Source organism: Ferrovibrio sp. GW821-FHT12E11 (genome assembly GCF_058806975.1).
This window is the reverse complement of sequence record NZ_JBXAQG010000001.1, coordinates 221084-275995: the sequence shown is the minus strand read 5'-3', so window position 1 is coordinate 275995 and position 54912 is coordinate 221084. Positions and strand designations below refer to the sequence as shown.

The 54912-nt window shown below is 65.3% G+C and carries 58 protein-coding genes (2 of these 58 only partly in view); 29 read left to right on the top strand and 29 right to left on the bottom strand.

Features of this window, described 5'->3' with window-relative positions; translation table 11 throughout:
- Positions 1-375: the end of an MFS transporter gene (locus tag AC1ROT_RS01435; RefSeq protein WP_492996973.1), read on the top strand. It extends 1002 nt beyond the left edge of the window; 375 of the gene's 1377 nt are visible here — the last part of the coding sequence; its start codon lies off the left edge, out of view; the stop codon is at positions 373-375.
- Here the strand turns inward: AC1ROT_RS01435 and AC1ROT_RS01430 are convergent.
- The 4 genes from AC1ROT_RS01430 to AC1ROT_RS01415 form a co-directional block, all read right to left on the bottom strand.
- Positions 350-919 carry a PAS domain-containing protein gene (locus AC1ROT_RS01430; RefSeq protein ID WP_492970511.1) on the bottom strand — a complete coding sequence of 190 codons (570 nt, stop codon included), beginning with the start codon at positions 917-919 and terminating at the stop codon, positions 350-352. The genes AC1ROT_RS01435 and AC1ROT_RS01430 overlap by 26 nt on opposite strands.
- 87 nt (positions 920-1006) lie before the next feature.
- Positions 1007-1393, bottom strand: a complete 387-nt coding sequence (locus AC1ROT_RS01425) for a hypothetical protein (protein WP_492996972.1) — start codon at positions 1391-1393, stop codon at positions 1007-1009.
- A gap of 10 nt (positions 1394-1403) precedes the next feature.
- Entirely contained in the window at positions 1404-1763 is a 360-nt protein-coding gene (locus AC1ROT_RS01420; RefSeq protein WP_492970513.1) for a hypothetical protein, read from the bottom strand.
- Between the two features lie 188 nt (positions 1764-1951).
- Positions 1952-2230 (bottom strand): Rdx family protein, encoded by a 279-nt coding sequence (locus AC1ROT_RS01415; protein ID WP_492970514.1) that lies wholly within the window; start codon positions 2228-2230, stop codon positions 1952-1954.
- Positions 2231-2325: 95 nt separating this feature from the next.
- On the opposite strand from AC1ROT_RS01415, the gene AC1ROT_RS01410 reads away from it, so the two are divergent.
- From AC1ROT_RS01410 to AC1ROT_RS01400, 3 genes are all read left to right on the top strand, one after another.
- Positions 2326-2976: a TetR/AcrR family transcriptional regulator gene (locus AC1ROT_RS01410; protein WP_492996971.1), complete on the top strand. Its 651-nt coding sequence runs from the start codon at positions 2326-2328 to the stop codon at positions 2974-2976.
- Positions 2973-4346: an MATE family efflux transporter gene (locus AC1ROT_RS01405; RefSeq protein ID WP_492970516.1), complete on the top strand. Its 1374-nt coding sequence runs from the start codon at positions 2973-2975 to the stop codon at positions 4344-4346. Before AC1ROT_RS01410 ends, AC1ROT_RS01405 begins: the two co-directional genes overlap by 4 nt.
- Positions 4347-4447: 101 nt before the next feature.
- Positions 4448-5800, top strand: coding sequence for a zinc-binding metallopeptidase family protein (locus tag AC1ROT_RS01400; RefSeq protein ID WP_492996970.1), 1353 nt, complete (start codon positions 4448-4450; stop codon positions 5798-5800).
- A 114-nt stretch (positions 5801-5914) separates the two neighbouring features.
- Here the strand turns inward: AC1ROT_RS01400 and AC1ROT_RS01395 are convergent, their stop codons facing one another.
- From AC1ROT_RS01395 to AC1ROT_RS01350, 10 genes are all read right to left on the bottom strand, one after another.
- The gene (locus tag AC1ROT_RS01395) at positions 5915-6424 is read right to left on the bottom strand and encodes a PAS domain-containing protein (RefSeq protein ID WP_492996969.1); all 510 of its coding nucleotides are present in this window, start codon (positions 6422-6424) and stop codon (positions 5915-5917) included.
- Between the two features lie 2 nt (positions 6425-6426).
- The gene (locus AC1ROT_RS01390; protein ID WP_492996968.1) at positions 6427-6939 is read right to left on the bottom strand and encodes a PAS domain-containing protein; all 513 of its coding nucleotides are present in this window, start codon (positions 6937-6939) and stop codon (positions 6427-6429) included.
- Positions 6936-7478, bottom strand: coding sequence for a PAS domain-containing protein (locus AC1ROT_RS01385; RefSeq protein ID WP_492996967.1), 543 nt, complete (start codon positions 7476-7478; stop codon positions 6936-6938). The genes AC1ROT_RS01390 and AC1ROT_RS01385 overlap by 4 nt, the downstream gene beginning before the upstream one ends.
- An 830-nt stretch (positions 7479-8308) precedes the next feature.
- The gene (gene argE / locus AC1ROT_RS01380; RefSeq protein ID WP_492970521.1) at positions 8309-9496 is read right to left on the bottom strand and encodes an acetylornithine deacetylase; all 1188 of its coding nucleotides are present in this window, start codon (positions 9494-9496) and stop codon (positions 8309-8311) included.
- A gap of 121 nt (positions 9497-9617) precedes the next feature.
- Positions 9618-10634, bottom strand: coding sequence for a D-erythronate dehydrogenase (gene denD, locus AC1ROT_RS01375; protein WP_492996966.1), 1017 nt, complete (start codon positions 10632-10634; stop codon positions 9618-9620).
- A 66-nt stretch (positions 10635-10700) separates the two neighbouring features.
- Positions 10701-11219, bottom strand: a complete 519-nt coding sequence (locus tag AC1ROT_RS01370; protein WP_492996965.1) for a periplasmic heavy metal sensor — start codon at positions 11217-11219, stop codon at positions 10701-10703.
- Between the two features lie 6 nt (positions 11220-11225).
- A complete protein-coding gene (locus tag AC1ROT_RS01365) occupies positions 11226-11672 on the bottom strand; it encodes a hypothetical protein (protein ID WP_492996964.1) in 447 nt (148 codons plus the stop codon).
- A gap of 11 nt (positions 11673-11683) precedes the next feature.
- Positions 11684-12280, bottom strand: a complete 597-nt coding sequence (locus AC1ROT_RS01360; RefSeq protein WP_492996963.1) for an RNA polymerase sigma factor — start codon at positions 12278-12280, stop codon at positions 11684-11686.
- Between the two features lie 75 nt (positions 12281-12355).
- Positions 12356-12952: a gamma carbonic anhydrase family protein gene (locus AC1ROT_RS01355; RefSeq protein ID WP_492970526.1), complete on the bottom strand. Its 597-nt coding sequence runs from the start codon at positions 12950-12952 to the stop codon at positions 12356-12358.
- 139 nt (positions 12953-13091) lie between these two features.
- Positions 13092-13469 carry a c-type cytochrome gene (locus AC1ROT_RS01350; RefSeq protein ID WP_492996962.1) on the bottom strand — a complete coding sequence of 126 codons (378 nt, stop codon included), beginning with the start codon at positions 13467-13469 and terminating at the stop codon, positions 13092-13094.
- A gap of 183 nt (positions 13470-13652) precedes the next feature.
- Here AC1ROT_RS01350 and AC1ROT_RS01345 point away from each other — a divergent pair, with 183 nt between their 5' ends.
- Complete coding sequence (locus tag AC1ROT_RS01345; RefSeq protein WP_492970528.1) at positions 13653-14390, top strand: DUF6969 family protein; 738 nt, start codon at positions 13653-13655, stop codon at positions 14388-14390.
- A 4-nt stretch (positions 14391-14394) separates the two neighbouring features.
- On the opposite strand, the gene AC1ROT_RS01340 is transcribed toward AC1ROT_RS01345, so the two are convergent.
- Together AC1ROT_RS01340 and otnI are read right to left on the bottom strand one after the other, a co-directional pair.
- Positions 14395-15531: a TRAP transporter substrate-binding protein gene (locus AC1ROT_RS01340; RefSeq protein WP_492996961.1), complete on the bottom strand. Its 1137-nt coding sequence runs from the start codon at positions 15529-15531 to the stop codon at positions 14395-14397.
- A 236-nt stretch (positions 15532-15767) separates the two neighbouring features.
- Positions 15768-16574, bottom strand: coding sequence for a 2-oxo-tetronate isomerase (gene otnI, locus AC1ROT_RS01335; RefSeq protein WP_492996960.1), 807 nt, complete (start codon positions 16572-16574; stop codon positions 15768-15770).
- Positions 16575-16695: 121 nt separating this feature from the next.
- Between otnI and AC1ROT_RS01330 the strand changes: the two genes are divergently transcribed.
- Genes AC1ROT_RS01330 through AC1ROT_RS01315 form a run of 4 tightly spaced genes read left to right on the top strand, consistent with a single transcriptional unit; the run spans position 16696 to position 20242 of the window.
- Entirely contained in the window at positions 16696-17823 is a 1128-nt protein-coding gene (locus AC1ROT_RS01330) for an ABC transporter permease (protein ID WP_492996959.1), read from the top strand.
- Positions 17823-18626, top strand: coding sequence for an ABC transporter ATP-binding protein (locus tag AC1ROT_RS01325; RefSeq protein WP_492996958.1), 804 nt, complete (start codon positions 17823-17825; stop codon positions 18624-18626). Before AC1ROT_RS01330 ends, AC1ROT_RS01325 begins: the two co-directional genes overlap by 1 nt.
- 6 nt (positions 18627-18632) lie before the next feature.
- Positions 18633-19619, top strand: a complete 987-nt coding sequence (locus AC1ROT_RS01320) for an MlaD family protein (RefSeq protein WP_492970534.1) — start codon at positions 18633-18635, stop codon at positions 19617-19619.
- Positions 19616-20242, top strand: coding sequence for an ABC-type transport auxiliary lipoprotein family protein (locus AC1ROT_RS01315; protein ID WP_492996957.1), 627 nt, complete (start codon positions 19616-19618; stop codon positions 20240-20242). Before AC1ROT_RS01320 ends, AC1ROT_RS01315 begins: the two co-directional genes overlap by 4 nt.
- A 6-nt stretch (positions 20243-20248) precedes the next feature.
- Here AC1ROT_RS01315 and gpt read toward each other — a convergent pair whose 3' ends face one another.
- From gpt to AC1ROT_RS01290, 5 genes are all read right to left on the bottom strand, one after another.
- Entirely contained in the window at positions 20249-20767 is a 519-nt protein-coding gene (gene gpt, locus AC1ROT_RS01310) for a xanthine phosphoribosyltransferase (protein ID WP_492970536.1), read from the bottom strand.
- Between the two features lies 1 nt (position 20768).
- Entirely contained in the window at positions 20769-21233 is a 465-nt protein-coding gene (locus tag AC1ROT_RS01305; RefSeq protein WP_492970537.1) for an acyl-CoA thioesterase, read from the bottom strand.
- Positions 21234-21331: 98 nt separating this feature from the next.
- Complete coding sequence (gene boxB / locus AC1ROT_RS01300) at positions 21332-22744, bottom strand: benzoyl-CoA 2,3-epoxidase subunit BoxB (protein WP_492996956.1); 1413 nt, start codon at positions 22742-22744, stop codon at positions 21332-21334.
- Positions 22745-22756: 12 nt separating this feature from the next.
- Positions 22757-24436, bottom strand: coding sequence for a 2,3-epoxybenzoyl-CoA dihydrolase (boxC, locus tag AC1ROT_RS01295; protein WP_492996955.1), 1680 nt, complete (start codon positions 24434-24436; stop codon positions 22757-22759).
- A 71-nt stretch (positions 24437-24507) separates the two neighbouring features.
- Positions 24508-25410 (bottom strand): helix-turn-helix transcriptional regulator, encoded by a 903-nt coding sequence (locus AC1ROT_RS01290; RefSeq protein ID WP_492970540.1) that lies wholly within the window; start codon positions 25408-25410, stop codon positions 24508-24510.
- 87 nt (positions 25411-25497) lie between these two features.
- Between AC1ROT_RS01290 and AC1ROT_RS01285 the strand changes: the two genes are divergently transcribed.
- From AC1ROT_RS01285 to AC1ROT_RS01270, 4 genes are all read left to right on the top strand, one after another.
- A complete protein-coding gene (locus AC1ROT_RS01285) occupies positions 25498-25965 on the top strand; it encodes a flavodoxin domain-containing protein (RefSeq protein WP_492970541.1) in 468 nt (155 codons plus the stop codon).
- A 54-nt stretch (positions 25966-26019) separates the two neighbouring features.
- Complete coding sequence (locus AC1ROT_RS01280) at positions 26020-27570, top strand: benzoate-CoA ligase family protein (RefSeq protein ID WP_492996954.1); 1551 nt, start codon at positions 26020-26022, stop codon at positions 27568-27570.
- A 6-nt stretch (positions 27571-27576) separates the two neighbouring features.
- Positions 27577-28380 carry an alpha/beta fold hydrolase gene (locus AC1ROT_RS01275; RefSeq protein WP_492996953.1) on the top strand — a complete coding sequence of 268 codons (804 nt, stop codon included), beginning with the start codon at positions 27577-27579 and terminating at the stop codon, positions 28378-28380.
- 130 nt (positions 28381-28510) lie between these two features.
- Complete coding sequence (locus AC1ROT_RS01270; RefSeq protein WP_492970544.1) at positions 28511-28945, top strand: response regulator; 435 nt, start codon at positions 28511-28513, stop codon at positions 28943-28945.
- 9 nt (positions 28946-28954) lie between these two features.
- On the opposite strand, the gene AC1ROT_RS01265 is transcribed toward AC1ROT_RS01270, so the two are convergent.
- Positions 28955-29326 (bottom strand): response regulator, encoded by a 372-nt coding sequence (locus AC1ROT_RS01265; RefSeq protein WP_492996952.1) that lies wholly within the window; start codon positions 29324-29326, stop codon positions 28955-28957.
- Between the two features lie 2 nt (positions 29327-29328).
- Positions 29329-30906 carry a sensor histidine kinase gene (locus AC1ROT_RS01260; protein ID WP_492996951.1) on the bottom strand — a complete coding sequence of 526 codons (1578 nt, stop codon included), beginning with the start codon at positions 30904-30906 and terminating at the stop codon, positions 29329-29331.
- 208 nt (positions 30907-31114) lie between these two features.
- Between AC1ROT_RS01260 and AC1ROT_RS01255 the strand changes: the two genes are divergently transcribed.
- Both AC1ROT_RS01255 and AC1ROT_RS01250 read left to right on the top strand, forming a co-directional pair.
- Entirely contained in the window at positions 31115-32173 is a 1059-nt protein-coding gene (locus AC1ROT_RS01255; RefSeq protein WP_492970547.1) for a Fe(3+) ABC transporter substrate-binding protein, read from the top strand.
- A gap of 137 nt (positions 32174-32310) precedes the next feature.
- Positions 32311-32619: a hypothetical protein gene (locus AC1ROT_RS01250; protein ID WP_492996950.1), complete on the top strand. Its 309-nt coding sequence runs from the start codon at positions 32311-32313 to the stop codon at positions 32617-32619.
- A gap of 9 nt (positions 32620-32628) precedes the next feature.
- On the opposite strand, the gene AC1ROT_RS01245 is transcribed toward AC1ROT_RS01250, so the two are convergent.
- Genes AC1ROT_RS01245 through AC1ROT_RS01235 form a run of 3 tightly spaced genes read right to left on the bottom strand, consistent with a single transcriptional unit; the run spans position 32629 to position 37231 of the window.
- Complete coding sequence (locus AC1ROT_RS01245) at positions 32629-33933, bottom strand: hypothetical protein (protein WP_492996949.1); 1305 nt, start codon at positions 33931-33933, stop codon at positions 32629-32631.
- 30 nt (positions 33934-33963) lie between these two features.
- Complete coding sequence (locus AC1ROT_RS01240; protein WP_492996948.1) at positions 33964-35511, bottom strand: tetratricopeptide repeat protein; 1548 nt, start codon at positions 35509-35511, stop codon at positions 33964-33966.
- 25 nt (positions 35512-35536) lie between these two features.
- Complete coding sequence (locus tag AC1ROT_RS01235) at positions 35537-37231, bottom strand: ABC transporter permease (RefSeq protein ID WP_492996947.1); 1695 nt, start codon at positions 37229-37231, stop codon at positions 35537-35539.
- A 190-nt stretch (positions 37232-37421) separates the two neighbouring features.
- On the opposite strand from AC1ROT_RS01235, the gene AC1ROT_RS01230 reads away from it, so the two are divergent.
- The 4 genes from AC1ROT_RS01230 to pdxR all read left to right on the top strand — a co-directional run bounded on the left by AC1ROT_RS01230 (position 37422) and on the right by pdxR (position 41728).
- Positions 37422-37685 (top strand): hypothetical protein, encoded by a 264-nt coding sequence (locus tag AC1ROT_RS01230; protein ID WP_492970552.1) that lies wholly within the window; start codon positions 37422-37424, stop codon positions 37683-37685.
- A gap of 5 nt (positions 37686-37690) precedes the next feature.
- Complete coding sequence (locus AC1ROT_RS01225) at positions 37691-39499, top strand: SEL1-like repeat protein (RefSeq protein ID WP_492996946.1); 1809 nt, start codon at positions 37691-37693, stop codon at positions 39497-39499.
- A complete protein-coding gene (locus AC1ROT_RS01220) occupies positions 39496-40176 on the top strand; it encodes an NnrU family protein (RefSeq protein WP_492996945.1) in 681 nt (226 codons plus the stop codon). Before AC1ROT_RS01225 ends, AC1ROT_RS01220 begins: the two co-directional genes overlap by 4 nt.
- Positions 40177-40273: 97 nt before the next feature.
- Positions 40274-41728 (top strand): MocR-like pyridoxine biosynthesis transcription factor PdxR, encoded by a 1455-nt coding sequence (pdxR, locus tag AC1ROT_RS01215; RefSeq protein WP_492970555.1) that lies wholly within the window; start codon positions 40274-40276, stop codon positions 41726-41728.
- Here pdxR and AC1ROT_RS01210 read toward each other — a convergent pair.
- Positions 41701-42378 (bottom strand): pyridoxamine 5'-phosphate oxidase family protein, encoded by a 678-nt coding sequence (locus AC1ROT_RS01210; protein WP_492996944.1) that lies wholly within the window; start codon positions 42376-42378, stop codon positions 41701-41703. The genes pdxR and AC1ROT_RS01210 overlap by 28 nt on opposite strands.
- 171 nt (positions 42379-42549) lie before the next feature.
- Between AC1ROT_RS01210 and AC1ROT_RS01205 the strand changes: the two genes are divergently transcribed.
- The 8 genes from AC1ROT_RS01205 to AC1ROT_RS01170 all read left to right on the top strand — a co-directional run bounded on the left by AC1ROT_RS01205 (position 42550) and on the right by AC1ROT_RS01170 (position 51055).
- Positions 42550-43197, top strand: a complete 648-nt coding sequence (locus tag AC1ROT_RS01205; protein WP_492996943.1) for a LysE family translocator — start codon at positions 42550-42552, stop codon at positions 43195-43197.
- A 1-nt stretch (position 43198) separates the two neighbouring features.
- Positions 43199-44155, top strand: a complete 957-nt coding sequence (locus AC1ROT_RS01200) for a M14 family metallopeptidase (RefSeq protein WP_492996942.1) — start codon at positions 43199-43201, stop codon at positions 44153-44155.
- A 259-nt stretch (positions 44156-44414) separates the two neighbouring features.
- Entirely contained in the window at positions 44415-46034 is a 1620-nt protein-coding gene (locus AC1ROT_RS01195; protein WP_492970559.1) for an ABC transporter substrate-binding protein, read from the top strand.
- 63 nt (positions 46035-46097) lie between these two features.
- Entirely contained in the window at positions 46098-47081 is a 984-nt protein-coding gene (locus AC1ROT_RS01190) for an ABC transporter permease (RefSeq protein ID WP_492970560.1), read from the top strand.
- Positions 47081-48007 (top strand): ABC transporter permease, encoded by a 927-nt coding sequence (locus tag AC1ROT_RS01185; RefSeq protein ID WP_492996941.1) that lies wholly within the window; start codon positions 47081-47083, stop codon positions 48005-48007. The genes AC1ROT_RS01190 and AC1ROT_RS01185 overlap by 1 nt, the downstream gene beginning before the upstream one ends.
- Before the next feature lie 5 nt (positions 48008-48012).
- Positions 48013-48996 carry an ABC transporter ATP-binding protein gene (locus AC1ROT_RS01180; RefSeq protein ID WP_492970562.1) on the top strand — a complete coding sequence of 328 codons (984 nt, stop codon included), beginning with the start codon at positions 48013-48015 and terminating at the stop codon, positions 48994-48996.
- Complete coding sequence (locus AC1ROT_RS01175; protein ID WP_492970563.1) at positions 48989-50020, top strand: ABC transporter ATP-binding protein; 1032 nt, start codon at positions 48989-48991, stop codon at positions 50018-50020. The genes AC1ROT_RS01180 and AC1ROT_RS01175 overlap by 8 nt, the downstream gene beginning before the upstream one ends.
- A gap of 198 nt (positions 50021-50218) precedes the next feature.
- The gene (locus AC1ROT_RS01170) at positions 50219-51055 is read left to right on the top strand and encodes a universal stress protein (RefSeq protein ID WP_492970564.1); all 837 of its coding nucleotides are present in this window, start codon (positions 50219-50221) and stop codon (positions 51053-51055) included.
- Positions 51056-51067: 12 nt separating this feature from the next.
- Here AC1ROT_RS01170 and AC1ROT_RS01165 read toward each other — a convergent pair whose 3' ends face one another.
- On the bottom strand, positions 51068-52234 hold the full coding sequence (locus AC1ROT_RS01165; RefSeq protein WP_492996940.1) for a GGDEF domain-containing protein: 1167 nt from the start codon (positions 52232-52234) through the stop codon (positions 51068-51070).
- Positions 52235-52363: 129 nt separating this feature from the next.
- Between AC1ROT_RS01165 and AC1ROT_RS01160 the strand changes: the two genes are divergently transcribed.
- Complete coding sequence (locus AC1ROT_RS01160) at positions 52364-52906, top strand: hydrolase (protein WP_492996939.1); 543 nt, start codon at positions 52364-52366, stop codon at positions 52904-52906.
- Positions 52907-52919: 13 nt separating this feature from the next.
- Positions 52920-53618, top strand: coding sequence for an alpha/beta fold hydrolase (locus AC1ROT_RS01155; protein ID WP_492996938.1), 699 nt, complete (start codon positions 52920-52922; stop codon positions 53616-53618).
- Here AC1ROT_RS01155 and parE read toward each other — a convergent pair.
- Positions 53615-54912, bottom strand: partial view of a DNA topoisomerase IV subunit B gene (parE, locus tag AC1ROT_RS01150; RefSeq protein WP_492970568.1) — the 3' portion only. It continues 670 nt past the right edge of the window; only the last 1298 of its 1968 coding nucleotides appear in the window; the start codon falls outside the window, past its right edge; its stop codon occupies positions 53615-53617. The two genes, AC1ROT_RS01155 and parE, sit on opposite strands and share 4 nt — an antisense overlap.

The window sequence follows — 54912 nt, the reverse complement described above, 5'->3', positions numbered from 1 at the left end:
TGGCGGGTGAATTTCACCGGCGGCATGCTGCTGCTGGGTGCCGGTCTGGCGCTGCTGGCCTGGGCGGTGTTCACCGGCGCCGCGCTCTGGGTCGTGCTGGGTGCGATGCTGCTGATGGCCAGCGGCGCGGGCTTGAGCAATTCGCAGGTCTCGGGCGCGCTGGTGGCGCTGGCGCCGCCGGAACGCGCCGGCATGGCCTCGGCGATGGCGACCACGCTGCGCCAGGCCGGCTTCGCCATCGGCATCGCCCTGCTCGGCGCGGTATCCACCGGCGGCACGGCTTTCGCGCCGGCCTTCGCGCTGGCGGCGGTTGCGGCGGGGCTCGGTGCGCTGGCGGCGCTGCTCACCCTCAGTCCGGGCCGGCAATCACCGTGATTTCCGGCGTCACGCTGCGCCAGTCGCCACTCCACCAGCCGCGATCCTCGCGGCGCTGCCAGAACTGGCAGACGAAGATCAGCATGACCTGATCGCTGCCGCGCAGCGGCGTCACCAGACGGTAGGTGATGCCGTTCACGAAGTTGCCTTCGTCGTGATAGAGGCTGGAGGAATAGACCGGCCGCGCTTCGGCGATGGCGGTGCGGTTCAGCAGCCGCACATAGTCGTGATAGCTGGCGGGCAGCAGTTCATCGATATGACGGCCGGTCGGTTCGCGGCCGGCATGCTGGACCACATCGGTGCCGGCCAGACGAAAGCGGTAGCGCTCGTCGGGCGGCGCGCCGCTGCGTTCGAGCAGCATGATATTGGGCAGCAGGGCGGGGAAATGCAGCGGATCGATGGCGCTGCGTGGCGGCGCCTCGCCGTTCTCGCGGCGGGCAAACCAGTATTGCGCAAGCTGCCGCAGCCGTTCATCGGGTATGCTCCCGATGCTGCCCCGCCTGATTTCAACACTGACGCGCGGCGTGGTTGCGAACGTCTGCATGGCCTATTCAGTGCAGATCGTTCGCGGCCCGGCAAGAGTCAAATGGGCTGGATTCAGCAGAGGGTCGGGGTTAGCGGAAGGCTGGGGTCAGACCACGATATTGGCGATCAGGCCGGTCTTCTTCTGGTCCAGCTCCTTGGACAGACCTTCCTTCATCTTCTTTTCCAGCAGTTCGCGGAACTCGTCCTCGATTTTCTTGCGCGATTCCTCGTCCATGGCGGCCAGCGACTTCTCGTCCAGGCCCTTGCTTTCGAGGAACTGCTTGCGGATGCGTTCGGGCACCGAAAGCTTGGCGTAATCGAGGAATTCCTGCGTCGCATCCGGCTTCACGCCGGTCTCGCCGGTCAGCGCGGCGGTGGTGGCAGAGGTGGCGTCGTCGTTGGCTTTCGCCGCGGCATCGGTCGGCTTCACGCCGCCGGCCTGGTTGATGCCGTAATAGGGATTGGTGAAATAATTCGAGGCAATCGTGCTCATGGAGCGGTCCTTACACCAGCAGGTTGGCGAGCCCACCGGCGGTTTTGCCGGTCTGCTGTCGCACCATCTCTTCCACCTTCTGGCGGATGCCTTCCTCGATGGCTTCGCGCTGTTGCGCGTCCATCTCGTTCAGTTTCTCCTGGGTGACGTCCTTCTCCTTCAGCTCCTGCAGGCGGAGCTTCTCGGCATCGGACATTTTCGCGTAATCGAGGAAGTCCTGTTCGGGACCCTTCTTGATCTTGTCGACTTCCTGGACGGTGCCCTGGTCGTCGGGCGCGAAGAAGTCGGCCGCCGAGGTGCTGCTGATCTGTCGCGGTGCGAACAGGGTGGCGAGAGCATCGAGGCCGCCGCCGATTCCGGAAATGGACATGGCTATTCTCCGTGGTGTTCTGGACACGGAGGAAGCAAGGCATATGCCAGCGGTAGAAGTGTTGCGGTTGCAAGGATGTGTCGCGGATTACCGCGAAATCACAATGCTACGCGCTATGGTGAATGCGCGTTAACCGGAAAGTTTTGCCGGTCAGCACGAACCACGCGGCGCGATTTGCCGGGACATTTCTACCGATCCACATGCCCGAGGTCGCGGTCCGGATCGAGGCGGTCGCGCACCAGCTGTTTGAGCGTCTTCACATCGGGGAAGCCGCCATCGCGCTTGCGCTCCCAGATCAGCGCATCGTCGTAATGGATCTCGAAAATGCCGCCGGTGCCGGGCTTGAGCGCCACGTCTTCCACATCGTCGACAAAGGTGGAGAGCAGCTCCTGCGCCATCCAGGCGGCGCGCAGCAGCCAGTGGCATTGCGTGCAGTAGGTGATGCGGATGCGGGGCTTGGCGGCCATGGCGGGACTCCGGAAAAAGTCCAGCCAGCCTAGCAGGTTAGGCGGGCTCGATAAAATATGATGACGATCATAATATTCCATGGCAGTCTGGCGCCATGAAATCCGCAGCAGCCCCAGATCCTTCCGACAATCCGGCCAGAGCCCAGGCCCGGGCTCAGGCACCGGCTCGCTCCAAGGGCTATGCCACCCGCCAGGCCATCCTCGCCGCCGCCGCGACCGCGATCCGCGAGCAGGGGCCCGATCGCATCAGCGTGGTGGCGGTGATGCGCGCCGCCGGCCTCAGCCATGGCGGCTTCTACGCGCATTTCGAGTCCAAGGAAGCGCTGGTGGCGGAAGCCATCGCCAGCATGTTCGCCGGCGGCCGCGACCGCTTCATCGCCCGCATCGGCAGCCGCACCGGCCCGGAGGCGCTGAAGACCTGGATCGACAGTTACGTGTCGCGCAGCCATCGCGACAATCCCGGCGGCGGCTGCGCGCTGTCGACGCTGATGTCCGACATGCCGCGGCTGGATGTGGCGGCGCGGGCGGCCTTCGACGACGGCATGCGCGGCATCGCCGCCCGGCTCAGCCGTTATCTGTCGGGGCCGCAGGCGCAGGCCGAGCCTCAGGTTCTGACCCTGCTGGCCGAGATGGCCGGCGCGGTGGCGCTGTCGCGCGCCGTCGCCGATCCGCAGCTCTCCGACCGCATCCTGAAACAGTCGCGCGCCGCCCTGAAGGCGCGCATCGATGAGATGAGCGCCGCATGAACCAGCAGGCCCCCGTGACACCGGCGATGCCCGCCGCGGCAGGCAACCGTGAGGCTTTGCTCACCGCGCCGATCCTGCCCACGCTGCTTAAACTATCGGTGCCCAATGCCGTGGCGATGACCGCCACCGCGCTGGCGGCGATTGCCGAGACGGCTTATGTGGGCGTGCTCGGCATCGAGCCGCTGGCGGCGATGGCGCTGGCCTTCCCGATGATCATGCTGATGCAGATGATGTCGGCCGGCGCCATGGGCGGCGGCGTGTCCTCGGCGATTGCCCGCGCGCTCGGCGCCGCCGACCTGCCGCGCGCCAACACGCTGGCCATCCATGCCATCGTCATCGCGGTGTCGGCCGGATTGTTCTTCACGGCCTTCTTCTGGCTGCTCGGCCCGGCGATCTACAGCCTGCTCGGCGGTCGCGGCGAAGCGCTGCACCAGGCGATCCTCTATTCCCATACGGTGTTCACCGGCAGCATCGCCGTCTGGCTGTTCAACACGCTGGCCTCGGTGCTGCGCGGCACCGGCCGCATGATGGTGCCTTCTGTCATCAGCCTGCTGGTGGCGGTGGCGCAGATCGTCATCGGCGGCACGCTCGGTCTGGGGCTCGGTCCGGTGCCGCGTTTCGGCATGATCGGCGTCGGCCTCGGCCAGGTGATCGCCTTTGCGCTCGGCGCGCTCTATCTCTTCTGGCATCTGCGCTCGGGCCGCGCTCGCCTGCGGCTGACGTTTGCCGGCTTCCGATCCGAACGCGCGCTATATCTCGACATCCTGAAAGTCGGCGCGCTCGCCTGCGTCTCGTCGCTGCAGACCGTGCTGACCATCCTGATCTTCACCGGCCTGGTGGCGCGCTTCGGCACGGTGGCGCTCGCCGGCTACGGCATCGGCGCCCGGCTGGAATTCCTGCTGATCCCGATTGCCTTCTCGGTCGGCGTCGCCAGCGTGCCGATGGTCGGCATGGCCTTTGGCGCGCAGAATATCGCGCGCGCCCGCCATGTCGCCTGGACCGCCGCCAGCTTGGCGGCCGCAGCACTCGCCGTGATCGGCATCATCGTGCTGATCGTGCCCGATGCCTGGACCACGCTGTTCACCACCAACCCGGATGTGGTGGCGGCGGCGCGCCAGTATCTGATCGCCGCCGGCGCCGGCTTCCCCTTCTTCGGCTTCGGTCTCTGCCTGTATTTCGCCAGCCAGGGCTCGGGCAAGGTGCTCGGCCCCGTGGTGGGTGGCACCATCCGTCTGGTCATGGTCGCCCTCGGCGGCTGGTGGCTGACGGTGAGCGGGGCGGAAGTGTGGACGCTGTTCGCGCTGGCCGGCGCGGCGATGGTCGTATACGGCGTTTCCACCGGCCTGCTGGTGAAGGCGACGCGCTGGTAGCCGGAAGCCCGGTTTTTTAAGGAACCTTCCGGCCTCCCGGTCGTCCTGTTCCTGTCGCCCGGGCCCGCAGCGGGACGGGGCCAGAGAGGGCCACGGCTGCCATGAAACTGTTCGAATGCCTCGGCTGCGGCCAGCCGGTTTATTTCGAGAATACCTCCTGCGAAAGCTGCGGCCGTCGTCTCGGCTACCTGCCGCAGGCCGGCGTGCTCAGCGCCCTGGAACCGGCCGCGCCCGTTTCGGCCGATCCGCCCGCCGATCTCAATGCCGTCAACCCGAATGCCACCAATGGCGTCTGGCGCGCGCTGGCCGCGCCCGAGGCGCGCTGGCGCTTCTGCATCAATGCCCAGCACGATGCCTGCAACTGGCTGGTCGAAGCCGAGCCCGAAGGCGCAGCCCCCAACCCCGAAGCCTATTGCAGCGCCTGCGCCCATAACCGCACGGTGCCCGATCTGGGCGATCCACAGCATCTGAACAACTGGCGCCGCATCGAAAGCGCCAAGCATCGCCTGTTCCACGGCATCCAGCGGCTCGACCTGCCGCATGAGACCCGCGATCAGGATCCCGATGAAGGCCTGGCCTTCGATTTCCTCGCCGATCCGCCGGACCCAAAAGCGCCGCGCATCGTCACCGGCCATGACAACGGCCTCATCACCATCAACCTGATGGAAGCCGACGACGCCAAGCGCGAAAAGATCCGCGTCGCCATGCACGAACCCTATCGCACGCTGCTCGGCCACTTTCGCCACGAGGTCGGGCATTACTACTGGGAGCGGCTGGTGCGCCGCGCCGGCGACAACTCGGAAGCCATGAGCGGCTTCCGCGCCCTGTTCGGCGACGAGCGCACCGATTACGGCGAGGCGCTCAAGCGGCATTATGCCGATGGTCCGGCGGCGAGCTGGCAGGACGGTTTCGTCAGCGCCTATGCCGCCGTGCATCCCTGGGAGGATTTCGCCGAGACCTGGGCGCATTACATGCATATCGTCGATACGCTGGAAACCGCCGGCGCCTTCGGCCTGCGGGTCAAGCCGCGCATCAGCCGCGGCGAGGAGATCGGCACCCGCATCGATTTCGACAGCTACCAGGCCGAGAGCATCGACCAGCTGATCGAGGCCTTCCTGCCGATCACCTTCGCGGTCAACAGCCTGAACCGTTCGATGGGCCAGCCCGATCTCTATCCCTTCGTGCTCAGCCCGCGCGCCATCGAGAAGCTCGGCTTCATCCATGCGCTCTGCCGCCATGCGCGCGAGGGCCTGCCGCAGATCACGCCGCGCCTGTCGGCCCAGCCGGTCGGCATGCCGCTGCAGGCGAGCCAGCCGCAGGCGGTGCCCATCACCGTCGAACCGGCCACGCCGCCCGCGCCGCTGCCCGAAGGCCCGGCCGACGAGCCAGTGACGCCGCAGACCGCGGCGCTGATCGCCGTGGCCGCGCAACTCGCGCTCGATCCGGTGGCGTGAATTCAGTCCACGCTTTCGTCATCCCCGCGAAAGCGGGGATCCAGAGCCGCAAGGCTCAGGCATTGGCCTCTGGGTTCCCGCCTTCGCGGGAACGACGGGGAGAGCTGTCCCTTCTCAGGCGTCCTGGGCGCCGTGATAGAAGAAGATGGAGAGGATGCGGTCCACCGTGACGCCGTCTTCCGACAGCGGGCAATGCGCCAGTTCCACATCGGCAAAGCTGAAGCGGAAGGGAATGTTGAGCCGCCCGCGCCAATGGATCATGCGGCCGCTTTCCGCCACCTGGCGGCGGATGTCGACGATGCGCGCCTGGCTCTCATCGGGCGCCCTGTGCAGATTGACGCTGGTTTCGATATAGCGGTTCATCAGCGGCACCGGCGCCGCCGCCAGCACGATTTCGCCCGCCACCCGCACGAAGAACCGCATGGCATCGCCGGCGTCGCGGCGCACCTCGACCAGCACCACATGCCCCAGCAGGGCGGCAATCGCCATCGGATCGAAGGCGGCGCGCGCCGGCAGCCGGTCGGCCGGATGGATGCGCTGCATGTAGCGCAGGAAATCGGCGACGACCCGGCTGTCGGCAGCGGCCAATCCAGCGTCGAGTGCGGCCAGATTGGGATGGGTCATGGTTATTCGCTGCCGCTGTAATAGAGAGCCGAAAAGATGCGGTCGATGGTAACGCCGTCATCGGCCAGCGGGCAATGCACGTATTCGACGTCGTCGTAATCGAGGCGGAATTTCATGCGCGGCTTGCCGTGCCAGTAATACAGCCGGCCGGTCGCCAGCACCTCCTGGCGCACATCGGCGATGATGTCGGTGCTGCGCTCGGTGCGATGCGGCTCGGCCAGGCGGCTGAACTCGTCCAGATAGCGGTTCATCATCGGCGCCGGCGCCGCGGCCAGCATCACCTCGCCGGCGACGCGCACGAAAAACCGCGCCGGGGCCGGGGCCGGCTGGCGGTGCACCTCGGTCAGCACCACATGGCCCAGCAGCTCGGGGATATGCAGCGGATCGATATCGCGGCGGCCGGGCAGGCGGTCGGCCGGGTGGATGCGCCGCATGTAGGTCAGGAAGGCGGCAACCTTGCGGCTGCGGACGCGCGGCAGCGTGGCGTCGATGGCGACAAGGTTGGGATGGGTCACGGCTGCGGGTCGAGCGCGGCCAGACCTTCGTAATGGAAGATCGAGACGATCTGGTCGATGGTGCGGCCGTCTTCGGCCAGCGGGCAATGCACCAGTTCGATGCTGGCGTAATCCAGCGAGAAGCGCACCCGCGGCTTGCCGTGGCGATACAGCATGCGGCCGGTATCGATCACCGTATGGCGGCTTTCGATCGGGAAGCGCACGGTGGATTCAGAGGTATTGGCGATCTCGTCCATATAGCGGCCATGCAGCTTCATGCCGATGGCGGCGGTGACTTCCTCGCCGGCGACCTTGACGCGGAAGCGCGGCCGTTCGCCGCCATACTCCACCTCGGTCAGGACCAGATACGGCAGCAGGCGCGGGATGGCCATCGGATTGAAGCGGCTGCGCGCCGGCAGGGCGTCCACCGGGTGGATGCTGCGGTAATAGGTCAGGAACTGCGCGGTGGTCCCATGCCGCGCCACGCCCTGGGCGGCGATGACAGCCTCAAGGTTGGGGTGAACGGCGGGAAATGACTGGGCCGTGGTGAAGAGGGGCATGCGCCGCCCTTTCCTGGTCGCGGGAGCGCGCTGACTACCAGCTTGTGCTGCGGCGCACCATTGCAGGGACTGCAAAGCTGCTCTGCGGTATGACAGCGGACAGATTAAATATAATTAATCCTATTAATTCTTATTTTGTTCTTTTTATTTGACCGATCTGGCCCTAATCTCTTGGCACCCCCCAGCCGCGGAGACCCGCCATGACCCGTCGCACTGCTTACGATCCCTTCAAGGATGAGACTCTGGGGACCGGCCATGAAAGCGCCTGGCCGCCGCTGGAGCCTGGGCCTTCGCTCCCCAGGCCCAAAGCGCCGCGGCGCCGGCCGCAGCTGATCGACTGGCGCGGCGTCGCCCGGCGCATGGCCGACGGCGAGGGCATTCCCGTCATTGCCGCTGCGCTCGGCATCCCCGAACAGCGCATCTGGTCGCATCTGAACAAGAGCAGCCGCTTCGCCCTCTACATCCGCCAGGCGCTGGAGCGCCAGCGCCTGCTGACCCGGGCGCAGTTCCCGGCGCTGGCTGCCAGCATCCTGCGGCAGGGGCTGACCGCAGAGCGGCTGTTGCCCGCCGATGTGCTGGTCTGGCTGAGCGCGCAGATGAAGGCACAGGATCAATTCAGCTCCGAGGAACTGACGGCGCAGTTGCGTGCGGCCTGTGCCTCGGGGCGCAAGGTGAAAGACGACGCGCAGGTTGTGCAATCTGCCGCGCCGATTTCACCAGCACTAGAAACGAAGCAAAACGAAACCCAAAGAAGCGAAACGCCGCGACCGTTTCCGCTCGCGGCGCCAGTTACACAGGACTCAGGCCGGTCTGACTCAGGCGGGCCAGACTCAGGCCGGAATGCCGCTGCCGGTGCGCACGCGCTCCAGCAGCCGGTCCATGAAGGCCTCGCACAGGCCGATCTGGCTGAGTGCGATGAACTCGTTGGGCTTGTGGGCCTGCTCGATCGAGCCCGGGCCGCAGACGATGGTGGGAATCCCCAGTTCGGAGAACAGGCCGGCTTCCGTGCCGAAGGCCACCTTCTGCACGCGGTTGGCGCCGGTTAGGGCCTTCGCCAGCTCGATCACGCCGGCGCGGTCATCCGTTGAGAGTCCGGGGAATTCCGAAATCTGCGTGAAGGTGAAGCCCGCAGCGGGATCAATCGCCTTCAGCTCCGGCTCCAGCTTGGTCCTCGCATAGGCGACAACTTCAGCAAACAGCGCATCCACATCGTCCTGCGGCAGGTAGCGGATCTCCCACAGGAAGTGGCAGTCCTTCGGCACGATGTTCAGCGCCGTGCCGCCATTCACCACGCCGGTATGCAGCGAGGTATAGGGTGGCGCGAATTCCGGATCGAACGGCCCGTTGTCGCGCTTGTTGCGCGCCAGCGACTTGATGAAGGCGATCAGCTCGGCCGCCGCTTCCACCGCATTGGCGCCCTGGTGGGTCAGCGAGGAATGGCATTCAAAGCCGCGCACATCGACGCGCCAGCTTTTCTTGCCCTTGTGCTGTGCGATCACCTGCATCTCGGTCGGCTCGCCGACGATGCAGGCCTTCGGGCGCACCGGCATCTCCTTCAGCGCCTCGATCAGGCGCTTGGCGCCCAGGCAGCCGACTTCCTCGTCATAGGTGAAGGCATAATGGATCGGCGTCTCCAGCGTCTGCGCCAGGAATTTCGGCGCATACGAGAGCGCGATGGCGACGAAGCTCTTCATGTCCGAGGTGCCCCGGCCATAGAGCAGGCCGTCCTTCTCGGTCAGCGTGAAGGGGTCGGTGTCCCATTCCTGGCCATCGATGGGTACGACATCGGTATGGCCCGACAGCACGATGCCGGGTTTGTCCTGCGGGCCGATGGTGGCATAGAGATTGGCCTTCTTGCCGGTGGCGTCATGCACCAGCGTGGAGTCGACGCCGAGGCCTTTCAGGTGGTCGCGCACCCAGTGGATCAGGTCGAGGTTGGAATCGCGGCTGACGGTCGGCATCTCGATCAGCTGCTTGATCATCGCGAGCGCTTCGGGGGAGGGCTTGGGGGTGGTCATATTTTTTGTCTCTCTATGTACAACTATTATTCGTCATTCCCGCGAACGCGGGAATCCAGTGTCCAGAGCGGCGGCCCTGGGTCCCCGCCAAGAAGATCTCCTGGGCGGGGACGACGAGGGGTTACGACGACTGCAGGCTCTTGATCTGCGCGTCCAGGTCGTCGGCGATGAAGGCCTGCACGATCTCGTCGATGCTGGCATCCACGGTGAAGCCCAGATTCTTGGCGCGCTGCGACGTGGTCTCGCCGGGCCAGCCGTCGACGATCTTCTGGATATGGGCATCGGGCGTCCAGTGGATGGTGCCGATCTTGCGGTTGGCGCCCCTCAGGGCGGGGGTGGCGCGCTCGACGGCGGCCGCCATTTCGCCGGCGGTAACGCGGATGCCGCTCAGCAGCAGCGCACGGTCGGTGCCGAATTTCTCCGCCGGCAGGTCATGGGCGCGGATGAAGGCATCCACCACGCGGCGGGGAGAGAGACAGGCCATCGGGCTGTCGGGCCGCACCGGGCAGGTGGCGTCGACGCCGCTCAAGGGTTCACGGATGATCGAGCTGGCCCAGGTGCTGGCGGCTTTGTTTGGCTTGCCCGGCCGTACCATGATGGTGGGCAGGCGGATGCTGCGGCCGTCGAGGAAGCCCTTGCGGCTGTAGTCGTTGACCAGCAGTTCGCCGCTCAGCTTCTGCGCGCCGTAGGAGGTGGTCGGCCGCTGCGGCGTGTCGTCGCCCACCGCCTGCGGCAGCTTGCCGCCATAGACGGCCACGGACGAGGCGAAGACCACGCGCGGCGTGTGGGCCATGGCGCGGCAGGCTTCCAGCACATTCTTGGTGCCCTCAAGGTTGACGCGGTAGCCGCCCTCGAAATCGGCCTCCGCGCCCGAGGAGACGATGGCGGCGAGATGGAAGATGGAGTGAGTCGCGTCGCCGATCAGGGATTTCACCTGCGCCGCATCGCTGATGTCGCCGGCCACGATGGTGACCTTCGGGTCAATCGGACCTGCGGCCTTCACTGTATCGAACAGGGTGATATGGGCGATCGGCTGCGGCTTGCCGTCGGCTCCGGCCAGCGTGCCGCGACGCAGCAGTTCGCTGACCAGTTTCTGGCCGATGAAACCGGCGCCGCCGGTGATGACGACATTGAGCATGGGCGCCCCTTTCCCGAAAGCGCCCACGCTAACCAGCCTTGTTCAGCCAGACAAGGCGTGCGGCGGTTATCGTCCCGGCGGCGGCCCGTCGCCGCGCATATGCGGCGGTCCGCCCATCGGCCCGCCGGGCGGGGGACCGCGCCGCAACATGCGTTCGCCGAATTCGCGGCGCTGCTCCGGCGTCATGGCGTCGGCGGCGGCCAGCAGGCCGGCCTGCAGACCCTGCTGCAGCTGGTCCAGGCGCTGGCGATGTTCGGCCAGCACGGCGGCCAGGCGGTTATGGTCATAGGGTTCGGCGGTCAGGGCGCTGCCGAGGTCGCGGCGCATCTGATGCTGCGACAGCGCGCCGCCCTTGCGGCCTTCCTCGAATGCCTGGCGGAAGGCCTGCGCGGCATTGTCGGGCAGCCGGCGGGCATACTGGTCCTCGATCTGCGCGCCACGGCGCTCGGCCATCTCGCGGTATTTGAAGAACCGCACGGCGCCGAAACTGGCGAAGCCGATATTGAGCGCCACCGAGGCGATCAGGCCGATGGCCAGCCAGCGGTTCATCTTCGACTTGGGGGCGGAGGCGACAGGATCAGACATGATGGCTCAGTCCTCGGTGAGGAATGGTGTGGCACTGGCGATCTGCACGCCGACCATGTCGGTTTCCTGCGCATCGATCAGGCCGAAATTGACAAAGCCGGCGCTGACGCCGATGGCCAGCGCGAGCGCCAGGGCTGCGAATTGCGGCATGGCGCGGCCGCTGGGGAACAGCAGGGCCAGGGCCTCGATCACCTGCACGCGCCAGTGCGGCGCCGCAGCGGGACGTGGGGCGATCTGGTCCAGCACGCGCTGGCGCAGCGCCGCGCTCGGTTCCAGATCGGGCAATGCGGCGCCCTGCAGCAGGCGGTCGAAGGCGGCCGCCTGGCGCTGCAGGTCCTGCGCGGCGGGCGAGGCGGCGAGGAAGGCTGCCGCGGCAGCGCGCTCGGCTTCGGGCCACAGCGCCGGGTCAGCTCCATAGGCATCCAGCAGGTCGGTGAAGCGGGCGATATTCATGGGGTGCCTCCTTAGCCCAGCGCAGGGGCCAGATCGTCGCGCAACGTGCGCTTGGCGCGGATCAGCAGGGATTCCAGGGCGCCGACGCTGATATCCAGCGCCTTCGCCGCATCGATGTTGCTTTCGCCTTCCCAGAAGCAGAGCAGGATGGCGGCGCGCTGCCGTTCGGGCAGCTTCTGCAAAGCGGCGGCGACGCGGTCGCCGGTCTCATGGGCCAGGCGCGCCTCATAGGGCGTGGCGCCATCCTCGTCGATCGGCTCGGGCTGGTCGTCCAGCACCGCCATCTTCGGTTTGCGCTTGCGGTCGATGCTCAGGTTGACCACCACGCGGTTGAGCCAGGTCTTGAAGCTGGCGCCGCCATCGGGACGCCAGCGCGCCGCATGCTGCCAGACCCGCAGGAAAGCCTCCTGCGCCACCTCTTCGGCATCGGCGCGGTCATACAGCACGCGGTAGGCCATGGTGGTCGCGTGGCGCAGGTATTTGTCGACCAGCAGGCGATAGGCCGCGTGGTCGCCGCGCGCGACCCGCTGCATCAGGGTGGCGTCGATATCACTCATGCGCTCGGCCGGACCAGTGTCCAGCCGGGGCAGGGCGAGGGAAGCGAACATGGGGGACGGTCCTGCTCATGCCGTTGGGTTCTGGAGGGTTACACGGCGGCATGGCGGCTTTCCTGCGCAGGAAAATCAGGCCTGACCGGCGGCTTCCAGATCCTTCAACTCCTTGGTCAGGCGGGCGATTTCCGCGCCCACGGCGGCGGCGATGTCCGGGGCGTCCCAGTCGCGGTACTGCTGCTGCCGATAGGCCAGGGCATTGCGGTAATAGAGCCAGGCATTCAGGCGGCAGCGCACATAGTTGTTCTGGGTCTTGATCACTTTGCCCGGACTGCCCACCACCACCGAATTGCTGGGGATGACGGTGCCTTCCTTCAGGAAGGTGTGGCCGCCGATGATGCAGTTATCGCCGATCTCGCAGCCGTCCATGATGGTCGAGCCGATGCCGATCAGGCAGTTGTCGCCGATGGTGCAGCCATGGATGGTGCAGTGATGGGTGATCGAGCAATGGGCGCCGATGTAAGTGCCGGTCTGGCTGCCCACATGCAGCATCGAGAAATCCTGGATGTTGGTGTGCTGGCCAACGACGATCTCGTAATTCTCGGCACGCGCGGCCACATTGATCCAGATGGAGGAGCCTTCCTCCAGCCGGACCTTGCCGTAGATCTGGGCGGTGTCGTGGATATAGGCGGGATTGTTCAGGACCACGTCGGGGCCGTACACGGGCATCGCATTCCTCCATCCGTTGGTCCCAGCTTAACCAACGGTGCGAGGGCGCAAAAGGTGCCCGGCCCGGCCAAAACGAAACGGGCCTCTCCTAGGATCGCACCCAGGGGGGGCCCGTGCATGGCAGTATGCGAATGGTGCCTTACTTGGTGGCGTCCTTCAGATAGGCGATCAGGTCGGCGATCTCGCTTTCCTTCTTGATGCCGGGGAAGACCATCTTGTTGCCCGGAATATAGCCCTTGGGGTCGGCGATATAGGCGGCGACGGTGGTTTCGTCCCAGGTGATGGCCTTGGCCTTCATCGGATCCGAGTATTTGAAGCCGGCGCTGGTGCCCGACTTGCGGCCGAACAGGCCGGCCAGGCTCGGGCCGACCGTGTTCTTGCCGGCTTCGAGCTGATGGCAGGCGCGGCATTTGGCGAAGGCCTTGCGGCCTTCTTCGGGATTGCCGGCAGCCTGGGCTGCAGAAATGCCGGCCAGCAGGCCGACGGCGGTTAGGGCGGTGAGCAGGACTCGGGACATCGGGGGGCTCCTGGGGACGAGGGGAAGCGGCTGGTCGGCCAAGCTTTCTGAGGAAAATAGTCCGATCTGGCAAAAAAATAACACAGCGACTCGCATCGGCAACAGCGGCGCATTGCCGCATTTACCGGTGCTTAAGAAGCGGCTGCTTAGATGCCCCGCCTGAGTGGTGGAGAGACGCGTAGCATGAATATGATGGCGAATCTGGGGCAGGCGCGGGTGCAGGCGATGTTGCAGGCAGGCAATGACGTGCTGCAGGTTCAGCAGGCCCTGGCGACGAAGCGCAGCAATCTGGTTGCCGAACTGCTGCGTGGCGAAGAGGATTTCTTCGAGCAGCAGCATTATCCGGCCGGCGATGTCTTCGATCCGGCGACAGGTGCGCAGTACTACTACCATGCCCATCGCAATGAAGACCGTGAGCACGGTCACTTCCATGTCTTCCAGCGGCCCAATTTCATCCCCGAAAAATTCGAGCCGGCGCGCTATGTGAAGCCCGGTGTCGGCCGCTGCGGCCCGCAGGACGCGATCGGCCAGCACTGGCCGCGCGGCGAGCAGGCGCTGGCCCATATCGTCGGCGTCGCCATGGACCATTACGGCCAGCCGATCCGGCTGTTCACCACCAACCGCTGGGTCACCGACGAAACCTGGTTCCCGGCCCGCGACGTGATCGCCATGCTGGATCGCTTCGAGCTGCGCCACGCCTGGCCATCGGCCGAAGTGAACCGCTGGCTCAACGGTCTGCTGCATCTGTTCCAGCCCGAGATCGTCGAACTGATCCGCCGTCGCGATGCCGCCGTGGAAGCGCGCGGCCGCGCCAATCCGCGCGGCGACGCGCTGGAAGACCGCAGCCTGGAAGTCACCGCGTCACTGGATATTTCGGTGGAACGCCGGGTGCGTCAGCTGCGCCGCTCGCTCGCGGCCTGAGGCTTTACGGCAGGTAGCCCAGATTGCGCCATTCCGCATAGGCCTTGCGGAAGGTGTGGAAGGAATCCCACACCTTCTTGAATTCCGGGTTGGCGGCGCTTTCTTCCTTCACCACCTGGATCCAGGATGATTTGAGCGCATCCATCACCGCCGGCGGCAGGGTATGCACCTGCACGCCGCGCTGGCGGATTTCCTGCAGGGCTTTCACCTGCTGCACTTCGCCTTCCGCCAGGCTCTCGCGGATGTTGTCGCCGCAGACGCTGGTGATCAGGCTGCGCTGGGCATCGGTCAGGCCGTCCCAGACCTTCATGTTGATCAGCAGGGTGATCAGCGAACTCTGCTGGTGCCAGCCGGGGAAGTAATAATGCTGCGCGGCTTTCTCGAAGCCATAGCGCACATCGACAAAGGGCAGCGAGAATTCGGCGGCATCGATGCTGCCGGTCTGCAGCGCATAGAAGGTGTCGCCGCCGTTCAGCGCGACCGTCTCGACGCCCAGGCGCCGGATCACCTTGGCGCCGATGCCCATGAAGCGCATGCGCAGGCCCTGCAGGTCCTTCACCGTGTTGATCTCGCGGCGGAACCAGCCGCCGGATTCCGGCGGCAGCACGGTGCAGACCACCGGCTTGATGTTGAAGCGCGAGAAGCTCTCGTCCATCAGATCCTGGCCGCCGCCATAGGACAGCCAGGCGAGATACTCGCTGGCGGAGGGGCCGAAGGGCACGGTGGAGAACAGCCAGAAGACAGAGTCGCGTTCGGCGAAGAAATTCGGCGACGACCATACGGCGTCGATGCTGCCGTTGGAGACTTTCTCGAACAGCTCGGCATTGGGCGCCAGCATGTTGGGCTCGAACAGCTTGACGTCGATATTGCCGTCCGAGGCGGTGGAGAGCTTCTCCACCATGCTCACGGCCATGGTGCCGATCTGCGGCGCCGATGTGGGGGCGGCGCTGGCCAGCTTGATGACGACGGGGCGGCCGGGGGCTTCGGTGACGGCCGGCGGCGTGGCGAGTTGGCCGGCGTCGGGGTCCTTGATGGCACGCGCTTCCGGGGTATTGGCAGACCGCTGCAACGAGACGGTGCCGATACCGATCAGAATGCCCAATACCAATGCCAGGCCGGCAACCGTGACCAGGCGCGCCATGTCAGCAATACCCTTTTCCTCGGTCAGCGTAAGGTCCCACCAACGCTGCGGCCCAGGCACTGTCACCGGGCCGGTGTCACAATAGGCGGCAAGCCGAGCAGCCGTCTATGCATACGCCGCTGCTCAAGGGCCTGTCAGAGCCCAGTTTTACCGGAAACCACCCACACGTCAGGTTGAGAGTTGATAACAAATAACCGTCTGAAGAGGCAAAACCGGGCGCGCAGCCGGCAGCCGCCCTACGGAGCCGGCCGGGGCTTTGGCGGCACCACGCCGTAGTCGCGGATCCAGGACAGGCTGTCGGCGGTCGCCCCCGCGGGACGGTATTCGCAGCCGATCCAGCCGTCGTAGCCCAGGGCGTCGAGCTGGCGGAAAATGAAGCCGTAGTCGATCTCGCCGTTGCCGGGCTCGCGGCGGTCGGGCGGATTGGCGATCTGCACATGGCCGATCACCGGCATCTGGCGGGCGATGCGCTTTGCCAGATCGCCGTGAATGATCTGCGCATGATAGACATCGAACTGCAGGCGCAGGTTGGAAGCCCCCACCTCCTGGATCACCCGCTCGGCGAAATCGAAATCGCTCAGGAAGAAACCCGGCACGTCGCGCTGGTTGATCGGTTCGATCATCAGGGTGATGCCGGCACCACCGGCCTGCTGTGCCGCCCAGGCCAGGTTGTCCATGTAGCAGGCTTCCATGGCCCGGCGGTCGGCCTTGGGCGTCTGCAGTCCGGCCACCACATGGATCTGCCGGCAGCGCAGCGCCTCGGCATATTCGAAGGCGCGCGCCATGCTGGCGCGGAAGTCCTGGCGGCGATCGGGCAGGGAGGCCAGCCCGCGTTCGCCGGCCGGCCAGTCGCCCGGGGGCGCGTTGAACAGCGCGACCTGTAAACCGGCATCGCGGACGGCAGCGGCCACGGCGGCGGCGCTGTGGTCGTAGGGGAACATGAATTCCACGGCCTGGAAGCCCTGGGCAGCCGCGGCCGCGAAGCGGTCGAGGAAGGGCTCGTCCTGGAACAGGAAACTCAGGTTCGCGGCGAAACGCGGCATCTCTCGGCCCCCCGGCCCGTTGAACCCGATCTGTCACCGGGCGTTGGTTTTCCGAGACTGTCATTTCTGCTAACTGTTGAGCAAGTCTTCTTCTTTTCCCTGTCCCAGTCCAAGGACCCCCATGCCCGACGGCATCCTGCAGGCGGAACGTGACGGCGGCCGGTTGCGGCTCAGCGCCAGCGGCGCCTGGACCCTGCCGAGCGCCGGCGCCCTGCTGGCCAGCATCGAGGGCCTCCAGGCCGGCGGCCTGCGGCAGGCGGTGCTGGAGGCCGGCGGCATCAGGCGGCTGGACACCGCCGGCGCGGTGCTGCTGCACCGGGTGGAGGCGGCGCTGGCCCGCCAGGGCGTGCAGCTCGACTGGAGCGGCCTGAAGCCCGAGCACAAGACCCTGGTCGACTATGTGCGTGCCTGCGACGCCACGGTGCCGATGCGGCCGCAGGCCGGCAGCGGTGCGCTCGCCCTGATCGCCTATCTCGGCTGGCTCACGGTGTTCTTCGGGCGCGAGGCGCTGCGCTTCATCGCCTTCATCGGTCAGGTCACCCTGACCATGACGCGGCTCGGCTGGCAGCCGCAGCGCCTGCGCTTCACATCCGTGGTGCATCACATGGAGCAGGTAGGGCTGAAGGCGATCCCTATCGTCGGGCTGCTGTCCTTCCTGATCGGCATGGTGATGGCCTACCAGGGCGCCAGCCAGCTGCAGCGCTTCGGCGCGCAGATCTTCGTGGTCGACCTCATCAGCATCTCGGTGCTGCGCGAACTCGGCGTGCTGCTCACCGCCATCCTGATCGCCGGCCGTTCGGGCAGCGCCTTCACCGCGCAGATCGGCAGCATGAAGGTGAACGAGGAAATCTCGGCCATGCGCACCCTGGGCCTCGACCCCATCGAGGTGCTGGTGCTGCCGCGTGTCTTCGCCCTGCTGTTGACCCTGCCAGTGCTGGGCTTCTTCGCCGATATCATGGGCCTGCTGGGCGGCGCGCTGATGGCGTGGAACACGCTGGGTATCGATCCGTTCCTGTTCTTCAACCGCCTGCACGAGGGCAACGCGCTGCGCCATTTCACGCTCGGCATCGTCAAGGCGCCGGTATTTGCCGTGCTGATCGCCCTGGTCGGCTGCTACGAGGGCCTGCGCGTCAAGCATGACGCCGAGAGCGTCGGCCGGCTGACCACGCGCTCGGTGGTGCAGTCGATCTTCCTGGTCATCGTCTTCGATGCCCTGTTCTCCATCGTCTTCAGCCTGCTGGGTCTGTGATGCCAGAAACAGCCAAGACTGAAGAAAAGGATGTCGTCATTTCGGTGCGTGGCCTGGTCAACCGCTTCGACGGCCCTGCGGTACACGATGGCCTCGATCTCGATGTCTATCGTGGCGAGGTGCTGGGGGTGGTCGGCGGCTCGGGCACCGGCAAGTCGGTGCTGTTGCGCAGCATCATCGGGCTCAACCACACGCGTGGCGGCAGCATCCGGCTGCTGGACACCGATATGATCGCCGGCAAGCCCGATGACCTGCGCGCCGTGCGCCAGCGGTTTGGCGTGCTGTTCCAGGATGGCGCGCTGTTCTCGTCGCTGACGGTGGCGCAGAATATCCAGGTGCCGCTGAAGGAATTCTACGACCTGCCGCAGGACCTGCTGGACGAGATCGCGGCGGCGAAAGTCCATATGGTCGGCCTGCCGGCCGATGCGGCGGGCAAGTTTCCCGCCGAGCTGTCGGGCGGCATGCGCAAACGCGCCGGTCTGGCGCGGGCGCTGGCGCTCGATCCGGAAGTCGTGTTCTTCGACGAGCCGACCGCCGGCCTCGATCCCATCGGCGCGGCTGCCTTCGACCAACTGGTGCGCGACCTGCAGAAGGCGCTGGGGCTCACCGTGTTCATGGTGACCCACGATCTGGATTCCCTCTATGCCATCTGCGACCGCATCGCCGTTCTGGCCGAGAAGAAGGTGCTGCTGACCGGCCCGATGGATGTCATGCTGGCCGAGACGCATCCTTGGGTGGTCGAGTATTTCCATGGGCCGCGGGCCCGCGCCGCCGCCGTGACCGCGGCGCAGGACGAAAGGTAAAAGACAATGGAAACGCGTGCCAATCACCTGCTGATCGGCAGCTTCATGCTGGTCTTCCTGGTCGCCATCGTCACCTTCGTGCTGTGGCTGGCCAAGACCCAGAGCGACCGCGATGTCGCCCGCTACAATATCTTCTTCACCGGCTCGGTTGCCGGCCTCGGCGTCGGCGGCGACGTGCGGTTCAATGGCATCAAGGTCGGCAGCGTCACCCAGATCGTGATCGACCGCGAGGATACCAGCCGCGTGCGCGTGATCGCCGAGATCGGCGCCGACACGCCGGTGCGCCAGGATTCGATCGCCACCCTGCAGCTGCAGGGCATCACCGGCGTGTCCTTCGTGCAGATTTCGCCGGGCAGCCGCGGCGCGGCCATCCTGCCGGTGGTCAGCAGCAGCGATCCGAAGGACTATCCGGTGATCAACTCGAAATCCTCGGCCATCGAAGCGCTGGTGGAAGCGGCGCCCGAGCTGTTCCGTCGCGCCGCCCAGGTGCTGAGCGACGAGAACCTGGCCAACCTGAGCGGCGTGATCGCCGACCTGAAGACGGTGACCGGTTCGCTGGCCTCGCGCCAGGATTCGATCGGCCGCGCCATCGACAGCTTCGAGCGCACCAGCACCGACATCGCCAAGGTGGCGGCTGCCGCCGGCGACATCGCCGGCAAGCTGGACGGCCTGATCCGCGAGGCCGAACGCACCTTCCAGCAGACCAACAGGATGCTGGATGGCGATGCGACGGCGGCGCTGGCCGATGCGCGCGGCGCCATGAAGAACCTGAACGCCACGCTGGCCGAACTGCGCGCCATGGCGGAAGAGAACCGGGCGCCGCTGAATGCGATCACCACCGATGGCTTCGGCGAGTTCCGACGCTTCGTGGCCGAGGCGCGCAATCTGGTGATGAGCCTGTCGCGCGTGGCGCAGCGCCTGGAAGACGATCCGAGCGCGGTGCTGTTTGGCAACCGCGACGCCGAATACCGAACCGAGGGAGGCCGCCGATGAAGGCGACACTGACACGACGCGGCCTGGTGCTGGCCGGCGCCAGCCTGCCGCTGGCCGCCTGCGGCGGCCTGATCCCGCAGGCGCCGCCGTCCAACCTCTACACCCTGTCGCCCAAGACCACCTTCCGCGGCGACCTGCCGAAGGTGGATTTCCAGCTGGTGGTGGAGGAGCCCTATGCCGCCGGCGGGCTGGATAACCATCGCATCGCAATCTACACCACGCCGTTCGAGGTGAAGTATTACGCCGAGGCGCGCTGGGCCGAGCGGGTGCCACGCATGGTGCAGACCCTGCTGGTCGAAAGCTTCGAGAATACCGGCAGGATCGTTTCGGTTGGCCGCCAGTCGGTCGGCCTGCGCTCGGACTTCAACCTGAAGAGCGAGCTGCGCGAATTCCAGGCCGAGCTGAAGGAAGGCACCGTGCCGGAGGTGCTGGTGGGGCTGAATGCCAAGCTGGTCAGCCAGACGCGGCACCAGATCGTCGCCTCGGCCAATTTCGACCGTCGGGTGAAGGCAAAAGGTGCGGGCCTGCCGGCTGTGGTGGAAGCCTTCGACGAGGCGCTGGGCTACGTGCTGCGCGAGACCGTGCAGTGGTCGCTGACCAACATGCGCAAGGATGTGCTGTAACGGACCTTACAGCCCGCTGCGCAGTTCGACGATCGGCTTGGACATCACGGCTTCGGTGTCCCAGGGAAACAGGATCCAGGTATCCTGGCTCACTTCGGTGATGTAGCTGTCGACCATCGGCCGGCCCGACGGCTTGGCATAGATGGTGGCGAAATGCGCCTTGGGCAGCAGCTGGCGCACGGCCTTGGCCGTGACGCCGGTATCCACCAGGTCGTCGACGATCAGCCAGCCTTCGCCCTGATCGGGGAGTGCGGCGGTGGCGTCCTTCAGGATGTTGACCTTGGAGCCGCGCTCCAGCTCGTTATAGGTGGAGCAGGAGATGGTCTCGATCACGCGCACGTTCAGTTCGCGCGCCACGATGGCCGCCGGCACCAGGCCGCCACGGGTGATGGCGACGATGCCCTTGTACTTGCCGCCATTGGCCTGCGCCGCATCGAGCAGGCGCCAGGCCAGCGCCTTGCAGTGACGATGCAGCTCTTCCCAGGAGACGGGGAAGAATTTGGTGTAGCCATGGGTCTCGGTCATCTCAGGCTCCCGGCGCCGTTGTGGCCTGGCGGTAGGCTTCCATGGGAGTGCGGACCATGTCCGGGATCTCCACGGATTTCAGAATTTTCTCGTCGACGATGCAGGAGACATGGGTCGCGGTGAAGCAGACCTCGCCGGCGGCGTTCCGTCCCTTGATATCGAAGGTGATGGTGGAGCGACTGATCTTCTCGATGCGCAGCTCGACCGTGAAGGGATCGCCGCCTTTGAGGGCGCGCTGGAAGTCCAGCCTGGTGCTGACCGTGGGGGCGCCGAGGCCGAATTCCTTGTGCAGGCGCAGGAACCAGACGCCCACCACTTCGCGCCAGAAGGCCTCCAGCGTCTCCATCACATAGTCGAGGAACTGCGTGGTGTAGACCATGCCGGCCGGGTCGCATTCGCCCCACTGCACGATGCGCGGGACGGCGAAGGGCCGGTCAGGGGTATAGGCGGGTTTTGAATCGCTCATGGGGGCGGATGATACGGAGGCCGCCGGGCAAAAAAAAGGGCGTCCGCTGGGGATTCGGACGCCCGGTTGGTCTGGGAGACTTGTCTGGGAGGGAACCCTTACGCGCGGACGTACTCGAAATCGACCGCCTGGTTGTTGATGCCGCGGGCCGGCGGCGCGATCCAGCCGGCGAATTTGCCGATCTCGGTCACCGGCTTCATCAGGCTGATGACATAGAGGCGGTCGTCCTCGGTGGGCAGCCAGTCATGATGCTTGGCGTCCCATTCGGCCTGGCTGACGATGCGGCCCTGCGGATCGACGCGCAGCTCGGCGAACTGGCCGATCTGGCGGTGGAAGGCGCGGTGCGGAATCTTCAGCTCGAAGTCGATGCCATGGCGCTTGATCACCTGGTTCCAGCGCATCACGCCGCGGGCGCAGTCGGCCACGTAATCGTCGCGCAGGCGCTCGTTGAGCGAGACCAGGGCGGCCTCTTCCTTGTCGCGGAAGCCGTCGCCATGGGCTTCCAGCACCTTGTAGCTGGCATCGGTCAGCTTGTGGTCATCCTCGATGCGCATTTCATCGAAGCGGCCCTTGATGCCCATGGTGTAGTAGTTGGCGGCGTTGGTGGAGATTTCCGAGCCGAAGAGATCGACCGAGACCGAGAAGTGGAAGTTCAGATACTTCTGCAGGGTCGGCAGGTCGATCACGCCATACTTGCGCACGTCGTCGGTCTTGAAGTCGCGCATGACTTCGCAGGTGCGCTGGATCACGCGGCTGATGCCGGTCTCGCCCACGAACATGTGGTGGGCTTCTTCCGTAAGCATGAAGCGGCAGGTGCGTGACAGCGGATCGAAGCCGCTCTCCGCCAGCGAGGCGAGCTGGAACTTGCCATCGCGGTCGGTGAAGAAGGTGAACATGAAGAAGCTGAGCCAGTCCGGCGTCGCCTCGTTGAAGGCGCCGAGGATGCGCGGCTTGTCGTCATCGCCCGAGCGGCGCTGCAGCAGGGCTTCGGCTTCCTCGCGGCCGTCGCGGCCGAAATGGGCGTCCAGCAGGTAGACCATGGCCCAGAGATGGCGGCCTTCCTCCACGTTGACCTGGAACAGGTTGCGCATGTCGTAGAGCGAGGGGCAGGTCTGGCCGAGCAGACGCTGCTGTTCCACCGAGGCCGGCTCGGTATCGCCCTGGGTGACGATCAGGCGGCGCAGCACGCCGCGATATTCGCCGGGCACTTCCTGCCAGGCGTCTTCGCCCTTGTGGTCGCCGAAGTTGATCTTGCGGCCGGCTTCCGGCTCGGCGAGGAAAATGCCCCAGCGGTAATCGGGCATCTTCACATAGCCGAACTGCGCCCAGCCCTGGCTGTCGACGCTGGTGGCGGTGCGCAGGTAAGCCTCGCGGGCCTGGAAGCCGGCGGGGCCCATGTCGCCCCACCAGTCGAGGAATTTCGGCTGCCAGTCTTCCAGCGCGCGCTGCAGGCGGCGGTTGTCCGAGAGATTGACGTTGTTCGGAATGCGGGACGTGTAGTCGATAGCCATGGTCGATCTCCCTTACACGCGTTTGCGGTCGTAGGCGGCGCGCTGGCCGGTGCCGTACTGCTTGAGCGCGCCCTGTTCGCCAACAGCGTTGGGACGCTGGAAAATCCAGTTCTGCCAGGCGGTGAGGCGACCGAAGATCTTGGTCTCCATGGTCTCCGGGCCGCCGAAGCGAAGCGAGGCTTCCATGCCTGTCAAAGCATCGGGCGAGAAGGCGGCGCGTTCCTCAATGGCGATGCGCACCTCGTCGTCCCAGTCGATGTCGTCGGGCGTGAAGGTGACGAGGCCGGCTTCGTCGGCCGCTTCGGCATCCAGGTCTTCGCCGATCTGCTTCTTGATGCTGTCGACGCGGCTGAGATCATCCAGGTTGCGGCTGGCGATGCGGCTGAGGCCGTTGCCCATCGGATAGGCGCCGAAGTTCAGGCCGGTCAGGCGCAGTGTGGCCGGCGGGCGGTTGTCGCCTTCCATCTGGCCGTCCAGCATGTAGGAGCGGTCCGCGGCCGCCACCAGTTCGAACAGCGTGCCGGTGAAGCAGGAGCCCGGTTCGACCAGCGTGAAGATCGAGCGCGAGGAGACATCGACGCGCTTGAACACGCGCTTGAGGAACAGGCGGGTCTCGCGCACCAGCCAGTTGGTTTTATAGCGCTCGAGGACGTCATCATAAGCCGCGACCAGGTCGGCATCGCCCTGGCTGCGGAACACCCACATGCCCACGGTCTCTTCGTTGGTGCGCAGATGCAGGATCAGGTCGTCCATCTCGCGGGCGAAGGCCAGCGACCAGAACTGGTCGCCCTGGGCCTGGATCGCCTCGGCGGTGGCTGGCGGTGCGGCCTTGGGGCCCTGCACGGTGATCTCCGCGATGCCTTTGGCACGGTCGATCTTGGCCTCGACATGGCTGTAGCTGATGCGGTCGCCATCGATCTTGCGGTTCAGCGGGGTGAGCGCAATCCCTTTCGCGTCAACCGGGCGGTCGGACTTCGCCGCCATCTCCAGCGCGCGTTCGCGCATGGCGTCATTCAGCTTGGTGCGTGGCACGACTTCATCGACCAGGCGCCAGTCGACGGCGCGCTTGCCCTTGATGCCTTCCTCGATGGTGCAGAAGAAATCGGCGCGGTCGCGGCGCACCATGCGCTTGTCGACCAGGCGGGTGAGGCCACCGGTGCCCGGCAGCACGGCCAGCAGCGGCACTTCCGGCAGCGAGACCGAGGTGTTGCCGTCATCGGCCATCAGGATGTAGTCGGCGGCGAGCGCCAGTTCGTAGCCGCCACCGGCGCAGGGGCCGTTCACGGCGGCGATATAGGTCTGCTTCGATTCCGCGGTGGCGTCTTCGATGCCGTTGCGGGTCTCGTTGGTGAATTTGCAGAAGTTGACCTTCCAGCCATGGGCCGACTGGTTGAGCATGCGGATATTGGCGCCGGCGCAGAAGATGCGCTCCTTGCCGGAGGTCAGGATCACCGAGCGGATTTCGGGATGCTCGAAGCGCAGGCGCTGGATCGCGTCATGCAGCTCGATATCGACGCCGAGATCGTAGGAATTGAGCTTCAGTTCGTAGCCGGGGCGGAGACCGCCATCTTCCTTCACATCCATCGCCAGCGTGGCGACCGGACCGTCGAAGGTCAGCTTCCAATGCTTGTACTGGGCGGGCGCGGTGCGGAAATCCACCGGAGCATGGGTGCCGTTGCGTTGTTCGGCCATTGGGGCAATCCTCCCTGAACTGTTTCTGCATTATAATGCATAATCGGGAGGCCGCAAGAACTATCTTGCAGTTATTCGGCCGCCTCCCGGGCCAGCCAGGCCGGATGGGCCTTCAGGGCGGCTGCGAGGTCGGCCCCGGCCTGCACCACGGATTTGCCGGCGGTGTCGAAGGCCATGTCGGCGCGGGCATAGAGGGCTTCGCGCTGGGTCAGGATGCGGCGCAGGTCGGCCATGGCTTCCGACTGGCCGGCGATCGGCCGCATGTCGCCTTGCGCAACCACACGGCCCATATGCTCCTCGGGTGCGGCCTTCAGCCAGATGGTGAAGCAGTGGGTGAGCAGATGCGCATAGGTGCCGGGTTCGGACGGCAGGCTGCCGCCGGTGGCGATCACCTTCGGCGCGGGATCGGCGGTGACGCGTTCCAGCGCGCGACGCTCGAAGCGGCGATAGGCCGACTGACCGTAGAGATCGAAAATCTCGTTCAGCGACAGCCCGGCTTCGATCTCGATTTCCTTGGCCATTTCGACAAAGTGGAGTCCGAATGCTTCGGCGAGTTGCTTTCCCAGCGTGGTCTTACCGGCGCCGCGCAGGCCGGTCAGCGCAATATGGCGCTTGATCCCCGGCGACACGCCGAAGCGGTCACGCACGAAGCTTTGCAGTTCCTGCAGCTGTTCGGTGGAGAGGTCTTCGATCTGGCGCAGCAGCAGGGCCTGGTCGATGCCGATCTGGGCGCGGTCGCCGAGGAAATCGGTGATCGGCAGATCCATGGCGCGGGCGATCTGGCGCAGCAGCAGGATGGAGATATTGCCGGCGCCGCCTTCGAGCTGGGCCAGGTAGCGCTCGGAAACGCCGGAATCCTTTGCCAGAATCTTGCGGCTCATGCCGCGCCGGGCGCGGGCATTGCGAACGCGTTCCCCCACCACCTGCAGGAAGGCGGTGTCTTCGGGGGTGGTTTTGTCCCGCGTTTCACTCATGAGATGCACTATAGTGCAATTTGCACTGGAGCGCCAGAGATTGATGCGTTATAGTTCGGGCTGGATCGTGTTGAGGAAGGGTAGTCCATGCAGGTTTCGATTCTGGTCGGCACCATGACCGGCACCGCCGAGCTGGTGGCTGGCGACATCAAGAAGACGCTGGAGGGCAAGGGCCACGGCGTCGACATCCTGCTGATGGACAATCTGAAAGCCGACGTGTTCCAGCGTCCGGGCGCCTTCCTGATCGTCACCTCGACCTACGGCCAGGGCGACGTGCCCGACAATGCCCGCGATTTCCTCGCCGACCTGCTGGCGGTACGGCCCGATCTGACCGGCAAGTATGTCGGCATCATCGGCCTGGGCGACACGACCTATCAGGACACCTTCAACCACGGCGGCAAGCAGTTCGAAGACGCGGTGCGCAGCCTCAATGCCTCTGTGGTGGGCGAGCGCATGCAGCATAACGCTTCGGGCGGCACGCTGCCGGAAGACGACGGCATGGCCTGGGCGGTGGAATGGGCCGATCAGGTCGCACCGCTGGCCAAGGCCGCATAAACGTCCGCATCAAGCGGGCGGCAAAAAAACAAAGATATTCCCCGGGAGGAAATCATGCCGCGCTTTCTCGAGCTGCCGCGGCGGTATAACGCCGCGACCCATTTTGTCGACCGCCATATCGCCGAGGGCCGCGGGGCGAAAACCGCCTTCATCGACGACAAGGGCCGCTATACCTATGCCGAGCTGCTGGCCCGGGTGAACCGCGCCGGCAATCTTCTCAGGGCCCAGGGCGTGCAGCCGGAGCAACGCGTGCTGATCGCGCTGCTGGACGGCATCGATTTCCCGGCGATGTTCTTCGGCGCGATGAAGATCGGCGCCGTGCCGGTACCGGTCAACACGCTGCTCACCACGCCGGACTACGACTTCATGCTGCGCGACAGCCGCGCCGTGGTGCTGGTGGTATCCGACGCACTGATGGAGCGCTTCCGTCCGATCATTTCCGATCAGCCCTATCTGCAGAAGGTGCTGATCTCGGGGCAGGTGCCGCCGACGGTGACGCCGCTGACCAAACTGATGGAGGAACAGTCCGATCAGCTTGAAGCGGCAGCCACCACGCCGGACGATATCGGCTTCTGGCTCTATTCCTCGGGCTCGACCGGTTCGCCCAAGGGCACCATCCATCTGCATGGCGATCTGGTGCATACCGCCGTGCTGTACGGCGAGGATGTGCTGGGCATCCGGGAAGACGATGTGGTCTTCTCGGCGGCGAAACTGTTCTTCGCCTATGGCATGGGTAATGCCATGACCTTTCCGCTGCAGGTCGGCGCCACCGGCGTGCTGATGGCCGAACGGCCGACGCCGGCTGCGGTGATGAAGCGGCTGAAGGAGCACCAGGCGACGATCTTCTACGGCGTGCCGACGCTGTATGCGGGTATCCTGGCCGACAGCGGCATCAACAAGGACAGCGGTTCGGCGAAGCTGCGGCGCTGCGTCTCGGCCGGCGAGGCGCTGCCCGAGGATATCGGCAAGCGCTGGGAAAAGCTGTTCGGCGTGGAGATTCTCGACGGTATCGGCTCGACTGAGATGCTGCATATCTTCCTCTCCAACCGGCCCGGCGAAGTGCGCTATGGCACCACCGGCAAGGCCGTGCCGGGCTATGACCTGCGCGTGGTGGGCGAGGACGGCAAGGAGTCCGCGCCCGGTGAGATCGGCGAACTGCTGGTCAGCGGGCCGTCCTGCGCGGTGGCCTACTGGAACAACCGCGCCAAGAGCCTGAACACCTTCCAGGGTCCGTGGACGCGCACCGGCGACAAGTATGTCTGCGACAAGGACGGCTATTACACCTATGCCGGCCGCAGCGACGACATGCTGAAGGTCAGCGGCATCTGGGTCTCGCCGTTCGAGGTCGAGTCCGCGCTGCTGGCCAATCCGAAGGTGCTGGAAGCCGCGGTCGTCGCCCATGCCGATACCGACGAGCTGGTGAAGCCGAAGGCCTATGTGGTGCTGAAGGCGGAATTCGTGGCGGGAGAGGCGCTGGTCGGCGAGCTGCAGATGTTCGTCAAGGATCGCCTCGCGCCCTACAAATATCCGCGCTGGATCGAGTTCGTGCCCGAGTTGCCGAAGACGGCGACCGGCAAGATCCAGCGTTTCAAGCTGCGGCGCTGACCGCTCATGCCGGCGGGCCTGCAGACGGTCGAGACCTCAGCCGGTCGTATCGAGTATCGCTGGGTCGGGCATCGTGGCTCCGCCCTGCATGATGCATCTTTGCCGGTGCTGGTCTTCCTGCATGAAGGCCTGGGCTGCGTCGCGCTGTGGAAGGACTTTCCCGACCAGATGGCGCAGGCCACCGGCCTGCCGGCGCTGGTCTACAGCCGCATCGGCTATGGCGGCTCGGATGCCTGCACACTGCCGCGCCCGCTGACCTACATGCATGCAGAAGGCGAGGCAGTGCTGCCCGAACTGCTGTCGGCGCTCGGCGTGCAGCGTCATATCCTGGTCGGTCATTCCGATGGCGCATCGATTGCGCTGATCAACGCCGGTTCCGGTGAACGTCCCGGCCTGCTCGGCGTTGTCGCCATGGCGCCGCATGTCTTCTGCGAAGAGATTTCCGTCACCTCGATCCGCGCCGCCGGCAAGGCCTATGCCGAGGGCGACCTGCGGGCGCGGCTGGTGAAGTATCACGGCGTGAATGTCGACAATGCCTTCCGCGGCTGGTGCGATGCCTGGCTCGATCCGGCCTTCATGCGCTGGAATATCGAGGGCTATGTCGACCGCATCGGCGTGCCGGTGCTGGTGATCCAGGGCGAGGACGACGAATACGGCACGGCTGCCCAGGTGGAGAGCATCGCCCGGCGCGTCACCGGCGGGGCGGAAGCCCTGATGCTGCCGGCCTGCGGCCACAGCCCGCAGCGCGATCAGCCCGACGCCAGCCTGCGTGCGATTAGCGCATTCTGCCGGCGAATCATCGCGGCCTGACTATCCTTACAGACGAGTGCAGTGGGCCCACTGCGACGTCTGGCTGCAGTCGGGGATATATGCTTGTGCTGGTCGTCGCTTTTTGTCTAATTCTAGTTGCATGCGAATGATTTTTAACTAAATAGGTTTTATGAGCGAGAGCATTCCCCAGCCCAGCGCCAAGCCGCATGCCGACCGTATTCTGGTGGTCGATGACCATCGCGAATTCGGCGAGTTCGTGCAGCGCGTGGCTGAAAAGGCGGGCTTTGCCGTCACCGTGGTCGATACGGCCGAGGCCTTCCGCGAACTCTATCCGCAGGTCCTGCCGGCCATTGTCTGCCTCGATATCGTGATGCCGATGGAAGATGGCATCGAGCTGATCACCTGGCTGGCGCGCGAGCGCGCCGCGGCGGCAATTTTCATCATCACCGGCCATGATCCGTCCTTTGCGCGGGCGGCCGTGGAGATCGGTCGCAGCCGCGGCCTCAATATCGCCGGCGTGCTGCAGAAGCCGGTATCGCTCTCCACCCTGCGCGATATCCTGCAGGCGACACGCGCCGATGCCGGCCGGCTCGCCGCCGACTGATCCGTAAAATCAGGATGCCTTGAGCGCCGCTGCGATCTTGACCAGCAGGCGCGCCATATCGACAGGCTTGGTATCGTAATCGATACAACCGGCGGCCAGACTGCGTTCGCGGTCGGTGGCCAGGGCATGGGCGGTCAGTGCGATCACCGGAATGACGGCAGTGGCCGGGTCCGCCTTCAGGCGCCGGGTCGTCTCCAGTCCGTCGATGCCGCTGCCCAGACCGATATCCATCAGGATCAGGTCGGGTTGCATGAAGGGTGTCAGTTCCAGGGCTTCCTCGCCGGTGATGGCGTAATCCACGCTGAAGCCGCGCTTGAGCAGCCGGCGGCCCAGCATGTCGCGGTTGAGGGCATTGTCCTCGACAATCAGCACCCGGGTCATGGTCAGACCATGGCCGCGGTCATGTCGACCCGCGCCGGCAGGACAATGGTGAAAACGGCGCCGGCGCCCTGGGCCGACTGCAGGGTGATGTCGCCGCCGAGCAGGCGGATCAGCCGGCGGCTCAGGGCCAGGCCCAGACCGGTGCCGCCGTGATGGCGCGAGACATTGCTGTCGCCGCGGTTGAAATCCTCGAAGATCGCTTCGTGATGCTCGGCAGCAATGCCGATACCGGAATCGCGCACGGCAATCTCGATCCAGTCGGTATCGTCGCGGCGGAAGGAACGGGTGGCGATGGTCACCGTGCCGTTTTTGGTGAACTTGCCGGCATTGCTGAGCAGGTTGATGATCGCCTGTCGCAGCTTGGTGACGTCGGTATCAAGCTGGGTGATGCCGCCCTGGTGCTCGACGATCCAGGTGTTGCCGTTCTGCTCCAGTATGCGGCGGCAGACGGTGATCGAGTCGTCCAGCAGGTCGCCGAGCTGGGCGCGCTCGATGGCGATTTCCATCTTGCCCGCCTCGATTTTCGACAGATCGAGGATGTCGTTGATGAGGGCGAGGATATGCTTGCCGGCGGTGTGGATCTTTTCCAGGTCGCCGGTACCGTCATCATTGCCCGCTTCACGGGCTTCCTCGATCAGGATTTCGCTGTAGCCGATCACGGCATTCAGCGGCGTGCGCAATTCATGGCTCATGCTGGCGAGGAATTCGGTCTTGGCGTTGCTGGCGCGCTCGGCGCGGTGCTTGGCTTTCAGCAGTTCCACGGTGCGCTCGGCGACCATCATCTCCAGGTTTTCGTTCTGCTGCCGCAGCCGTACGGCTTCAGCCTGGGCGCGGTTGGCCAGCGTTTCATCCACCATGGCCGCCAGCAGGCCGAGCGACAGGATGACGAAGGAGGCGGCGGCGACCGAGATGGCCAGCAGTTCGGGCGGAATGCCCTCAGGCGCATCCAGCGCGCCATGGCGGGGTATGAAGCTGGCGGCAGCCATGCCGGTGTAATGCATGCCGGCGACCGCCACGGTCATCAGCACGGCGGCCACCAGCTTGAAGGGCAGGGATTTCGACTGCTGCGACAGCCAGAGCGCAGCGGTGGCGGCCACGATGGCGATCAGGATCGACAGCACCACCAGGCCGGAATGCCATTGCAGCTCGGCGCCCATCTGCATTGCCGCCATGCCGGTATAATGCATGGCGTTGACGCCCAGGCCGGTGATGCAGCCGGCCAGCAGCAGTCCCGGCAGGCGGGTATCGCGAAAGGCGACGAAGCCCATACCGAAGCCGACGACGGCGATCGCGACCAGCATCGACAGGATGGTCAGGCCGGCGTGATAGCGCACCGGCATGCCCAAATCGAAGGCCAGCATGGCGACGAAATGCATGCTCCAGATGCCACCGCCGAGCGCAATGGCGGTAGCGGCGAGCCAGCCGTAACGGGCCGGGCCGCTGCTGACTTTCAGGCGCCCGGCGAGACTGAGGGCGGTGAAGCCGGCGAAAAAGATGACCGCCAGGGACAGCAGGACCAGTTCGAGCTGGTAGGCCTCCTGCAGCGGGATCGACAGGTATTGCGGATTGGCGGCTGGCATGGCTGGTCCGGATGATCCTATCGCGGTGATACAGCAACTCGCGGAGCCGCCGAAGATTTTTTTGCTGTGCCGGCGGCCGGCCGGAGGGCGATTCCCTGAACAAGTTTATGTGATTTTTACTCTCACTTGCAGGCCCGCGAGCGCGGTGGTAGCGTCTGGCACTGCAAGTCATTCGCATAAACACAAACAAAACCGTCCAGGAGCCATCATGCTCAAGATTCCGACTCCCTTCGCTGTTGCGCGCCGCGCCGCCCTGCTGGGTGCGCTGGCTGGCGCCGTTCTGGTCGCCCTGCCGGGCCTGGCCGTCGCGCAGGACAAGGTGCTGAACCTGTATTCCTCGCGCCATTACGACACCGATGAGGCGCTATACGAGAATTTCACCAAGGCGACCGGCATCAAGATCAACCGTCTGGAAGCCGGCGAGGACCAGTTGCTGCAGCGCCTGAAGGCCGAGGGCGACAAGAGCCCGGCCGACGTGCTGATCACTGTCGATGCCGGCCGCCTCTGGCGCGCCCAGGAACAGGGCCTGCTGCAGCCGCTGAAGAACGCCGCCCTGGAAAAGGCGATCCCGGCGCATCTGCGCGAGGCCGAGGGCCACTGGTTCGGCTTCTCCAAGCGCGCCCGAATCTTCGTGGTCAACAAGGACAAGGTGAAGCCGGGCGAGCTGACCCGTTATGAGGATCTGGCCGATCCGAAGTGGAAGGGCCGCCTGCTGATCCGCTCGTCGACCAATGTCTACAACCAGTCGATTGTCGGCTCGATGATCGCCACGCTGGGCGAACCGGCCACCGAAATCTGGGCCAAACATGTGGTGCAGAATTTCGCCCGCGCGCCCAAGGGCGGCGACACCGACCAGATCAAGGCGGTGGCGGCCGGCGAGGGCGATGTGGCGCTCTCCAACACCTATTACTTCGCCCGCCTGCTGAATTCGTCGAAGGCGGAAGACAGGGCGGTGGTGGCCAATCTGGCGGTGATCTTCCCCAACCAGGGCGATCGCGGCACCCATATCAACATCAGCGGCGCCGGCATTGCCAAGTATTCGCCGAACAAGGCGAATGCCATCAAGTTCCTCGAATACCTCGCCTCGGCGCAGGCGCAGACCTATTTCGCCAAGGGCAACTACGAGTTCCCGGTGATCGCCAATGTGCCGCTGCACCCGGTGATCGCCTCCTGGGCGGAATTCAAGGAAGACCAGATCAACGCCGCGGTGTTCGGCCGCAACAACGAGGCGGCCCTCAAGCTGATGGACCGGGCCGGCTGGAAGTAACCGGGCCGGCTGGAAGTAACCGGGCCGGCCGGAAATATCCGGTCATCGGTCACAATGGATGAAGGGCGGGGTTTTCCCCGCCCTTTTTCGTTGCTACATGCAGGCGACGACAATCCGCTGCAACAGGACAGGCTGCCATGACCCAGGCGCGAAACCGGACCTTGATGATGCTGGCGGCGATGCTGGTCTTTTCCTTCGGCGGCGGCCTGATCGGCGGCTATTTCGGCAGCCAGCAGGTGCTGCGCGGCCAGAGGGCCGAGAATGCCCGGCTGCAGGACAGCATCGATCGCGTGTCGAGCGCCACCGTCAACGCCATCACCTCGCTGGCGACGGATACGGAAATCGTCGCGGCCGACATCGTGGAGCTGAGCAACCGGCTGGATGCGCTGGAGGTCAAGGCCAGCGACATGAGCGAAAGCATGGATGCCGCCGCCGCCCGGCGCTGACGCCGCGACTCAGTCGTTGGCTTCCAGCTTGCGCATCGCTGCGGTGACCATGGGATTGCGCGTATCCAGCCTGCTCAGGCTGCCATGCAGCACTTGGCGCAGCGATTCCGGGTTGCTCACTTCCATCGGCGTCCAGAAGCGTCGGCTGGCACGGAAAAAGCCCACTTCATCCAGGAACGAGACGCCGAAGTAATAGGCTTCCGGCGCGCTGTCATAGGGCATCTCGTCGAAGCTGCCATCGGCATTGACCGAAACGCTGAGCGAGCGCGCCAGCATGATAGTCAGTTCGGCGGCGCAGCGGGCCCGCTGTTCCGCAGTCATATGCGGCCAGGCGCGGCGCAGCAGGCGCGCCACGTCATAGGCATGGTGGTTGTTCTGGGTGCCCTGGTCGCGCCAGCCATAGGGGTAGCGCGCGGTGCGGATGGCAAACAGCGTGTCGGCCAGTTCCTTCATATGCGGTGGATCGTTGGGGCGGTAGCTGATCGCATGGAAGGTGATGCTGAGATCGTTGGTCTTGCGCACCTCGCCATCGACCAGATACCAGGCGCCCCAGAATCCGGTTTCCGGATTCTGGGCGCGGTTGTCGAGGAAATCGAGCAGCGTGTCGGCCAGCGCCTTCACCGGAATCGTCTTGGGCAGCAGCGCCGCTACCTCCGGCATGAAGAACAGCTGCGCCAAGCCGGTGATGGTGAGGTTGAGTTCCTTGCGGTTGTCGATGCCGTTCCGCGCCACGTCGGAGATCAGCAGGCTTTCCAGCCGGTCGCGCAGTTTCTGCGGCGTATCCACCGGCGCCAGGAAGCCGAGCGCATGCTGCGGCATCTTTCCGGCATGGGCCAGTTCCTTCAGCGGATCGACGCTGGCATGCATGCGCAGATACCAGGCCGTGAAACAGCCGCCCCAGGACCCGTCCTCGGCCGACTGCTGGAAGGCATCGTCCTGGGCCGGGTTGCCCAGGCTGGCGCGCAACGCGTCGAGGCGGCGGCGGATCGCGGCGGTGTCGTTGGTGTAATTGATGAGGTCGCGGGCTTCGCTCAGGATCTGCGTCGAGCAGAGCGGTTCGTGACCGGCATGACCGCGGGCGACGATCTCATCGCGCAGCTGGCGGAATTCCGGACCGAAGCGGCCGTTCATCTCGCGCTTGAACGGCGAGGTCGGAATATAGTTGGGCACAAAGCGGTAATGGATCGGCGTCGGCCGGCTGACCAGCGGCGAGGGCTGCGCCACGCTCCATTCCGGCCGCACCACGGTGACCATGGCGCCGCCGATCAGCAACGCGCAGCCGATGGCGGCGGCAATGGTAAGGCGGCGCTTCATGTCGATCGATCCCGCGTTTGCCGAAGGATATCAGGCCCGCTGTGACAGCACCATGAAACAGGGTACCGGCTGGCCCATTTCCTCGCGGCCATGGGTGTCTTCGAAGCGCAGGATGGTGAAGCCGGCCTGTTCCAGCGTCCGGCGCACATAGGCGGCGTCATGCTGGTAACGGCCAGTGGGACCGAGACGGTAGCCGGCGGCCGGCATCTCGCCGGTGGCGGCTTCCACCGTGAAGGCAAGCAGGCCCTGCGGATTGCTGCGTGCGGCGATGGCCTGGAAGCTGGGTTCCAGTGCGCCGAAATAGCAGAACACGTCGGCAGCCACGGTGACGTCGTAGCGCTCGTTGCCCCTGGCGAGGAAGGCGCCCAGTTCTTCCTGGCGCAGATCGCTGTACAGCCCGCGCGCCTGCGCCTTGGCCAGCATGCCGCCACTGAGATCGACGCCCACCAGCTTTTTCGCCAGCGGCTTGAGGAAGGGCGCGCACAGGCCGGTGCCGCAGCCGGCATCGAGAATGGTCAGGCTGCTGCGGCCATCCAGCGCATTCTTGACATGGCCGCAGATCATTTCCGGCACGCGATAGCCCAGATTGCCCAGCGTGGTCTCGAAATCGCCGGAGAAGCGGTCGAAGGTTTCGCGCACATAGTCGTCGCCGGCGCGCTCGGGCGCCTGTTCGCCGAGCGCTGCCGCGGCCATATGCTGCGCCACCGGATCGTTCGGGCTCACCTGCTGCCAGCGCAGCGCGAAGTCGCGGGCCTTGTCGCGGTTGCCTTCGCGGATCAGGCCGTAGAGCATCTCGCCCATGTGATACTGCAGCATGGTGTCCTTCGGCGCTGCCGCCAGCGCGCGGAAGGTGACTTCGGCGCCCTCGACATAGCGGCCGACCTTGTACAGCGCCAGCGACAGGTTCTTCAGCGCCTGCGGATGCTCGGGCACCAGGCCCACCACGGTCAGGCTGGTTTCGATGGCGCCGGCGAAGTTGTTGCGCGCCAGCAGCAGGCCGGCGAGGTTGGCATGGGCATCGGCATAGGCCGGCTCCAGCTCGACGGCGCGGCGATAGGCGGCTTCGGCCTCATCGGGACGATCGGTGTCGCGGAGCGCGTTGCCCAGGCTGAAATTGGCCTGCGCATAGGTCGGGTGCATGGCGATGGCGGTGCGATAGCTGGCGATGGCGCCGTCCATATCGCCGTTCTGCCGCAGGGCGACGCCGAGATTGAAATGCAGCAGCGCGCTGTCGGGGATATGCTTCAGGCCGGTGCGATAGGCTTCCAGCGCCTGGTTGATGCGGCCGTTGCGCAGATAGGTATTGCCGAGATGCACATGGGCTTCCAGGCCCAGCGGCGCCAGCTGGATCACCCGCTTGAAGGCCTGCACCGCCGGCTTGAAGTTGCCCATGGCGGCATGCAGCTGGCCCAGGCCATACCAGGCATCGGGACGGCCGGGAGCCGTCTTGACCAGATCCTGCAGCAGCGCCAGCGCACCCTCAGTCTGGCCCTGCGACAGCAGCGCATTCGCCACCATCAGCGGATCGCCGGGCTGCCCGCCCTGGGGCATGAGCGCGTCACTTACCGAATTTGCCATTTTTAAAAGCCTTGCAACGGACAGGTCACTCTTCGCCGGGTCGTGACCGGGCCACGGCGGCATGCAGCCAGATTACGGGAACCAGGCTGACTGCCACAATGATCAGCGCCCCGGTGGAGGCCTCGCTGAGACGCTCGTCACTGGCCAGTTGGTAAACCCGCACGGCCAAAGTGTCAAAATCGAAGGGCCGCACGATCAGCGTGGCAGGCAATTCTTTCAGGACATCCACGAAAATCAGCATCGCCGCCGTCATCAGGCTGCCGCGCAGCAGCGGGGCGTGAATCCGCCGCACCACGCCCAGCGGCGTCTGGCCCAGCACGCGGGCGGCCTGGTCCAGGCTGGGGCGAATCCGGTGCAGGCCGCCATCCACCGTGTTGAAGGCGACGGCGAGGAAGCGCACCAGATAGGCATAGAGCAGCGCCACCACCGTGCCGGTGAGCAGCAGGCCGGGGCCTTTGCCGAAGGCGGCCTCGGACCAGCGGTTGATCTGGTGGTCGAACATAGCGAGCGGCAGCAGTACGCCGATGGCGATCACCGAGCCCGGCACCGCATAGCCCATGGTGGCGAGCTGGATCAGCCAGTTCATGGCGCGATTGGGTGCCAGCCGGTTGGCATAGGCCAGCGCCAGCGCCACCACGATCAGCACCACGGCGGCGAGGCCGGCCAGCACGAAGCTGTTCAGTGTGAAGCCGGCGAGGCGGCCGATGCCGAACTGGTCGCCTTCGCCGATGGCCAGATGCAGCAGCCAGCCGCCGGGCAGCACGAAGCCGATGACGATCGGCAGCAGGCAGGCGAGGATCGCAGCCGTTGCGGCAACCGGTGTCAGCGGGCGCAGCGGCAGCGGCCGCGTGCGGGCCGAGGTGTGATGGAAGCGTTTGGCGTTGCGGCTGGCGCGTTCCAGCATCACGGCGGCCAGCACGAAGATCAGCAGCACGCCGGAAAGCTGCGCCGCAGCCGTGACGTCGCCCATGCCGAACCAGGTGCGATAGATCGCGGTGGTGAAGGTGGGTACGCCAAGCCAGCTGACAGCGCCGAACTCGGCCAGCGTCTCCATCAGCACCAGCGCCACGCCACCGGCGATCATCGGCCGCGCCAGCGGCAGCGCGATGCGGAAAAAGCGCTGCCAGGGACCGAGGCCCAGCGTGCGGCCGACTTCCAGCACGCAGATCGACTGGTCGAGGAAAGCGGCGCGCGCCAGCATGAAGACGTAAGGATAGAAGGCGAAGATGAACAGCGTCACCGCGCCCTGCAGCGACAGGAAATCGGGAAACCAGTAATCGCCGCGCTGCCAGCCGAACAGATGACGGAGGCCGGTCTGTACCGGGCCGGCGAATTGCAGCAGGTCGCTGTAGACGAAGGCGCTGACATAGGCCGGCATGGCCAGCGGCAGGAACAGCCCCCAGGACAGCCAGCGCCGGCCGGGGAATTCCGTCATGGTCACCAGCCAGGCGCAGCCGGTGCCGATCACCATGGCGCCAAAGCCGACACCGACCATCAGCACCGTGGTGTTGACCAGCATCTCGGGCAGCACAGTGGCGACCAGATGGCGCCAGACCTCGGCGGCGGGCTGACTGAGGTTCAGCAGGATGGCGAAGATGGGGGCCGCGATCACCACGGCGACCAGCATGGCGAACACGGTCCAGCCGCCGCCATGCCGGCCGCGCAGGCGCATGGCCGGCGCGACGGGGGGAGACGGCAGGGGAGCGGCGGTATCGGTCACGATGCTCGCAACGGCGGGTTGAAGGAGGCGGAAACGGATGCCTCTGCTTACGGCATTTGCAAGCTATTCGCAAATATCCGGAGGTCGTTTTCGGCCTCCGGCGCGAGGCATTCCGACGCGGCCTGTCATCACGCGATTGCCGGTTTGCCGCAGCTTACCTATGCTGGTTATCCAGGCAGGAGGGCAGGCAATGGCGGAGACGGCACGGTTCGCCCGCAATGGCCAGAACAGACCGAGCGATGCACAGCTGCGTTACCTGCGCCGTGGGCTGCGGCAGGCCGGCGGCAAGCTGCCGCTGTTCGACGAGCATGGCCAGCAGATCAGCACCCACACGATCCAGTCCTGCATCACGGCCGGCTGGGCCGAGCCCTGGTTCGAGAATCCGATCAAGCCCGACTGGCTGGTCTGCAAACTGACCCCGCAGGGGCGGGCCTTATTCGATATTCGTGGATAGTGAGAATGCGTTCCAGTTTTGCCATGCGGGCCGGTCTGCTCGCCCTGTCGATATCCGCCGTCCTGTTCGTACCATCGCCCATGCTGGCGCGGCCCAGCGACCAGTTCTCCACGCCCTTCACGACGCCGGCGCCGGTCGACAGCATGCCCAGCCTGTTGCAGCGGGCCGAAGCGGGCGATGCAGCGGCGCAATATGCCATGGGCGTCGCCTATCAGCTCGGCGTCGGCACGCCGCGCAATGACGGTGTGGCGCGGCAGTGGTTCGAGCGCGCCGCCGCCAAAAACCATGCCGGTGCGCTGGCCGGACTCGGGTTCATGCGTCTGCTCGGGCTTGGCGGGCCGGTCGATCTGCCGGGCGCCGAACAGGCGTTGCGTGCGGCCGGCGAACGCGGCGAGGCTTCGGCCTGGGCCAATCTCGCCGAACTGATCCTTGCCCATCGTCCGACCGAGAAAGATGCCGCCATCGCTCTGCTGGAACGCGCGATCGCCGATGGTGCCGTCAATGCGCGCTACCGGCTCGGGCGGTTTCTCTATGAAGGGACGTTTGTGGCCGCCGATACCGCGCGCGGCCTGGCCCTGCTGGAAGAGGCGGCGCAGCGCGGCAGTCCCTATGCGCAGACCTATCTGGCCTATCTGATCCTGGAGCAACGTCTCGACAAGGCCGAGCCGGCGCGCGGCTTACAACTGGCGCGGCAGGCGGCCGCGGTCGGCATGGCCGAAGGTCTGAACGAACTCGGGCGCTATCATCTCAGCGGTGTCGGCACGGCGCGCAATGTGCCCGAAGCCGCGCGCCTGTTCCTGCAGGCCGGCGAGTTGGGGGATGCCAATGGCTGGTTCAATCTGGCGCTGATCCAGGACGAGGGCCTGCTGGGCGGGATCAACGAAGCGGAAGCGCGGCGCCTGAGTCTGCGCGCCGCCGATCTGGGCCATGTGGACGCCGCCGGCATGGCGGGGCGCATGCTGTATCGCGGTCGCGGCGGCGCCCGCGATCCGGCCGCGGCCTTGCCCTATCTGCGGGTTGCCGCCGAGGCCGGCCTGGCCGATGCCCAGAATCTGCTGGCGGGCCTGCTGTTCCGTGGGGAAGCCGGCGGACCGGCCGATCCGGCGGCAGGCATGGACTGGTGGGAACGCGCCGCAGAGCAGGGTAACAGCGCCGCGGTCAACAATTTCGCCACCTATCTGGCCAGCGGTCGCGGCCGTGCCGCCGATCCGGCGCGGGCGCGGCGGATGATCGTCGCCCAGGCCGAGCAGGGCTATGGCCCCTCGCAGTTCCGCTGGGCGCTCTGGCAGGAACAGGGCTGGCAGGGCACACCGAAGGATATCCCCGGGGCGATCCGCTGGTTCGCCCGTGCCGCCGAGGGCGGCCATGCCGCCGCCGCCTTCAAATACGCCAGCTACCTCGAAGCAGGCGAGGGCGTGCCGGCCGATCCGGTCGCGGCCCGGCGCTGGTATGGCATCGGCGCCGAGCGCGGCAATCCGCTGGCCCAGTTCCAGCTCGCCCGCATGCAGCTCGGCGGCGAGGGCGGCCCGGCCGATCCGGCGGCAGCCATGGGCTGGCTCGAACGCTCGGCCAACCAGGCCAATCCGGAAGCCCTGTTCGTGCTGGGCGATCTGCTCTATCGCGGCGAGGGCCGGCCGGCGGACCGGCCCCTGGCCTGGGCCTATTTGCGGCTTGCCGAAAATGCCGGGGTCGCCGAGGCTGGCCCCAACCGCCGCCATGTCGAGGCCGAACTGGACGCGGCCGGACGCGACCGGGCCGTCGCCGCCATCAACCGTCTGCTCGCCGCTCGCGGCCGGGAAAAGGAGGAGGAATGATTCCGCTGGTCTGTGCCGCCCTGGCCTGGTTGCTGCTGCATCTGGTGGTGGCCGGTCCGCTGCGTCCGGCCCTGGTCGGCCGCTTGGGGTTGACCCGCTATCTTGGGTTGTTCTCGGTCCTGAGCGCGCTGTCCCTGGCGGCCCTGATCTGGACCTATCGTACGGCACCCTATGTGGAGATCTGGGAGACCACATCGACCCTGGCGCTGATCCCGATCCTGGTTATGCCGCTGGCCTTCCTGTTTCTGGTCGCCAGCCTGCGGCCGAGCAATCCGACCATGGCCGGATCGGAGCTGACCATGAAGGGTGAATTGCCGGTGACCGGCTTCACCAAGGTGACACGGCATCCCATGCTCTGGTCTTTCACCCTTTGGGCCGCCACCCATATGGTGGCCAATGGCGATATCGCCACCTGGCTGATGGCGGGGGCGATCCTCGTCACAGCGGTCAACGGCATGCGCTCGATCGACCGCAAGCGGGCCGTGGAATTTTCGGATAGATGGCAACGGTTTGCTGACAAAACCTCAATCATTCCGCTGGCAGCGGTGATGCGGGGGCGCACCCGCCTGCGCATGTCGGATATTGGAATCTTGAATATACTAATCTCTGTAATTATTTACGTCGGATTCATGTGGTGGCACGCAGCTTTATTCGGCGTGCCGGTCTATCACCCCTGATGCTGCGGCCATGTAGAATTTATGATTCTATGAAATCAATTAAATATAATAATTTTATATATTTAGATAATATTATTCATCTTATGAATAAGGTGTAATGGCGCGCCGGGCGGCAGGACGTTTCGTCGGCTGGTTCCGGCCGGCCCGGAAGGCCGGCGGCGACAGCCTGCAGGCGCAGCTGTTTGCCGCCATCCGCCAGGCGGTCCTGACCGGTGAACTGGGGCCGGGCGAGCGGCTGCCCTCCAGCCGGGCGCTGGCCGCCGATCTCGAACTGGGCCGCAATACCGTGGTTGCCGCCATGGAGCGCCTGGTGGCCGAGGGCTATCTGGTGCCGCGTCCCGGCGCCGGCCTCTATGTGGCGGCCGACCTGCCCGCCGAAGGCTTCGAACCGGCGGCCCGGCCGGCGGCGCCGACCCTGTCCCGTCGCGCCGGCCATTTTGCCGAACTGCACGCAGAGCGCGAACCCTCGCCCCAGCACCTGCTGCAGCCCGGCCAGCCGGCGCTGGCGGATTTTCCCCTCGATCTGTGGCGGCGTCTGGCGGTGCAGGTGCTGCGGCGCGAGCGGCAGGCGCTGCTGAGCGGCGGCGATCCCCGGGGCCTGCCCGGCCTGCGGCGGGCGCTCGCCACCTACCTGGCCGACACCCGCGGCGTGGTCTGCAGTCCGGAGACCATCGTGATCGTTTCCGGTGCCCAGCAGGCGCTCGACCTGATCGGCCGGGTGCTACTCGATCCCGGCGATGCCGTGGCGGTGGAAGACCCCGGCTATATCGGTGCCCGCGAGGCCCTGGCCGGGGTGGGCGCCCGGCTGCTGCCGGTGCCGGTGGATGACCAGGGGTTCGATCCGGCGGCGCTGGCCCGGCTGAAGCCGGCGCCGAAGCTGGTGATGCTGACGCCTTCGCACCAGTTCCCGCTCGGCATGACGCTGCCGCTGGGCCGCCGGCTGGCCCTACTGGCCGAGGCGCGGGCGCGCGGGCTGTGGATCGTCGAGGACGATTATGATTGCGAATACCGCTATGGCAGTCCGCCGCTGCAGGCCCTGCAGGGCCTCGATGGCGGCGAGCGCGTGCTCTATGCCGGCACCTTCAGCAAGGTGCTGTTCCCCGGTCTGCGGCTTGGCTATGTGGTGCTGCCGCCGGGGCTGGTGGACGGCTTCCTGCGCGCCAAGGCGGCGGCCGACGGTTTCGCGCCGCCCTGGCCGCAGGCGACGCTGGCCGCCTTCATCGCCGAAGGTCATCTGGCCCAGCATGTGCGCCGCATGCGCACGCTCTACCGCAAACGCCGGCTGGCGCTGCTGGCGGCGCTAGAGCGGCAGGCGGCCGATCTCTTCACCATCCGCGCCTCCGCCGCCGGCCTGCATGTGGTGGCCGAATTCCGCGACGGTCGCGACGACCGGGCCGCCGCGCTGGCGGCCCAGGCCGTCGGCCTGCGGGTGGCGCCGCTGTCGCGCTATGCTCTCACGCGCCCGGCCAGCGGCCTGCTGCTCGGCTTCGCCGCCCATGACGAAGCCGAACTGGAGAAGGCGGTTCAGCGTTTGGTCAGCGTCTTGAGGTAACCCGGCAGGGCAATCCCGTCCTTCATCATCGGATCCGGCAGCGGCGCGCCGAAGCCCTGCCTGAACGGCAGCACGCCGGTCCAGACCGGAATGTCCATGTCTTCCGGATCGTCCTTGTTCGGGCCGCTGCGAATCTTCACGCCGGCTTCGGTCAGCGGCATGCGCAGCACCATGGTGGCCTTGAATTCCTGCTTGTTGGGACCGCGGATTTCGGCCCAGCGGCCCGGCGCGATGCGCTGGGTGAAGGCTTCCAGCGATGCCAGCTTGTGATCGTCGGGCACCTTCTCGAAGCTGCCGAAGGCGACCACCGAACGGTAGTTCATGGAATGGTTGAACGAGGTGCGGGCGAAGACCAGGCCATCGAGCAGGGTGATGGCGACGCAGGCCGGAATCCCGGTCGCCAGCGCCAGGGCCATGCGGCTCTTGCTCGAGCCATGGATGTAAAGGTGGTCGCCCTCGCGCCAGTAAGCGGTGGGGATCACGATCTGCTTGTCGTTGTCGGTGAAGGCGATATGGCAGACATAGCCGGCATCCAGCACGGCATGCAGGGTTTCGGTATCGTAATGGCCGCGGGCGGGCAGGCGTTTGACGCGGGTGCGGGCGCTGGGCGGCTTGGCGGCATTGGGACTGGGGGCGGGGGACTGGGTCATGCTGGCTCCTTGTCCTGCAGCGATTATCGCCAAACTGGTTCCTGAAAAAGCGCCAGTTTTCATAAATTATATGGAGCCGGTTAAGCGGGCCGGTCGGTTTACCTTGTCCGGGACCCATGCTACAGCCGCAGGCAGTGCATTGAGCCGCCAGGATTTCGGAGCGCAAAGACGGTGTGGGACCTGCTGATGATGCTGGGCAAGGGCGCCCTGGCGGGTTTTATCATCGCCGCGCCGGTCGGCCCGGTGGGTGTGCTCTGCGTGCAGAAAACCCTGATGCAGGGCCGCATGGCCGGGCTGTCGGCCGGCCTGGGGGCCGCCATGGCCGACGCGCTGTATGGCTGCATCGCCGCCTTTGGCCTCAGCCTGATCTCAAGCTGGCTCGAAGCGCATCAGCTGGCCTTCCGCATCGGCGGCGGCCTGTTCCTGCTGTTCATGGCCTGGCGTATGCTGCGCGCGGCCATCCGGCCGCCGGCCGAAGCCGCGCCCGCCGCGCCCCTGCGCAGCGACGGCCTGATCGCCGGCTTCATCTCCACCTTCGTGCTGACGGCGACGAACCCGATCACCATCGTCGCTTTTCTCGGGATCTTCGCCTTTTTCGGCATCGGCTCTTTCGGCCTGTCGAACGAGATGGCCGCCTGGCTGGTGCTGGGCGTCTTCGCCGGCTCGTCGGTCTGGTGGCTGTCGCTGGCCGGCCTGGCCGGCGCCTTTCGCCAGCGCCTCAACAATGGCGGCCTGCGCTGGATCAACGGCCTCTCGGGCCTGCTGATCCTGTGTTTCGGCCTGTATGGTATCGTGAGTGCATTATGGTTCAGAGGGTAGCATGACGGATCAGCATGCGGTTTTGCCGCCGATTGAAATCACGCCGAAGGATATCGGCCGCTATCGCACCGGCAACCGCGGCGTCGATTATGTGCATACCTTCGATTCCGGCCGGCCCGGTCCGCATGTGATCGTCAACGCGCTGACCCATGGCAACGAATTCTGCGGCATGGTGGCAGTGACGCATCTGCTGGAGAACAATATCCGTCCGCTGCGCGGCAAGCTCACGCTCGCCTTCGCCAATGTCGACGCCTATCACCGCTTCGATGCGGCGAAGCCGTTCGAATCCCGCTATGTCGAGCGCGATTTCAACCGCGTCTGGGATGTCGACACGCTGGAAGGGCCGGACGAGACAGTCGACGTGCAGCGCGCCCGCGCGCTGCGGCACATCTACGCGGAAGCCGATGCGCTGATCGACATCCATTCGACCTCCTATGCCGTGCCGCCGATGCTGATCCATGAAGGCCATGCCAAGGTCGCGCCGCTGATGCGCCATCTGCAGTCGCCGCTGCATCATGTGATCCTGCCCGGCGTGAAGCATCCTGGCCGCCCGCTGCTGCAGTACGGCGCTTTCGGCCAACCCGACAAGGCGCCGCTCGCCTTCGTGGTCGAGTGCGGCCAGCATTTCGCGCGCAGCGCCGGCGAGCTCGCGATTTCGATCACGATGCGCTTTCTCGATTTTTTCGGCCAGATTCCGGCCGATCTTGCGGCGCAATATAAGCCCGAGCCGGGCACGCCCATGGTCTACGAGATCACCGACGTTAAGGTGGCAAAGACCGATCAGTTCCGCTTTGCCATGCCGCTGGTCGGCTTCGAGGATCTGCCCGGCGGCACGCTGATCGCCACCGATGGCGACGAGACGATCCGGGCGCCGGCCGAGGGCTGCACCGTCATCATGCCGGCGCGCCGCATCGTCAAGGGCAGGGATGTGGTGTCGCTGGCGCGCCGCCTGCAGTAGACGAGGTCATTCGTAGACGGGTCATTTCCGCGAACCAATCAGGCCCGGATTGGTTCGCATCACAGACCCGTGTGATGCCTTAACGGCAGGCATGCGGGCTGTTTTTCCGCCATGATGTTTTTACAGTCAGGTGTAGACGTATATACACCTGCCCCCCTATGATCCGGGCAACGCCAGGCCCACAGGGGGGCTTCAGGTGGAACAACAGCCCGCGCAAACACGGGCTTCATCTCTTCGTTGGGAGAAGGATAAGGGGACTATGCAGCGAGGCAAGTTTATCAAGGCCGCGTTGATCGCGGCGGTGGCCACGATCGCACTGCTCGGCGCACAGCCGGGCTCGGCCAAGACGTTCAAATGGGCGAATGACGGCGACGTCAATTCGATGGATCCTTACGCCCGCAACGAAACTTTCCTGCTCAGCTTCAACCTCAATATGTATGAGGGGCTGTTCCGGCGCGACAAGAACCTGAAGCTCGAGCCCGCGCTGGCCACCAAGGTGGAGCAGCCGAGCAGCACGGTGTGGCGCTGGACGCTGCGCCAGGGCGTGAAGTTCCAGGGCGGCGAGGAGTTCTCGGCCGAAGACGTCGTGTTCTCGATGAAGCGCGCTGCCGGTCGCGGCTCCAACGTCGCGGGCAACTTCACCTCGGTGAAGGAAGTGCGCGCCGTCGGCAAGGACGTGGTCGAGATCGAGACCAAGTATCCTGACCCGCTGCTGAACGACAAGCTGTCGCAGATCGGCATCATGTCGAAGGTGTGGGCGGAGAAGAACAACGCCGTCGAATGCGCGGACATGACGAAGAACGAAGAGAACTTCGCCACCCGCAATTCCAACGGCACCGGCCCGTTTAAGCTCAAGCTGCGCGAGCCGGACGTGCGCACCATTCTCGAGCCGAACCCGACCTGGTGGGACAAGCCCGAGCATAACCTCACCGAGATCGTCTTCCAGCGCATCGGCAACGAAGCCACCCGCGTGGCTGCGCTGCTGTCGGGCGAAGTGGACATGATCTACACCGTGCCGCCGCAGGACATCGACCGGATCAAGAAGACCGCCGGCCGCCGTGTCATCGAAGGCCCGGAAACCCGCATCGTCTTCTTCGGCTTCAACCAGCAGGTTGACGAACTGCCGGAGTCCAACATCAAGGGCAAGAACCCCTTCAAGGACGTCAAGGTTCGTCAGGCCTTCTACCACGCCATCGACGTGGAAGCGATCAAGCGCACCGTCATGCGCGGCCAGTCGCGTCCCAGCGGCCTGATGATCGGCACCGGTCTGAACGGCTATGACAAGTCCATGGACGTGCGTCCGAAGTTCGATCCGGAACTGTCGAAGAAGCTGCTGACGGAAGCCGGCTATCCGAACGGCTTCGAGACCGGCCTGGATTGCCCGAACGACCGTTACGTCAACGACGAAGGCATCTGCCGTGCGACCGTCGCCATGCTGGCGAAGGTGGGCATCAAGGTGAACCTGCTTGCCCAGACCCGCGGCAAGTACTTCGCCAAGATCCTGCGCACCTCGGCCGACATCGAGAAGGCCCCGAACACCAGCTTCTACATGCTGGGCTGGTCGCCGGGCGCCACCTACGACGTGCACAACGTCTTTGAGTCGCTGCTGCAGACCCCGTCGAAGGCGAGCGGCAAGGGCCTGTTCAACGCCGGTGGCTATTCGAACAAGGCGTTCGATGCGCTGGCCGACAAGATCGAGCAGGAAACCGACGTTGCCAAGCGCAATGCGATGATCAAGGAAGCCACCAAGATCTATCTCGACGACTACGGCGTCATCCCGCTGCATCAGCAGTTCGTGGTATGGGCGGCGAAGGATTCGGTCGATCTGGTGCAGCTGGCGGATAACTACTTCCCGCTGCGCTTCGTCAAGGTCAAGTAAGCTGACACACATGGGCGGCCCGGGTCTCTCCGGGCCGCCCATACTATTTTCCAGACCAGCCCCATGATTGCGTTCATTATCCGCCGTATCGTGCAGTCCGCCCTCGTCATGTTGGCGGTCGCCTTTATTGCCTTCATCATGTTCAACTTCGTCGGCGACCCGGTGGCACTGATCGCCGGTACGGATCTGCCGGCAGAGCAGCGCATCGAACTGCGCAAGACGCTCGGCCTCGATGATCCCACGCCCGTGCGCTTCGCCCGCTATGTGGCCAATGCCGTGCAGGGCAATTTCGGCCTGAGCTACCGCACCACCGAGCCGGTCGGCCGCATGATTATCGACCGCCTGCCAGCCACCCTGGAGCTGAGCCTGATCGCCGCGATCTTTGCGCTGGCGGCCGGCATTCCGATGGGTGTGTTCTCCGGCCTCTATCCCAGCCACTGGATCAGCCGCACCATGATGACGGTGTCGCTGATCGGTATTTCGCTGCCCACCTTCCTGATCGGCATCCTGCTGATCTGGGTCTTTGCGGTTCTGCTTGGCTGGCTGCCGAGCTTCGGCCGCGGAGATACCGTCAAGGTCGGCTTCTGGACCACCGGTTTCCTCACCGCCAGCGGCTGGCGCGCCGTGATCCTGCCGGCCATCACGCTCGGCCTGTTCCAGATGACGCTGATCATGCGCCTGGTGCGCTCGGAGATGCTGGAAGTGCTGCGTACCGATTACATCAAATTCGCCCGCGCCCGCGGGCTGGCCAACCGGGCCATCAATTTCGGCCATGCGCTGAAGAACACCCTGGTGCCGGTCATCACCATCACCGGGCTTCAGCTCGGCGCCATCATCGCCTTTGCCATCATCACCGAAACGGTATTCTCCTGGCCCGGCATGGGTCTGCTGTTCCTGCAGTCGGTGATCGCGGTCGATATTCCGGTCATGGCCTCGTATCTGGTGCTGATCGGCTTCCTGTTCGTGGTCATCAACCTGATCGTCGACAGCCTGTATTTCGTGGTCGATCCGCGCCTGCGCAGCCAGACCGGCAAGGGGGGCAAGTGATGTCGCGCCTGTCTGCCACCTGGGCCAAGATCGTCGACAGCGACCTGTACTGGAGCTTCACCCGTTCCAAGCTCATCATGCTGTCGGGTGCGGTCACGGTGCTGTTCTTCGTCGCCGCCGTCGGCGCGCCGCTGATTGCGCCGCATAACCCATTCAACCTGGCATCGCTCGAACTCTCCGATGCCTTCCTGCCGCCGGTCTGGGATTCCGCCAGCGGCACGGTGAAATACCTGCTCGGCACCGACGACCAGGGGCGCGATGTGCTGTCGGCCATCATGTATGGCACGCGGACCTCGCTGCTGGTGGGCGTTCTCGCGGTCATCTTCGCCATGGTGCTGGGCATCGCACTTGGCCTGATCGCCGGGTATCTCGGCGGCGCGGTGGATGCGCTGATCATGCGCGTGGCCGATGTTCAATTGTCCTTTCCTGCAATTCTGATCGCCATGCTGGTCGACGGCATCAGCCGCGGCCTGCTCGGCAGCGACAAGCGCGACAATTCGGCGCTCATCGTGCTGATCATCGCCATCGGCCTCAGCTACTGGGTGCAGTATGCGCGCACCGTGCGCGGCTCCGTTCTGGTGGAAAAGAACAAGGAATATGTGCAGGCCGCGCGCGTGATCGGTCTGCCCGGCGCGCTGATCGCGCTGCGCCATGTGCTGCCCAATGTGCTGGGGCCGGTGCTGGTGATCGCCACCATCAACCTGGCGCTCGCCATCATCACGGAAGCCACGCTCAGCTTCCTCGGTGTCGGCCTGCCGCAGACCCAGCCCTCGCTGGGCACCCTGATCAATATCGGCCAGCGGTTCCTGTTCTCCGGTGAATGGTGGATTGCCATCTTCCCGGGCGCAGCGCTGGCCATCCTCGTGCTTGCAGTCAACCTGCTGGGTGACTGGCTGCGCGATGCCCTCAACCCGAAGCTCCGGTAATCCCCATGACCAGCCCGAAGCTGCTTGAAGTCCAGAACCTGCGCGTCGAATTCCCCACCCGGCGCGGTACGCTTGTCGCCGTCGACGACGTCTCGCTCGAAATCTCCGCCGGCGAAGTGCTGGGCGTGGTGGGCGAGTCCGGCGCCGGCAAATCGATGACCGGTGCCGCCATCATCGGGCTCCTTGAGCCGCCAGGCCGTATTGCGGCGGGCGAGATTCGCCTGGATGGCCGCCGGATCGACAATCTGCCCTATCACGAGATGCGCAAGATCCGTGGCCGCCAGATCGGCGCGATCTTCCAGGACCCGCTGACCAGCCTCAATCCGCTCTACCGGATCGGCGACCAGCTGGTGGAAACCATCCTGACGCATCTGCCGCTGACCCAGGCCCAGGCGCGCGACCGTGCCATCAAGCTGCTGGAAGATGTCGGCATTCCCTCGGCGTCGGAACGCATCAACAGTTATCCGCACCAGTTCTCCGGCGGCATGCGGCAGCGCGTGGTGATCGCGCTCGCGCTCGCCGCCGAACCCAAACTGATTATTGCCGACGAGCCGACCACGGCGCTGGATGTTTCGATCCAGGCGCAGATCATCCAGCTGCTCAAGCGGCTCTGCCGCGAGCACGGCACCGCCGTGATGCTGGTGACCCATGATATGGGTGTGATCGCCGAAACGGCCGACCGCGTTGCCGTGATGTATGCCGGCCGCATCGCCGAGATCGGCCCGGTGCAGGATGTCATCAAGCGTCCGCACCATCCCTATACTGTCGGCCTGATGGGGGCGATTCCGTCCATGGCCGGCAAGGTCGACCGCCTGACCCAGATCGATGGTTCGATGCCGCGCCTGACGGCGATCCCGAAGGGCTGCGCCTTCAATCCGCGCTGCCCCAAGGCGTTCGACCGCTGCTATGTCGAGCGACCCGAACCGATGCCAGCCGGCAACAGCCATGCCGCCTGCTGGTTGGTGCAGAAGGAGCCGGCCCATGTCTAAGGTCACCGTCCCGATGCTGACTGTCACCAACCTCAAGCGGGTCTTCGATGTTTCCGCGCCCTGGCTCAACCGCGTGCTGGAGCGCAAGGGCAAGAGCATCGTGCGCGCCGTGGACGGCGTGAACTTCTCGATCAACAAAGGCGAGACCTTCAGCCTGGTGGGCGAGTCCGGCTGCGGCAAGTCGACCGTGGCGCGGCTGATCGTCGGCCTTTATGAGCCCAGCGACGGCTCGATCAATTTCGAAGGCGTCGAAGTCGGTCCGGCGCCCGAGCGTGCGAAGCACCCGGATATCCAGGGCCGCATGCAGATGATCTTCCAGGACCCTTACGCCTCGCTCAATCCGCGCTGGCGTGTGGGCGATATCGTGGCCGAGCCGCTGCGCTTCCGCAAACTGCTGAGCGAGAAGACGGCAGTCGACAAACGTGTGGGCGAGCTGTTGGCGCAGGTCGGCCTGTCGCCGCTGGATGCCCGCAAATATCCACATGAATTCTCCGGTGGCCAGCGCCAGCGCATTTCGATCGCGCGCGCGCTCGCCGGCGAGCCGGAATTCCTGGTCTGCGACGAGCCGACCTCGGCGCTCGACGTTTCGGTGCAGGCCCAGATTCTCAATCTGATGAAGGACCTGCAGCGTAAGCTCGGCCTGACCTATCTGTTCATCAGCCACAATCTGGCCGTGGTGTATCATGTCTCCGACAAGGTGGGTGTGATGTATCTCGGTCGGCTGGTGGAGTGGGCCGATACCAAGACGCTGTTTGCGCGCCCGCTGCATCCCTATACCCGCATGCTGCTCGACGCGATTCCCGATCTCGACATGACCGGCCGTTCGCGCACGCCGGTGGCCGGCGAAGTGCCCAGCCCGCTCAATCCGCCGTCGGGCTGTAGCTTCCATCCGCGCTGTCCGCTGGCCAACGAACGCTGCAAGCGTGAGGTGCCCAAGGCCCTGACGGTCGAGGGCGGTGCTGTGGCCTGTCATGCGGTTGAGGAAAACCGTCTGCCGCCCTGGAAAGCCCAGGCTGCTGCCTAAAGGCTGCCGCAGCCTCGTAGCGACTCCCTGGCATTAACCTTCGAGACTGCAGCGCGCTTGTCTTGCCGCTCGCGCCTGCCTACATTTGCGGGCAGGGACGATGAGTCCCGTTTGTGGCGTAAATCACCAGCACTTCCGATAACAACGGTCGAAGCCGCAGGGGGAAAGGCGGCACGGCCATAACAAGGAGGCCGGGCGATGAGTTACCGCGATATCACGGTGCATCTGACACTCGATCCGCGCAACACGGCGCGCACGCAGCTTGCCATTGCCATGGCGCGTCGTTTCGGCGCCCGGGTCAGCGGCCTGTATACGGTGCCGCCGCCGAATGTGCCCTATTACATGGGCGAATATATCCCGACCGAACTGATCCAGAAGCAGATGGACGAGGCGCAGAAATCCTCGGTCGGCGCCAAGGAGGAATTCCTCGCCACCTGCACCAATGCCGGCATCGAGCATCGCTGGCTCAGCAGCGATCTGGCGCCGGTCGAGGCGCTGCGTCTTGCCAGCCGGGCCTGCGACATCGCGCTGGTCGGCCAGCCCGATCCCAATCCGTCCGATCCTGCCGCGATCCCTTATGGGACAGACGTGCTGCCGCATGAACTGGCGCTGCAGGCCGGCCGGCCGATCCTGGCCGTGCCGCATTCCGGCGATGTGGCGGAGGTGGGTCGCCGCGTGCTGGTGGCTTGGAACGGCAAGCGCGAGGCGGCGCGGGCCCTGCATGATGCCATGCCGCTCTTACGCGGCGCGGAAGCCGTGCATATCGTCACCATCGGGGCCGAGCGGAAAGGCCGCACGCCGCTCAGCGAGGTTGCCGGGCATATGCAGCGCCACGGCCTGCGGCTCGAAACCGCGATCATCAACGGCAATGGCCAGAAGGTGGGCCTGGCCCTGCTGGCGGAAGCCAAGGGCCGCGGCTGCGACCTGATGGTGATGGGCGCTTTCGGTCATTCGCGCCTGCGCGAAATGGTGTTCGGCGGCGTCACCGAAACCGTGCTGGCGAATATGAGTCTGCCGGTACTGCTGAGCAACTAGTCTGTCGCGCAGCTAGGAGCGGGCAGGGCCGGCAATCGCGACGCTATTCCGGCCGGCCCGCTTTGCCGCGTAGAGCGCATCATCGGCCTGGCGCATGAGCTCTGGCCATTCAGTGCCGTTCTCGCCCAGCGTGGCGACGCCGATGCTCACCTGCAGGGACAGGTTCTGGCCATCGATATCCATGGCCAGTTCCGATATGGCGGTGCGGATACGTTCGGCCAGCAGTGCCGCGCCGGCGGCGGCGGTGTTCGGCAGCAAGGCGCAGAATTCTTCCCCGCCGATCCGGCCCAGCAGGTCTTCCCGGCGCAGGCAGAGCCGTGTCGCGGCGACAAAGCGGCGCAGGACCGCATCGCCGGTCGGATGGCCGTGACGGTCGTTGATCGACTTGAAGTGATCGATATCCAGGATCAGCAGGCTGAGCGGCAGGTTGTGCCGCTGGCTGCGGCTGATTTCGATATCGGCCGCCTCATCAAGGGCGCGCCGGTTCAGCGCATCGGTCAGGGCATCGCGCCGCGCGGCCTCCTGCAGTCGGGCCGCAATGGTTTCGTTGACCAGCAGGACCGCGGCGAAGACGGCGGCGAGGGACAGCAGCATGAGAACCAGGAGGATCCAGCCCGACAGAGGCAACTGCATGAACGGACGATCTGTCGGCGGCGAAAGAAAGACCGCGGCGGCCAGCGTCAGGTTGACGATCACCTGACAGCCATAGACTGCGGCGCAGATGGTCTGGGTGAACCGGGTGCCCGGCCGGATTTTGCAGATCAGGCTGTACATCCGCAATGCGGAGAAAAGCGCGAAAACGGAAAGCAGCAGGGTGCTGCGGATGCGGGCGTTGGGATCGATCAGGCCGAAATACACCAGGCCGACCACCGATAACCCCAGGATTGCCAGGCCAAGGCGGTATGGCAGGCGGCGATCGAAGAACGCCTCGATCCCCCACCAGGTGAAGATATAGCCGCTGATGATGAAGATGTTGGCGACGACAATCGAAACGTAGGGCGGAATGTTGCCGCGCAGGAAAATGCCGAAGATGCCGATGGAGATGGCCATGGCGCCCACAGCCCAGTAGGCCACGCCCTTCATGTTGCGATGAATCATCCACAAGGCGGTGAGGATGCCGCATTCAAGACACACCACGAGGACGGTGACAAAGCTGACGGTGGATGTATCGAGATGCATGAAATCGGCTTGGGCGGGACAACCGATTGTGCGCAGGGGGCATTAAAAAAATCAACTAAGGGATAGTACGTGCGGTGGCATTTATAGGTAGAGCGCTATATCGTCGAGCTACCACTTTAGATATTGGCCATGCTGCTTTCCGCAAACGAAACCCAGCTGCTCGTCGTTGATATTCAGGAACGCCTGCTGCCGGCAATGCAGGATGGCGCGCGCGTGTTGCGCAACACCGGTATCCTGCTGCAGGCGGCACAGGCGTTGCAGATTCCGGTTGCCATCACCGAGCAATATCCCAAGGGCCTTGGCGCCACGGTCCCCGAAATCAGGACGGCTGCGGGCGCCGCCGCGATCCTGGAAAAGATGCATTTTTCCGCCTGGGCCGATCCAGGCATTCGCGCCCATATCGCGGAAGCGGGGCGGCCGCAGATCGTCATCGCCGGCATTGAGGCCCATGTCTGTGTGCTGCAGACGGCAATCGGTCTCGTGGAACACGGGTATCGCGTGACAGTGGTGGCCGATGCGATTTCCTCGCGCCAGGTAGAAAGCGTGCATCTGGCGCAACAGCGTATGAGTAACGCCGACGTGATACTGGCCAGCACCGAGATGTGCCTGTTCGAATGGCTCGGTACGGCGTCGCATCCGCAGTTCAAGGCGCTGTCGCGCCTGATCCGGTAAGAAGGGTTTCCGTATGCGTCAGTCTTTGGTGCTTGTTCCCGGCCTGCTGCTGACCGCCGATTTCTGGCGCGAACAGGTGGCGCGTCTATCTGAAGTTGCTCAGTGCATTATACCCACGAGCCATTTCCACCAGGACAATTTCGGCGATATGGCGCGGCTGGTGCTGGCCGAGGCGCCGGAAACATTCGCGCTCTGCGGCCTCTCGATGGGCGGCTACGTCGCGCAAGAGATCATGCGCCAGGCGCCGCAGCGGGTGACGCGTATCTGCTTGATGGATACGTCTTCACGCGCCGACACGCCGGAGCAGACCGAGCGACGCCGTGGCCTGATCCACCTCAGTCAGATTGGCCGCTTCAAGGGCATCACGCCGCAACTGGTGCCGCTGCTGCTGCATCCGGACAACCAGAAGAACGCGGCGCTTGTCGGCCGGCTGATGGCGATGGCGGAAGATATCGGCCGCGAGGGTTTCACCCGGCAGCAGACCGCGATCATCAACCGGCCCGATGGCCGCGCCGACCTGAAAAACTACAAGGTGCCGGCGCTGGTGATGTGCGGCCGTCAGGATGCGCTGACGCCGCTGGAGCTGCATGACGAGATGGCGTCGCTGATACCCAATGCCAAGCAGGTGGTGATCGAGCATAGCGGCCATCTGCCGCCGATGGAAAAGCCCGACGAGACAGCGGCCGCCCTTAAAGAGTGGCTCGCTGCCTAGACGTCGATATCGGTGGCGAAGGCGGCGCGTTCCTGGATGAACTGGAAGCGCAGCTCCGGCTTGCGGCCCATCAGGCGCTCGACCAGGTCTTCCGACTCTTTCACTTCTTCCACCGGAACCTGCACGCGCAGCAGCACGCGGTTCTTGCGGTTCATGGTGGTTTCCTTCAGCTGCGCGGGCGGCATTTCGCCCAGGCCCTTGAAGCGGCTGATCTCTACCTTGCGGCTGCCGAAATGCTGCTTGATCAGCTTGTCCTTGTCGGCGTCGTCCATGGCGTAAAAGGTCTTGCCGCCGGCGCTGAGACGATACAGCGGCGGCTGCGCCAGATAGAGATGGCCATGCTCGATCAGCTTGGGCATCTCGCGGAAGAAGAATGTCATCAGCAGCGAAGCGATATGCGCGCCATCGACATCGGCGTCGGTCATGATGATGACCTTGTCATAGCGCAGGTCTTCATTGCGATAGCGGCCGCCGGTGCCGCAGCCCAGCGCCTGGGTCAGGTCGGCGAGTTCCTGGTTGGCGGCCAGCTTGCCCGAACCTGCCGATGCCACGTTCAGGATCTTGCCACGCAGCGGCAGCACGGCCTGGGTGCGGCGGTCGCGCGCCTGCTTGGCCGAGCCGCCCGCCGAGTCGCCCTCGACGATGAAGATTTCTGAACCGTTGGCGGCTTCGTCGGAGCAATCCGCCAGTTTGCCCGGCAGGCGCAGCTTGCGGGTCGCCGATTTGCGGCTGACATCCTTTTCGGCGCGGCGGCGCAGGCGGTCTTCGGCACGTTCGATCAGGCGGGCGAGCAGGGCATTGGCATGCTGCGGCGCGCCGGCAAGCCAGTGGTCGAAGTGATCCTTGATCGCGACTTCGACCAGCTTCTGCGCTTCCACCGTGACCAGCTTGTCTTTGGTCTGGCCCTGGAACTGCGGATCCTTGATGAACAGCGACAGCATCGCGGTGCCGGCGAGCAGAATGTCGTCCGCCGTGATCTGCGCCGCCTTCTTGTTGTTGCTCAGCTCGGCATATTCCTTCAGGCCGCGCATCAGCGCCGAACGGAAGCCCAGTTCATGGGTGCCGCCATCGGGCGTGGTCACCGTGTTGCAGTAGGACTGCAGCCAGCCTTCGTCGATATCCTGCGGCCAGTGGATCGCCCATTCGACCTGGCCGCGTTCGCCGGCCAGCGCGGCGCGGCCGGCGAACGGTGTCGGCGTCACGGTCTGCTGGCCTTCGAGCTGTTCGTTCAGATAGTCCTGCAGGCCGCCGGGGAAATGCAGCACGGCCTCGGCCGGCGTGATCTCGTCGCCTT

Excerpts from the sequence above, each read along its gene's own strand:
- AC1ROT_RS01370 (WP_492996965.1), bottom strand. The coding sequence starts at position 11,219 with ATGTCTGATCCTGTCGCCTCCGCCCCCAAGTCGAAGATGAACCGCTGG.
- AC1ROT_RS01245 (WP_492996949.1), bottom strand. The coding sequence starts at position 33,933 with ATGAAGCGCCGCCTTACCATTGCCGCCGCCATCGGCTGCGCGTTGCTG.
- AC1ROT_RS01230 (WP_492970552.1), top strand. The coding sequence starts at position 37,422 with ATGGCGGAGACGGCACGGTTCGCCCGCAATGGCCAGAACAGACCGAGC.
- AC1ROT_RS01260 (WP_492996951.1), bottom strand. The coding sequence starts at position 30,906 with ATGCCAGCCGCCAATCCGCAATACCTGTCGATCCCGCTGCAGGAGGCC.
- AC1ROT_RS01190 (WP_492970560.1), top strand. The coding sequence starts at position 46,098 with ATGATTGCGTTCATTATCCGCCGTATCGTGCAGTCCGCCCTCGTCATG.
- AC1ROT_RS01265 (WP_492996952.1), bottom strand. The coding sequence starts at position 29,326 with ATGACCCGGGTGCTGATTGTCGAGGACAATGCCCTCAACCGCGACATG.
- AC1ROT_RS01255 (WP_492970547.1), top strand. The coding sequence starts at position 31,115 with ATGCTCAAGATTCCGACTCCCTTCGCTGTTGCGCGCCGCGCCGCCCTG.
- AC1ROT_RS01360 (WP_492996963.1), bottom strand. The coding sequence starts at position 12,280 with ATGTTCGCTTCCCTCGCCCTGCCCCGGCTGGACACTGGTCCGGCCGAG.
- AC1ROT_RS01420 (WP_492970513.1), bottom strand. The coding sequence starts at position 1,763 with ATGTCCATTTCCGGAATCGGCGGCGGCCTCGATGCTCTCGCCACCCTG.
- AC1ROT_RS01350 (WP_492996962.1), bottom strand. The coding sequence starts at position 13,469 with ATGTCCCGAGTCCTGCTCACCGCCCTAACCGCCGTCGGCCTGCTGGCC.
- AC1ROT_RS01240 (WP_492996948.1), bottom strand. The coding sequence starts at position 35,511 with ATGGCAAATTCGGTAAGTGACGCGCTCATGCCCCAGGGCGGGCAGCCC.
- boxC (WP_492996955.1), bottom strand. The coding sequence starts at position 24,436 with ATGGCCGAACAACGCAACGGCACCCATGCTCCGGTGGATTTCCGCACC.
- AC1ROT_RS01430 (WP_492970511.1), bottom strand. The coding sequence starts at position 919 with ATGCAGACGTTCGCAACCACGCCGCGCGTCAGTGTTGAAATCAGGCGG.
- AC1ROT_RS01170 (WP_492970564.1), top strand. The coding sequence starts at position 50,219 with ATGAGTTACCGCGATATCACGGTGCATCTGACACTCGATCCGCGCAAC.
- AC1ROT_RS01165 (WP_492996940.1), bottom strand. The coding sequence starts at position 52,234 with ATGCATCTCGATACATCCACCGTCAGCTTTGTCACCGTCCTCGTGGTG.
- AC1ROT_RS01250 (WP_492996950.1), top strand. The coding sequence starts at position 32,311 with ATGACCCAGGCGCGAAACCGGACCTTGATGATGCTGGCGGCGATGCTG.
- AC1ROT_RS01160 (WP_492996939.1), top strand. The coding sequence starts at position 52,364 with ATGCTGCTTTCCGCAAACGAAACCCAGCTGCTCGTCGTTGATATTCAG.
- AC1ROT_RS01400 (WP_492996970.1), top strand. The coding sequence starts at position 4,448 with ATGAAACTGTTCGAATGCCTCGGCTGCGGCCAGCCGGTTTATTTCGAG.
- gpt (WP_492970536.1), bottom strand. The coding sequence starts at position 20,767 with ATGACCGAGACCCATGGCTACACCAAATTCTTCCCCGTCTCCTGGGAA.
- pdxR (WP_492970555.1), top strand. The coding sequence starts at position 40,274 with ATGGCGCGCCGGGCGGCAGGACGTTTCGTCGGCTGGTTCCGGCCGGCC.
- denD (WP_492996966.1), bottom strand. The coding sequence starts at position 10,634 with ATGCTCAATGTCGTCATCACCGGCGGCGCCGGTTTCATCGGCCAGAAA.
- AC1ROT_RS01410 (WP_492996971.1), top strand. The coding sequence starts at position 2,326 with ATGAAATCCGCAGCAGCCCCAGATCCTTCCGACAATCCGGCCAGAGCC.
- AC1ROT_RS01425 (WP_492996972.1), bottom strand. The coding sequence starts at position 1,393 with ATGAGCACGATTGCCTCGAATTATTTCACCAATCCCTATTACGGCATC.
- AC1ROT_RS01395 (WP_492996969.1), bottom strand. The coding sequence starts at position 6,424 with ATGACCCATCCCAATCTGGCCGCACTCGACGCTGGATTGGCCGCTGCC.
- AC1ROT_RS01415 (WP_492970514.1), bottom strand. The coding sequence starts at position 2,230 with ATGGCCGCCAAGCCCCGCATCCGCATCACCTACTGCACGCAATGCCAC.
- AC1ROT_RS01285 (WP_492970541.1), top strand. The coding sequence starts at position 25,498 with ATGCAGGTTTCGATTCTGGTCGGCACCATGACCGGCACCGCCGAGCTG.
- AC1ROT_RS01365 (WP_492996964.1), bottom strand. The coding sequence starts at position 11,672 with ATGAATATCGCCCGCTTCACCGACCTGCTGGATGCCTATGGAGCTGAC.
- AC1ROT_RS01155 (WP_492996938.1), top strand. The coding sequence starts at position 52,920 with ATGCGTCAGTCTTTGGTGCTTGTTCCCGGCCTGCTGCTGACCGCCGAT.
- AC1ROT_RS01185 (WP_492996941.1), top strand. The coding sequence starts at position 47,081 with ATGTCGCGCCTGTCTGCCACCTGGGCCAAGATCGTCGACAGCGACCTG.
- AC1ROT_RS01305 (WP_492970537.1), bottom strand. The coding sequence starts at position 21,233 with ATGAGCGATTCAAAACCCGCCTATACCCCTGACCGGCCCTTCGCCGTC.
- AC1ROT_RS01280 (WP_492996954.1), top strand. The coding sequence starts at position 26,020 with ATGCCGCGCTTTCTCGAGCTGCCGCGGCGGTATAACGCCGCGACCCAT.
- AC1ROT_RS01405 (WP_492970516.1), top strand. The coding sequence starts at position 2,973 with ATGAACCAGCAGGCCCCCGTGACACCGGCGATGCCCGCCGCGGCAGGC.
- AC1ROT_RS01275 (WP_492996953.1), top strand. The coding sequence starts at position 27,577 with ATGCCGGCGGGCCTGCAGACGGTCGAGACCTCAGCCGGTCGTATCGAG.
- AC1ROT_RS01340 (WP_492996961.1), bottom strand. The coding sequence starts at position 15,531 with ATGGCGCGCCTGGTCACGGTTGCCGGCCTGGCATTGGTATTGGGCATT.
- AC1ROT_RS01220 (WP_492996945.1), top strand. The coding sequence starts at position 39,496 with ATGATTCCGCTGGTCTGTGCCGCCCTGGCCTGGTTGCTGCTGCATCTG.
- AC1ROT_RS01345 (WP_492970528.1), top strand. The coding sequence starts at position 13,653 with ATGAATATGATGGCGAATCTGGGGCAGGCGCGGGTGCAGGCGATGTTG.
- AC1ROT_RS01195 (WP_492970559.1), top strand. The coding sequence starts at position 44,415 with ATGCAGCGAGGCAAGTTTATCAAGGCCGCGTTGATCGCGGCGGTGGCC.
- argE (WP_492970521.1), bottom strand. The coding sequence starts at position 9,496 with ATGACCACCCCCAAGCCCTCCCCCGAAGCGCTCGCGATGATCAAGCAG.
- AC1ROT_RS01210 (WP_492996944.1), bottom strand. The coding sequence starts at position 42,378 with ATGACCCAGTCCCCCGCCCCCAGTCCCAATGCCGCCAAGCCGCCCAGC.
- otnI (WP_492996960.1), bottom strand. The coding sequence starts at position 16,574 with ATGCCGCGTTTCGCCGCGAACCTGAGTTTCCTGTTCCAGGACGAGCCC.
- AC1ROT_RS01355 (WP_492970526.1), bottom strand. The coding sequence starts at position 12,952 with ATGCCCGTGTACGGCCCCGACGTGGTCCTGAACAATCCCGCCTATATC.
- AC1ROT_RS01315 (WP_492996957.1), top strand. The coding sequence starts at position 19,616 with ATGAAGGCGACACTGACACGACGCGGCCTGGTGCTGGCCGGCGCCAGC.
- AC1ROT_RS01330 (WP_492996959.1), top strand. The coding sequence starts at position 16,696 with ATGCCCGACGGCATCCTGCAGGCGGAACGTGACGGCGGCCGGTTGCGG.
- AC1ROT_RS01175 (WP_492970563.1), top strand. The coding sequence starts at position 48,989 with ATGTCTAAGGTCACCGTCCCGATGCTGACTGTCACCAACCTCAAGCGG.
- AC1ROT_RS01325 (WP_492996958.1), top strand. The coding sequence starts at position 17,823 with ATGCCAGAAACAGCCAAGACTGAAGAAAAGGATGTCGTCATTTCGGTG.
- AC1ROT_RS01180 (WP_492970562.1), top strand. The coding sequence starts at position 48,013 with ATGACCAGCCCGAAGCTGCTTGAAGTCCAGAACCTGCGCGTCGAATTC.
- AC1ROT_RS01290 (WP_492970540.1), bottom strand. The coding sequence starts at position 25,410 with ATGAGTGAAACGCGGGACAAAACCACCCCCGAAGACACCGCCTTCCTG.
- AC1ROT_RS01320 (WP_492970534.1), top strand. The coding sequence starts at position 18,633 with ATGGAAACGCGTGCCAATCACCTGCTGATCGGCAGCTTCATGCTGGTC.
- AC1ROT_RS01200 (WP_492996942.1), top strand. The coding sequence starts at position 43,199 with ATGACGGATCAGCATGCGGTTTTGCCGCCGATTGAAATCACGCCGAAG.
- boxB (WP_492996956.1), bottom strand. The coding sequence starts at position 22,744 with ATGGCTATCGACTACACGTCCCGCATTCCGAACAACGTCAATCTCTCG.
- AC1ROT_RS01225 (WP_492996946.1), top strand. The coding sequence starts at position 37,691 with ATGCGTTCCAGTTTTGCCATGCGGGCCGGTCTGCTCGCCCTGTCGATA.
- AC1ROT_RS01270 (WP_492970544.1), top strand. The coding sequence starts at position 28,511 with ATGAGCGAGAGCATTCCCCAGCCCAGCGCCAAGCCGCATGCCGACCGT.
- AC1ROT_RS01385 (WP_492996967.1), bottom strand. The coding sequence starts at position 7,478 with ATGCCCCTCTTCACCACGGCCCAGTCATTTCCCGCCGTTCACCCCAAC.